The organism is Sphingomonas sp. CFBP8993, from assembly GCF_034044895.1.
GTDB lineage: Bacteria > Pseudomonadota > Alphaproteobacteria > Sphingomonadales > Sphingomonadaceae > Sphingomonas.
In genome coordinates this window covers 228096-285766 of sequence record NZ_JAXCWU010000005.1, presented here as the reverse complement: position 1 = coordinate 285766, position 57671 = coordinate 228096, and the positions used below count along the sequence as shown (strand labels likewise).

The 57671-nt window shown below is 66.3% G+C and carries 54 protein-coding genes and 1 tRNA gene (2 of these 55 cut by a window edge); 16 read left to right on the top strand and 39 right to left on the bottom strand.

What is annotated here, in order from left to right; all coding sequences use genetic code 11:
- The 5 genes in view from egtD to gluQRS are tightly spaced (at most 39 nt apart) and all read right to left on the bottom strand, a layout consistent with a single transcriptional unit that may run on beyond the window.
- Positions 1-440, bottom strand: partial view of an L-histidine N(alpha)-methyltransferase gene (gene egtD, locus SOM26_RS12445; RefSeq protein ID WP_320453041.1) — the 5' end (the start) only. The gene continues 538 nt to the left of window position 1, outside the view; only the first 440 of its 978 coding nucleotides appear in the window; the start codon lies at positions 438-440; the stop codon falls past the left edge of the window.
- Positions 441-442: 2 nt separating this feature from the next.
- Positions 443-1714 carry an ergothioneine biosynthesis protein EgtB gene (gene egtB / locus SOM26_RS12440; RefSeq protein ID WP_320453040.1) on the bottom strand — a complete coding sequence of 424 codons (1272 nt, stop codon included), beginning with the start codon at positions 1712-1714 and terminating at the stop codon, positions 443-445.
- A 39-nt stretch (positions 1715-1753) separates the two neighbouring features.
- Positions 1754-2317, bottom strand: coding sequence for a cob(I)yrinic acid a,c-diamide adenosyltransferase (locus SOM26_RS12435; RefSeq protein WP_320453039.1), 564 nt, complete (start codon positions 2315-2317; stop codon positions 1754-1756).
- A gap of 4 nt (positions 2318-2321) precedes the next feature.
- Positions 2322-2549, bottom strand: a complete 228-nt coding sequence (locus tag SOM26_RS12430) for a twin transmembrane helix small protein (protein ID WP_058733595.1) — start codon at positions 2547-2549, stop codon at positions 2322-2324.
- Between the two features lie 10 nt (positions 2550-2559).
- The gene (gene gluQRS, locus SOM26_RS12425; RefSeq protein ID WP_320453038.1) at positions 2560-3411 is read right to left on the bottom strand and encodes a tRNA glutamyl-Q(34) synthetase GluQRS; all 852 of its coding nucleotides are present in this window, start codon (positions 3409-3411) and stop codon (positions 2560-2562) included.
- A gap of 110 nt (positions 3412-3521) precedes the next feature.
- Here gluQRS and SOM26_RS12420 point away from each other — a divergent pair, with 110 nt between their 5' ends.
- Together SOM26_RS12420 and SOM26_RS12415 are read left to right on the top strand one after the other, a co-directional pair.
- Entirely contained in the window at positions 3522-4088 is a 567-nt protein-coding gene (locus SOM26_RS12420) for an HNH endonuclease (RefSeq protein WP_183952556.1), read from the top strand.
- A gap of 57 nt (positions 4089-4145) precedes the next feature.
- On the top strand, positions 4146-4565 hold the full coding sequence (locus SOM26_RS12415) for an EF-hand domain-containing protein (protein WP_320453037.1): 420 nt from the start codon (positions 4146-4148) through the stop codon (positions 4563-4565).
- A 10-nt stretch (positions 4566-4575) separates the two neighbouring features.
- Here the strand turns inward: SOM26_RS12415 and SOM26_RS12410 are convergent, their stop codons facing one another.
- Both SOM26_RS12410 and SOM26_RS12405 read right to left on the bottom strand, forming a co-directional pair.
- Positions 4576-5193 carry a DUF1826 domain-containing protein gene (locus SOM26_RS12410; RefSeq protein ID WP_320453036.1) on the bottom strand — a complete coding sequence of 206 codons (618 nt, stop codon included), beginning with the start codon at positions 5191-5193 and terminating at the stop codon, positions 4576-4578.
- 158 nt (positions 5194-5351) lie between these two features.
- Positions 5352-5816 (bottom strand): metal-independent carbonic anhydrase family protein, encoded by a 465-nt coding sequence (locus SOM26_RS12405; RefSeq protein WP_320453035.1) that lies wholly within the window; start codon positions 5814-5816, stop codon positions 5352-5354.
- A 253-nt stretch (positions 5817-6069) separates the two neighbouring features.
- On the opposite strand from SOM26_RS12405, the gene ppc reads away from it, so the two are divergent.
- Entirely contained in the window at positions 6070-8745 is a 2676-nt protein-coding gene (gene ppc, locus SOM26_RS12400; RefSeq protein WP_320453034.1) for a phosphoenolpyruvate carboxylase, read from the top strand.
- A gap of 1 nt (position 8746) precedes the next feature.
- Positions 8747-9154 carry an OsmC family protein gene (locus tag SOM26_RS12395; protein WP_320453033.1) on the top strand — a complete coding sequence of 136 codons (408 nt, stop codon included), beginning with the start codon at positions 8747-8749 and terminating at the stop codon, positions 9152-9154.
- A gap of 30 nt (positions 9155-9184) precedes the next feature.
- Here SOM26_RS12395 and SOM26_RS12390 read toward each other — a convergent pair whose 3' ends face one another.
- From SOM26_RS12390 to SOM26_RS12360, 7 genes are all read right to left on the bottom strand, one after another.
- A complete protein-coding gene (locus SOM26_RS12390) occupies positions 9185-9532 on the bottom strand; it encodes a chorismate mutase (protein ID WP_320453032.1) in 348 nt (115 codons plus the stop codon).
- 82 nt (positions 9533-9614) lie between these two features.
- Positions 9615-10262, bottom strand: coding sequence for an FMN-binding negative transcriptional regulator (locus SOM26_RS12385; RefSeq protein ID WP_320453031.1), 648 nt, complete (start codon positions 10260-10262; stop codon positions 9615-9617).
- Entirely contained in the window at positions 10259-10756 is a 498-nt protein-coding gene (locus SOM26_RS12380) for a methylated-DNA--[protein]-cysteine S-methyltransferase (RefSeq protein WP_320453030.1), read from the bottom strand. The genes SOM26_RS12385 and SOM26_RS12380 overlap by 4 nt, the downstream gene beginning before the upstream one ends.
- A 49-nt stretch (positions 10757-10805) precedes the next feature.
- Positions 10806-11198: an acyl-CoA thioesterase gene (locus SOM26_RS12375; RefSeq protein WP_320453029.1), complete on the bottom strand. Its 393-nt coding sequence runs from the start codon at positions 11196-11198 to the stop codon at positions 10806-10808.
- Entirely contained in the window at positions 11195-11800 is a 606-nt protein-coding gene (locus tag SOM26_RS12370; protein ID WP_320453028.1) for a DedA family protein, read from the bottom strand. The genes SOM26_RS12375 and SOM26_RS12370 overlap by 4 nt, the downstream gene beginning before the upstream one ends.
- The gene (locus SOM26_RS12365) at positions 11776-13845 is read right to left on the bottom strand and encodes a S9 family peptidase (protein WP_320453027.1); all 2070 of its coding nucleotides are present in this window, start codon (positions 13843-13845) and stop codon (positions 11776-11778) included. Before SOM26_RS12365 ends, SOM26_RS12370 begins: the two co-directional genes overlap by 25 nt.
- A gap of 50 nt (positions 13846-13895) precedes the next feature.
- The gene (locus SOM26_RS12360; protein WP_320453026.1) at positions 13896-14999 is read right to left on the bottom strand and encodes a glycoside hydrolase family 43 protein; all 1104 of its coding nucleotides are present in this window, start codon (positions 14997-14999) and stop codon (positions 13896-13898) included.
- A 129-nt stretch (positions 15000-15128) separates the two neighbouring features.
- Between SOM26_RS12360 and SOM26_RS12355 the strand changes: the two genes are divergently transcribed.
- Positions 15129-16919, top strand: coding sequence for an aminopeptidase P family protein (locus tag SOM26_RS12355; protein ID WP_320453025.1), 1791 nt, complete (start codon positions 15129-15131; stop codon positions 16917-16919).
- Between the two features lie 298 nt (positions 16920-17217).
- On the opposite strand, the gene SOM26_RS12350 is transcribed toward SOM26_RS12355, so the two are convergent.
- The gene (locus tag SOM26_RS12350; RefSeq protein ID WP_320453024.1) at positions 17218-21831 is read right to left on the bottom strand and encodes an NAD-glutamate dehydrogenase; all 4614 of its coding nucleotides are present in this window, start codon (positions 21829-21831) and stop codon (positions 17218-17220) included.
- Between the two features lie 80 nt (positions 21832-21911).
- Entirely contained in the window at positions 21912-22757 is an 846-nt protein-coding gene (locus SOM26_RS12345; protein WP_320453023.1) for a PAS domain-containing protein, read from the bottom strand.
- 123 nt (positions 22758-22880) lie between these two features.
- Between SOM26_RS12345 and SOM26_RS12340 the strand changes: the two genes are divergently transcribed.
- Positions 22881-22956, top strand: a tRNA-Thr gene (locus tag SOM26_RS12340).
- Between the two features lie 206 nt (positions 22957-23162).
- Here SOM26_RS12340 and SOM26_RS12335 read toward each other — a convergent pair.
- From SOM26_RS12335 to SOM26_RS12295, 9 genes are all read right to left on the bottom strand, one after another.
- Positions 23163-25208 (bottom strand): TonB-dependent siderophore receptor, encoded by a 2046-nt coding sequence (locus tag SOM26_RS12335; RefSeq protein ID WP_320453022.1) that lies wholly within the window; start codon positions 25206-25208, stop codon positions 23163-23165.
- Between the two features lie 320 nt (positions 25209-25528).
- Positions 25529-26308 (bottom strand): outer membrane protein, encoded by a 780-nt coding sequence (locus SOM26_RS12330; protein WP_320453021.1) that lies wholly within the window; start codon positions 26306-26308, stop codon positions 25529-25531.
- 238 nt (positions 26309-26546) lie between these two features.
- Positions 26547-27158, bottom strand: coding sequence for a putative hemolysin (locus tag SOM26_RS12325; RefSeq protein WP_320453020.1), 612 nt, complete (start codon positions 27156-27158; stop codon positions 26547-26549).
- 176 nt (positions 27159-27334) lie between these two features.
- Complete coding sequence (locus SOM26_RS12320) at positions 27335-29734, bottom strand: TonB-dependent receptor (protein WP_320453019.1); 2400 nt, start codon at positions 29732-29734, stop codon at positions 27335-27337.
- Complete coding sequence (locus SOM26_RS12315) at positions 29731-30657, bottom strand: FecR family protein (RefSeq protein WP_320453018.1); 927 nt, start codon at positions 30655-30657, stop codon at positions 29731-29733. Before SOM26_RS12315 ends, SOM26_RS12320 begins: the two co-directional genes overlap by 4 nt.
- Positions 30658-30691: 34 nt before the next feature.
- Entirely contained in the window at positions 30692-31378 is a 687-nt protein-coding gene (locus SOM26_RS12310; RefSeq protein WP_320453017.1) for an RNA polymerase sigma factor, read from the bottom strand.
- On the bottom strand, positions 31368-31745 hold the full coding sequence (locus tag SOM26_RS12305; protein ID WP_320453016.1) for a DUF333 domain-containing protein: 378 nt from the start codon (positions 31743-31745) through the stop codon (positions 31368-31370). Before SOM26_RS12305 ends, SOM26_RS12310 begins: the two co-directional genes overlap by 11 nt.
- 207 nt (positions 31746-31952) lie before the next feature.
- On the bottom strand, positions 31953-32897 hold the full coding sequence (locus SOM26_RS12300; RefSeq protein ID WP_320453015.1) for an EAL domain-containing protein: 945 nt from the start codon (positions 32895-32897) through the stop codon (positions 31953-31955).
- Between the two features lie 580 nt (positions 32898-33477).
- Complete coding sequence (locus tag SOM26_RS12295) at positions 33478-34086, bottom strand: response regulator transcription factor (protein WP_320453014.1); 609 nt, start codon at positions 34084-34086, stop codon at positions 33478-33480.
- Between the two features lie 196 nt (positions 34087-34282).
- Between SOM26_RS12295 and SOM26_RS12290 the strand changes: the two genes are divergently transcribed.
- The gene (locus SOM26_RS12290) at positions 34283-36832 is read left to right on the top strand and encodes an HWE histidine kinase domain-containing protein (protein ID WP_320453013.1); all 2550 of its coding nucleotides are present in this window, start codon (positions 34283-34285) and stop codon (positions 36830-36832) included.
- Positions 36833-37470: 638 nt separating this feature from the next.
- Here SOM26_RS12290 and SOM26_RS12285 read toward each other — a convergent pair.
- Positions 37471-38337 carry a cold-shock protein gene (locus SOM26_RS12285; RefSeq protein ID WP_320453012.1) on the bottom strand — a complete coding sequence of 289 codons (867 nt, stop codon included), beginning with the start codon at positions 38335-38337 and terminating at the stop codon, positions 37471-37473.
- A 299-nt stretch (positions 38338-38636) separates the two neighbouring features.
- Here SOM26_RS12285 and SOM26_RS12280 point away from each other — a divergent pair, with 299 nt between their 5' ends.
- From SOM26_RS12280 to SOM26_RS12250, 7 genes are all read left to right on the top strand, one after another.
- Positions 38637-39257: a ribonuclease D gene (locus SOM26_RS12280; protein ID WP_320453011.1), complete on the top strand. Its 621-nt coding sequence runs from the start codon at positions 38637-38639 to the stop codon at positions 39255-39257.
- A gap of 38 nt (positions 39258-39295) precedes the next feature.
- Positions 39296-39922, top strand: a complete 627-nt coding sequence (lptC, locus tag SOM26_RS12275) for an LPS export ABC transporter periplasmic protein LptC (RefSeq protein WP_320453010.1) — start codon at positions 39296-39298, stop codon at positions 39920-39922.
- Positions 39923-39940: 18 nt separating this feature from the next.
- A complete protein-coding gene (locus tag SOM26_RS12270) occupies positions 39941-40483 on the top strand; it encodes an LptA/OstA family protein (protein WP_320453009.1) in 543 nt (180 codons plus the stop codon).
- An 87-nt stretch (positions 40484-40570) separates the two neighbouring features.
- The gene (gene lptB / locus SOM26_RS12265; protein ID WP_320453008.1) at positions 40571-41371 is read left to right on the top strand and encodes an LPS export ABC transporter ATP-binding protein; all 801 of its coding nucleotides are present in this window, start codon (positions 40571-40573) and stop codon (positions 41369-41371) included.
- 60 nt (positions 41372-41431) lie between these two features.
- The gene (rpoN, locus tag SOM26_RS12260) at positions 41432-42913 is read left to right on the top strand and encodes an RNA polymerase factor sigma-54 (protein WP_320453007.1); all 1482 of its coding nucleotides are present in this window, start codon (positions 41432-41434) and stop codon (positions 42911-42913) included.
- Between the two features lie 87 nt (positions 42914-43000).
- Positions 43001-43405, top strand: a complete 405-nt coding sequence (locus SOM26_RS12255; RefSeq protein ID WP_320453006.1) for a hypothetical protein — start codon at positions 43001-43003, stop codon at positions 43403-43405.
- 933 nt (positions 43406-44338) lie between these two features.
- Entirely contained in the window at positions 44339-44824 is a 486-nt protein-coding gene (locus SOM26_RS12250) for a Ros/MucR family transcriptional regulator (RefSeq protein WP_320453005.1), read from the top strand.
- A 788-nt stretch (positions 44825-45612) separates the two neighbouring features.
- On the opposite strand, the gene SOM26_RS12245 is transcribed toward SOM26_RS12250, so the two are convergent.
- The 13 genes from SOM26_RS12245 to flgB all read right to left on the bottom strand — a co-directional run bounded on the left by SOM26_RS12245 (position 45613) and on the right by flgB (position 56269).
- Complete coding sequence (locus tag SOM26_RS12245; protein ID WP_320453004.1) at positions 45613-46503, bottom strand: flagellar motor protein MotB; 891 nt, start codon at positions 46501-46503, stop codon at positions 45613-45615.
- Positions 46504-46506: 3 nt separating this feature from the next.
- Entirely contained in the window at positions 46507-47370 is an 864-nt protein-coding gene (gene motA, locus SOM26_RS12240) for a flagellar motor stator protein MotA (RefSeq protein WP_320453003.1), read from the bottom strand.
- A 113-nt stretch (positions 47371-47483) separates the two neighbouring features.
- The gene (gene flgL / locus SOM26_RS12235) at positions 47484-48377 is read right to left on the bottom strand and encodes a flagellar hook-associated protein FlgL (protein WP_320453002.1); all 894 of its coding nucleotides are present in this window, start codon (positions 48375-48377) and stop codon (positions 47484-47486) included.
- A 5-nt stretch (positions 48378-48382) separates the two neighbouring features.
- On the bottom strand, positions 48383-49726 hold the full coding sequence (gene flgK, locus SOM26_RS12230) for a flagellar hook-associated protein FlgK (RefSeq protein WP_320453001.1): 1344 nt from the start codon (positions 49724-49726) through the stop codon (positions 48383-48385).
- A gap of 15 nt (positions 49727-49741) precedes the next feature.
- Positions 49742-50062, bottom strand: coding sequence for a rod-binding protein (locus tag SOM26_RS12225; RefSeq protein ID WP_320453000.1), 321 nt, complete (start codon positions 50060-50062; stop codon positions 49742-49744).
- Complete coding sequence (locus SOM26_RS12220; protein ID WP_320452999.1) at positions 50059-51156, bottom strand: flagellar basal body P-ring protein FlgI; 1098 nt, start codon at positions 51154-51156, stop codon at positions 50059-50061. Before SOM26_RS12220 ends, SOM26_RS12225 begins: the two co-directional genes overlap by 4 nt.
- 11 nt (positions 51157-51167) lie before the next feature.
- Positions 51168-51881, bottom strand: a complete 714-nt coding sequence (locus SOM26_RS12215) for a flagellar basal body L-ring protein FlgH (RefSeq protein ID WP_320452998.1) — start codon at positions 51879-51881, stop codon at positions 51168-51170.
- Between the two features lie 20 nt (positions 51882-51901).
- Entirely contained in the window at positions 51902-52690 is a 789-nt protein-coding gene (flgG, locus tag SOM26_RS12210; RefSeq protein WP_320452997.1) for a flagellar basal-body rod protein FlgG, read from the bottom strand.
- A 13-nt stretch (positions 52691-52703) separates the two neighbouring features.
- Positions 52704-53459 carry a flagellar basal-body rod protein FlgF gene (locus tag SOM26_RS12205; protein ID WP_320452996.1) on the bottom strand — a complete coding sequence of 252 codons (756 nt, stop codon included), beginning with the start codon at positions 53457-53459 and terminating at the stop codon, positions 52704-52706.
- Between the two features lie 32 nt (positions 53460-53491).
- Positions 53492-54775 (bottom strand): flagellar hook protein FlgE, encoded by a 1284-nt coding sequence (locus tag SOM26_RS12200; RefSeq protein WP_320452995.1) that lies wholly within the window; start codon positions 54773-54775, stop codon positions 53492-53494.
- 28 nt (positions 54776-54803) lie between these two features.
- Positions 54804-55484 carry a flagellar hook assembly protein FlgD gene (locus tag SOM26_RS12195; protein ID WP_320452994.1) on the bottom strand — a complete coding sequence of 227 codons (681 nt, stop codon included), beginning with the start codon at positions 55482-55484 and terminating at the stop codon, positions 54804-54806.
- 20 nt (positions 55485-55504) lie between these two features.
- Entirely contained in the window at positions 55505-55915 is a 411-nt protein-coding gene (gene flgC, locus SOM26_RS12190; protein ID WP_320452993.1) for a flagellar basal body rod protein FlgC, read from the bottom strand.
- Positions 55916-55918: 3 nt separating this feature from the next.
- Positions 55919-56269: a flagellar basal body rod protein FlgB gene (gene flgB, locus SOM26_RS12185; RefSeq protein ID WP_320453183.1), complete on the bottom strand. Its 351-nt coding sequence runs from the start codon at positions 56267-56269 to the stop codon at positions 55919-55921.
- A 268-nt stretch (positions 56270-56537) separates the two neighbouring features.
- On the opposite strand from flgB, the gene SOM26_RS12180 reads away from it, so the two are divergent.
- Positions 56538-57227, top strand: coding sequence for a MotA/TolQ/ExbB proton channel family protein (locus SOM26_RS12180; protein ID WP_320452992.1), 690 nt, complete (start codon positions 56538-56540; stop codon positions 57225-57227).
- Positions 57224-57671, top strand: the 5' portion of a protein-coding gene (locus tag SOM26_RS12175; RefSeq protein ID WP_320452991.1) for a hypothetical protein. 95 nt of this gene lie beyond the right edge of the window; only the first 448 of its 543 coding nucleotides appear in the window; it begins with the start codon at positions 57224-57226; its stop codon lies off the right edge, out of view. Before SOM26_RS12180 ends, SOM26_RS12175 begins: the two co-directional genes overlap by 4 nt.

Here is a 57671-nt window from a genome sequence, read left to right as displayed (position 1 = left end):
GCGGGCAGCGCGAGCGGGCGCATGAAGTCGCCCTCCAGCGGGTGGATCGGCAGGTCCGGGAACGCCTGTTGAAGGTTGCGCGAGGATTCCCGCAGGAAGTCGCCCGAAATGTCTATCGGCACATAGGCCGACGGCGCGACACAGCGCAGCAGCACCGGCGTCTTGGTCGACGATCCCGAACCGAACTCGACGACAGCACGGCCGGTGCCGACATGCGCGATCAGGTCGGGGCACATGGTCTTCAGGATCGCCGTCTCGGTCCGGGTCGGATAATATTCGGGCAGGTCGGTGATCGCCTCGAACAGCTCCGACCCCTTGCGGTCGTAGAACCAGCGCGCGGGGATGGCACGCGGACGACGCTCCAGCCCGGCAAGGACGTCGGCGCGGAAGGCGGGGTCGGCCAGCGACATCTGGCCGTCCTCGATCTCGGGCTTCAGCATGATTACAGGTCCTTTGCCAGGCGAACGCCGGTGAATTGCCAGCGCTGATGGGGATAGAAGAAGTTGCGGTAAGAGGCGCGGGCATGGCCGCGCGGCGTGGCGCAGCTGCCGCCGCGCAGCACGAACTGCCCGTTCATGAACTTGCCATTATATTCGCCGACCGCGCCCTCGACGGGGTGGAAGCCGGGATAGGGACGGTATGCGCTGCCGGTCCATTCCCAGACATCGCCGAAAAAGGCCGGGCCGCCGGGTGACGGACGCGGCTCGATCGCACCCGCACCGTCGAGCTGGTTGCCGCCCGCCGCGTCATGCGCGGCCGCTGCGGCTTCCCACTCGGACTCGGTCGGCAGGCGCGCACCAGCCCAGGCGGCATAGGCATCCGCCTCGTAGAAGCTGACATGGGTGACCGGCGCGGCGGGGTCGATCGCGCGGCGTCCGTCCAGCCCGAACCGGGTCCAGCCGCCGTCGCGCTCTTCCCAATAGAGCGGGGCGGCAATCCCCTCTGCCTTGACCCAGGCCCAGCCATCCGACAGCCACAGACGCGGATCGCGATAGCCGCCATCCTCGATGAACCGGATCCATTCGGCATTGGTGACGGTACGATCGGCGATGGCGTGCGGGTGGAGCAGCGCCTGATGACGCGGCCCCTCGCAATCGAAGGCGAAGCCTTTGCCGGCATGGCCGACCTCGACGATCCCGGACCGCCCCTCGATCCAGCCGATCGGACCGGGCATCGCCACCGGCGTCTTCGCCTCAGGGTTGAAGAGCGCGGGCTCGAGCGGATTTTCGGAAAACAGGTGCAGGATGTCGGTGACGAACAGTTCCTGATGCTGCTCCTCGTGATGGCATCCCAGCGCCACCAGCTCGCGCGCTTCGTGCGGCAGGTCGGGCAACGCCGCCAGCATCGCCGCATCGACATGGGCGCGATAGGCACGCACCTCGTCCAGCGTCGGGCGGGTGATCATGCCGCGACGGTGGCGCGCATGGCGCTTGCCCTCCGCCTCGTAATAGCTGTTGAACAGGAACGGAAAACGCGGATCGTGCAGCGCATAACCCGCGACATGGTCGCGCAGCACGAAGGTTTCGAAGAACCAGGTGGTGTGCGCCATATGCCACTTGGCGGGCGAGGCATCCGGCATCGACTGGATGGTGGCATCCGCGTCGGACAGCGGCGCGGTTAGGGCGAGGGTCAGCCCGCGCACCGCCTGATAGCGGGATGACAGAGAATCGGCAGGTATCGGGATCGCCGCAGAGGACGGAAAAAGGGTCGGCATTGGGCGCTCCCCGGAATAATGGGGAGCCCGGTCGGCCCTTTACCGTACCACGCGCGCCCCTCCTGGAACCCAAAGAACGTCCGATGCGCCGCTTTGGTTCATCGCACGCGCCGCGACAAATAACCAATCTGACAAACGGTTCAGATAGGCGAGCGCGGGCGGGTTGATCGGCTCCTGCTCCGCCAGGCCGACGGCGGCGCGTTCGGCGCGGCGTGCAATGGCACGCGCCAGGTGCAGATGCGCCGAGGCCGCGCTGCCGCCCGGCAGGATGAAGCTGGTCAGCGGCGACAGCGCGGCATTCATCGCGTCGATCTCCGCCTCCAGCCGCGCGACCTGTTCGGGGATGATGCGAAGCGCACCCTCGATCTCGCCGGGTGTCGCCAAGTCTGCACCGAGGTCGAACAGGTCGTTCTGGATCATGGTCAGTTGCGCGGCCAGCGGCCCTTCCACCGACAGCAGCGCCACGCCGATCGCGCTGTTCGCCTCGTCCACCTCGCCGATCGCGACCATGCGGGGCTCGGCCTTGGACCGGCGCGATCCATCGACCAGCCCGGTCGTGCCCTCGTCCCCGGTGCGGGTATAAATCTTCGTCAGCTTGACCACGGGATCAGGTCCGCCCGGCCATGAACAGCAACAGCACGACGACGGTGATCGCCAGCGCCTGGAAGAAGATGCGCTGCTGCATCATCCGGTTGGACTTCAGCTGCGACGCGGTCGGCCCCTCCCCCTTCGCCTCGGCGGTCGCCTCCTGCAGGAACGAGATGATGCCGCGCACCAGCGCGACCAGGGTGGCGAGCATCGCCGCGATCAGCAGGATCACGAGAAAAGTGGTCATGCGCCCGAGCTTACGCCTCCCCCAGCCGAAATCCAGCAGGAAGCATATTGCGCCGCAGCGCGTCGGCCAGCGCGCGACCGTCCTGCCCGCCCTCCCGCATCGCCGCCAGCGCGGGCGCTCCGTGGCGCTTGGCCAGACGCTTGCCGTTCGCGCCGACGATCAGCGGATGATGATGGTAAAGCGGCGTCGGCAGGCCCAGCAGCGCCTGAAGCAGGCGGTGGACATGCGTCGCCTCGAACAGGTCGACGCCGCGCACCACGTCGGTCACCCCCTGCGCCGCATCGTCGACCGTCACTGCCAGGTGATAGCTGGCGGGCGCGTCCTTGCGTGCCAGGATCACGTCGCCATGCGAGAGCGGATCGGCGACCACCTGCCCCACGCGTTCGTCAGCCCAGCCCAGCGGCCCGGCGCGGTCGACCGCGCGGGCCATGTCGAGCCGCCAGCCATGCGGCTCACCCATCCGCGCGGCGCGGGCCTCGGGCGAGAGGCGGCGGCACGTCCCCGGATAGAGCGGCGTCGGCCCGTGCGGCGCGGACAGGCTGGCCGCAATCTCGGCACGGGTGCAGAAACAGGGATAGATAAGGTCGGCCAGCCGCTCTTGCGTCGCCGCATAGAGGTCCAGCCGTTCGGACTGGAAGGACAGGTCGTCCCATGCCAGCCCCAGCCATTCCAGGTCGCGCAGGATCGCCTCGACATGCTCGGGCCGGCTGCGCGTGCCGTCGATATCCTCGATCCGCAGCAGGAAGCGCCCGCCCTCGGCCCGCGCCAGATCATGCGCGCGCACGGCGGACAGCGCATGGCCAAGATGCAGCCGCCCCGTGGGGCTGGGCGCGAAACGGGTTGTGCACGGCGCTCCACTCATCGCCCGCCCTCTTGACCGCGATTCACATCCCATGTTCTCATAGCGTCCAGTGTCATAGCCATGTCACGCGCCTGCGCGAATAGCGTCGGCGTACCACGAAGGGAGGAGCTGTGTTTCATCCCGACCTGATCCGACACCCGGACAGTTGTCCGGCTCTCGTGCTGAACGCCGATTACACGCCGCTGTCCTATTATCCGCTGTCGGTCTGGCCCTGGCAGACCGCGGTGAAGGCGGTGTTCCTCGACCGGGTGGATATCGTCGCGCATTATGAACGCGAGGTGCGCAGCCCGACCGCGAAGGTCAAGCTGCCCTCGGTCATCGCGCTCAAGCAGTTCGTGAAGCCGTCGCAATTCCCGGCCTTCACCCGATTCAACCTGTTCCTGCGCGACCGGTTCTCCTGCCAATATTGCGGATCGCACCGCGACCTGACCTTCGATCACGTGATCCCACGCGCACAGGGCGGGCGGACGACCTGGGAAAATGTCGTCACCGCCTGTTCGCCGTGCAACCTGAAAAAGGGCGGCCGCACGCCCCGCCAGGCCGCGATGCCGCTGCATGTCGAGCCGATCCGCCCGACGAACTGGCATTTACAGGAACATGGCCGCAGCTTCCCGCCCAATTATCTGCATGAAACATGGCACGACTGGTTGTACTGGGACGTTGAGCTGGAAGCGTAACGAAGCCGGGAGTGTCGAATGCGTGGATGGGCCAGGGGCCTTGGAGTCGCCGGGGCGATGGCCGTGATGGCCTCGACCGCCGCCTGCGGCAAGAAAGAGGAAAAGCGGGCCGAGGCCGATCAGGCGGCGGCCAAGGCGGGTTTCGTGCCGCCATCGGTCACCAGCCGCATCGACTTTGGCAGCATGATGGCGCGCCGCTTCCGCGAACTGGACCGTGACGGCAACGACGTGATCACCGTCGAGGAAATGCCCAGGGCCAATTCGCGCCTGTGGGAGCTGGACCGCAACAAGGACGGCGAGATCACCGAGAGCGAGTTCTTCGAGGGGATGCTGGCCCGCTTCGACCGCATGGACCTGAATCGCGACGGCACGGTGACATCGGAAGAACGCGAAGCCTCGCGCACTGAACGCCCCGCCACGCCGAACAACCCGGTCGGGACGGGGGCAGGCACGGCCGCCCCGGGGAATGCGAGCTGAGGCAGGCGGCTCACCAGTGATCGGCCTTGGGCAAGGCGTGCTTCGATCGGTCGGCATCATCGCGACGCGCCGGTTCGATCGCCAGCACCAGGCGGGGGTCGCCGATCGCTGGTGAACGGTGGAGGATCACCGGCGGGTCGAGCAGCGCCCGCCCCTTGAACACGCCCACCGCCCCGGTCGGCACTTCACAGATCGCATCCGGTCCGTCGACGCAGCACCACTGAATTCCGGGCCCGACATAGGTGCATGTCAGTCCGAATGTCGTCCGTTCGGCTTGAAATACCCCAGGTACGTCGCCTTCGACCACCGTGAGCCGGACCCGCAGGCGGTCTTCGCCGGTCACGGCGGCGTGACGCCGGACGAGACGGTCCATATCGGCGCAGAGCAAGGCATGGGCAGCCCCCCGATATCCGGCGGCCCGCAGGGGAGCCTTCAACGATCCGTGCAGATCGACCTCCACTGACAGGTCGTCGAGGCCGCGCAGGTCGAGACGGGCCAGTGCCGTCCGAAACGGCTCGGGCATCCGGCGCCACCAAATGGCCAGGGCGGCATCGGGCCGGGCGATATGGTCGAGCAGGGCGCTGTCGCAGCCCATGGCGATCCGTCGCTCCATTCCGATGGCCGTCATCCGATGCATCGACCGGATGGCGCAGGGCGGCGATATACGGCCGAGCCTGCAAAAGGAAGATCGCGCGACATCTGAAACCTGTCGTCCGTGTTGGGCCGGGATGGTGGCCTGCGGCAGCGGAGCGGGAAAACCACCCACTGGCTGCCGCAGGCCGGGGATCAGGGCTGATAGGGCAGCGACGATTGGTGCAGGACGATTCGCAGCGCCCCATCATCGCATTGCTTGAACACGAAGCTCTTGTTCACGAAGATATGGCTGTCGTCGTCACCGATGAAGTGGACGTTGCACTGCACGATCGCCAGGTCGCCGTGCAGGACATAGTCCAGCTTGCTGTACCAGACCTTCACCCAGGGCTTCAGCTTGAACCCCTTGTCGTCGGGAAACTTCTCGTTCCCGCCGACGAAATAGGACAGGGCACCCTCCTTCGTGGGCCGGAAGGTATTCGCGCCGAAGGTCAGGGTCGGTTTGAACAGCACCTTGCCATGGTCGTAATCATAATTGTCACTGAGAATCCGCGACGCGAAGGCACGCACATCGCCACCCTCGGCATGAACCTTGCCGACCGCGACCACATTGTCGCACCAGGTCTGTAGTGCCTTATGTACCATTTCGTCGGTGAACATCGTGCCGTCCTTTTATGAATAGCCATGATGCCGTTGCGGCGCTGAAGCGCCCCCCTCGGGGTCGGCATACGGAAATCCGATATGCCAGTTATGATATTACATTACATATATGTCGTGTAAGAAATTTTTGCTGCTGCATGGCGCTGGCTAAGGCCCACGCAATTTACGATTGTCCAAAGCCGGTAATGTTATACCAAAATTGCCTTCCGCAATCGGTTGACGCGCGACCTATTGCGTTGCAGCAATAGCGCCCATGACGACGCTACCCCCCATCGCCAACAATGCCGATATCCGCTTTCTGGGCGCACAGCTCGGCGATGTGATCCGCCGTTATGGGGGCGATGCGCTGTTCGAGGCGACCGAGGCCATTCGCCGCGCCTCCGTCGATCGCTATCGCGGACTGGGCGACGACGCGGCGGTCGACCTGCAACTGGAAAAGCTGGCGCTCGACGAGACCCTGGATTTCGTGCGCGGCTTCATGCTGTTCTCGATGCTCGCCAATCTGGCCGAGGATCGCCAGGGCATCGCGCGCGAACCCGCCGCCGACATCGCCGATGTGCTGGAGACGCTGGCCGGACAGGGCATCGACCGCGACGCCGCGATGGAGCTGTTGTCCCAGGCGCTGGTCGTGCCCGTGCTGACCGCCCACCCGACCGAGGTGCGGCGCAAGAGCATGATCGACCACCGCAACCGCATCGCCGAGCTGCTGGCGATGCGCGACGCGGGCCGAACCGTGACGCCCGATGGCGACGATGTGGAGGCGGCGATCGGCCGCCAGATCGCGCTGCTGTGGCAGACGCGCGTGCTGCGGCGCGAGCGGCTGTACGTCACCGACGAGGTGGAGACGGCGCTCTCCTACCTGCGCGACGTGTTCCTGCCGGTGCTGCCCGCCCTCTACCAGCGTTGGGACAAGGCGTTCGGCGCGCGTGTGCCCGCCTTTCTGCGCCCTGGTTCGTGGATCGGCGGCGACCGCGACGGCAATCCCTTCGTCACCGCCGACTCGTTGACCACCGCGCTCGCCCAGGCCGCCGATGCGGTCCTGACCCATTATTGCCAGGCGATCCATGCGCTGGGTGCGGAACTGTCCATCTCGACCGAACATGCCGAGGTCGACGAAGCGGTCCGCGCGCTGGCGGACGCGAGCGGCGACGAGGCGCTGAGCCGCGCCGACGAACCCTATCGCCGCGCGCTGTCGGGCATCTATGCGCGCCTCGCCGCGACGCATGAAAAGCTGACCGGCAAGGCCGCGCTTCGCCCCGGCAAGCTGACCGGCGAGCCCTATCCGGATCCCAAGGCCCTGCGCTCCGATCTGGTCGCGATCGCGCGCGGGCTGGCGGCGCGCGGCGACGGCGCGCTGGCAAGCGGCGGCGCGCTGGGGCGGCTGATCCGCGCGGTCGAGACGTTCGGCTTCCACCTCGCCACGCTCGACCTGCGGCAGAATTCGGCGGTGCATGAGCGCGTCGTCGCCGAACTGCTGAAGGTGGCGGGTGTCGAGGCGGACTATCTGGCACTGGACGAGGACGCGCGCGTCGCGCTGCTTCGCCGCGAACTCGCCAATGCCCGGCCGCTGTTCAGCCATTATGCCGATTATTCGGACGAGACCCGCTCCGAACTGGCGATCGTCCAGGCCGCCGCCGATGCCCATGCCAAATATGGGCCCAAGTGCATCACCAACTACATCGTCTCCATGGGCAAGTCGGTGTCCGACCTGCTCGAAATCAACCTGATGCTGAAGGAATTCGGCCTTTATCGCCCCGGCGAGCCCGCCACCGCCGCGATTATGGCGGTGCCGCTGTTCGAGACGATCGAGGATCTGGAAGCCGGCCCCGAGATCATGCGCGCCTATTTCGGCTTGCCCGAAATCGCTGCGATCATCCGCGCACGGGGCCATCAGGAGGTGATGATCGGCTATTCGGACTCGAACAAGGATGGCGGCTACCTGACCTCCACCTGGTCGCTGTCCAAGGCGTCGAGCGCGTTCCGCCCGGTCTTCGACGATGCGGGCGTGCGGATGCAGCTGTTCCACGGGCGCGGCGGCGCGGTGGGGCGCGGCGGCGGCAGTGCCTTCGCCGCCATCCGCGCGCAGCCGCATGCCACGGTGCAGGGCCGAATCCGCATCACCGAACAGGGCGAGGTGATCGCGGGCAAATATGGCACGCGCGACTCGGCGCTCGGCAATCTGGAGGCGATGGCGTCGGCCACATTGCTCGCCAGCCTGGAGCCGGACCGGCTGTCGGAGGCCGACAATGCGCGCTTCACCGCCGCGATGGAGCAGTTGTCGGCGACCGCCTTCACCACCTATCGCGGCCTCGTCTATGGCACCGAGGGCTTTCGCACCTTCTTCCGCCAGATGACCCCGATCGCCGAGATTGCGGGCCTGAAGATCGGCAGCCGCCCGGCCAGCCGCAAGAAGTCCGACGCCATCGAAGACCTGCGCGCCATCCCCTGGGTGTTCAGCTGGGCACAGGCGCGTGTCATGCTGCCGGGATGGTTCGGTGTCGGCGCGGCGATTGCCGCGTTCGAGGACAAGGCGCTGCTCGCCGAGATGGCGAAGGAGTGGCCCTTCTTCGCCGCGACGCTGGCGAATATGGAGATGGTGCTGGCCAAGTCGGATATCGGGATCGCGCGCCGCTATGCCGGGCTGGTCGAGGATGAAGGCCTGCGCGAGGCGATCTTCGGGCGCATCCATGACGGCTGGCACCGCGCGCGCGACGGGCTGCTGACCGTGACCGGGCAGACGCGGCTGCTGTCCGACAATCCGGCGCTGGAGGAGTCGATCCGCCTGCGCCTGCCCTATATCGAGCCGCTCAACCTGCTCCAGATCGAACTGATGAAGCGCCACCGCATGGGCGAGGACGATCCGCGCATCGGCGAGGGCATATTGCTGTCGATCAACGGCATCGCGACGGCGCTGCGGAACAGCGGGTAACATGGCCGATTTCGTCGTTCAGTACGAAGGCGGGCTGCGCTGCCACGTGACGCATCCCGGCAATGGCGCGGTGCTGGTCATGGATGCCTCGCAAGAGCTGGGCGGCCGGGGCGAGCATTTCTCGCCTAGCGACCTGCTGTCGGCGTCGCTGGGCGGTTGCGTGCTGAGCATCATGGCGATGGCCGGGCGGGTCGCCGGACTGGAACTGGCGGGGGCGACCGCGACCGTTACCAAGGAAATGGGCAACGCCCCGCGCCGGATCACGATGCTGGGCGTGACGGTCCGGGTGCCGGGGCGATATGATGCGGGCCAGCGCAAACGGCTGGAAGCGGCGGCGGCCGCCTGTCCGGTGCACGCGGTGCTGGGGATCGACTCGCCGATCGAGATCGTCTGGGACGACATGAGCTGAGATCCTCTCCGGTACGGGGAGGATTGAGTCTTACCGCCTTACCTGCCGCGATTCTTCTGTCGTAAACCCCTCGACCATCGCGCGGAAGGTCGCCTCCGCCACGTCCGGCTCCACCCCTTCGCGTGCCGCCTTTTCCCGGATGCGGGTCAGGATCTGGTGGATTCGCGCTTCGTCCCGGACGCTCGCGGCCGAAGTCTTGAACCGCCCGGCCTGCGCGACATAGCGCGACCGCTCGGCCATCAGGCGAAGAATCTGGTCGTCGATCCGGTCGATGTTCGTCCGCACCTCGCCCAGGGTACAACAACATGAGGTGGCTTGCCCCTGCGCAGAAACAGGCACGGGCAGCAGCGCGGCGAGAAGCAGGGCGCAAGACGGCAACAGGCGCATCCGGTATCTCCGGCAGGGGCTATTCGGGCCCGATACGGCCACATTTCCGCCTCGGCCAGTGACATCGCCGTCACTATCCGGCGCGGTCGCGCTCCGCCTGGTCCATCACCGCCGCCATCGCCCGGTCGCCCGGCATTTCCGACGCCGCGAGGCCATCGATCACGCCGCGCCGGTTCGGCTCAGGGTGATGCTGGGCGATCTTCCACACCCCCTCCAACCGGGCGACATGCAGGGTCAGGCCGACGATGCCGCGCTGCAGGCCCTGGATGAAGTCGGCCGGTGCGTCATCCATCGACCAGGGGCTGGCCTGCCCGGCTTCCTTCACCTGTGTCAGTCGCGCCAGATGGGCCGCCAGCCAGTCGGGATCATGCGTGACCGACAGCGCGCCCTGCGCCTGCACCACGACGTAATTCCAGGTCGGCACGACCTTTCCATGATCGCGCTTGGTCGGATACCAGCCGGGATGGACATAGGCATGCGGTCCCTGAAAGATCGCCAGCGCCGCCGTGCCGCCCTCGGCCAGCCGCCACAGCGGATTGGCCCGCGCGACATGTCCCTCCAGCACCAGCGCCTCGCCCTCGCGCGTCGCGATCATCGGCAGCGACACCGCCTCGGGCATCCCATCCCGCACCACGACCAGCGAGGCGAGGCCGATCTCCGCCACCGCCGCCAGCAACACATGCTCGCGTGTCTCGCGGAAAGCACGCGGCGGATAACTCATACCAGCGCCAATGCCCGCTCGCCACGCTCATGCGCGAGCAGCCATTGCTTCACCGCCAGCCCGCCCGCAAAGCCGGTCAGCGTCCCGTTCGCACCGATGACCCGGTGGCAGGGCGTGACGATCGACAGGGGATTGCGGCCGTTCGCCGCGCCCACCGCGCGCGATGCCCCCGGCCGCCCGATCGCGGTGGCGAGCGCGGCGTAGCTGCGCGTCTCGCCATAAGGGATGGCGTTCAGGCCGGTCCACACGCGCCTCTGAAAGTCCGTGCCGACGGGGTCGAGCGGCAGGTCGAAGTCCCGCCGCCGCCCCTCGAAATACTCGGTCAGTTGGCGCACCGCCGCCGCCAGGATCGCGTTCGCGGGATCATCCCGCCGTTCGGGCAAAGGCACCCGCCCTACCCGCTCCTCTGCCCACAGGATGGCGCGCAATCCCGCATCGCTTGCCACGAGGGTCAGTTCGCCCACCGGCGAGGCCATGGTGCATTCGCTCAACATCCGGCGAACATAGCGCAGGCCTGCACGGGATGCGTCCCGCTTCTTGCGGTCAAAGCTGAAAGGGTGCGGCGATGTCGGGCGTGACGCGCAGCAACCGGCCGGTGGCGCGATCGATCAACGCCCAGGTCGTCACCGCCTCGACCTTCACCTGTCCCTGTGCGTCCAGGAAGCGGACATGCCGGTCGAAGCGCGCGCCCTTGGGCGGGCTGGGGACCCAGGTTTCCGCCGTCACCGTCTCGCCCGCCACGACGTTGCCGCGATAATCGATCTCGTGCCGGGTCACGACCCAGACATGGGCGGCGACATGCTCGGGCGGGGCGACCGCCTCCCAATGGGCGGTGGCGATCGCCTGAATCCACTGGACCCAGACGGCGTTGTTCACATGGCCCAGCTCGTCGATATGGTCGGGCGCGGCGGTGAAGGTCAGTGTGAAACGGCTCATGCCTGTTCGTTCGACTCCTTGTGACGCAGCCATAGCGCGCGCACGCCCCAGCCGATGGCGGCGGCCACCATCACCAGCGCGGCCGCCATCAGGATGTGCGACAGGCTGGGCCGGTAGCGTGCGGCGAGTTCGTGAAACGCCTCGCCGAACAGATAACCGATACCGGTGAAGATCGCAGCCCAGCACACGGCGGATGCCGCATTGACCGCGACGAACAGCCGGGTCGACACCTTGCTGGTGCCCAGCGCCACCGGGCTGATCGTGCGCAGGCCATAGAGGAAGCGAAAGGCGAAGATGAAGCCGATCGGATAACGCTCCATCAACCTGGTCACGCGGGCATAGACGCGCCGCTTCTGCAACTTGCCCACCCAGCGCCCGCCCCGCGCGCGCCGCCCGATGGTGAAGAAGACCTGGTCGGCCAGGAACGACCCGATCGCGGCGGCGAGAAAGGCGGCGGGCCAGGCGATCAGCCCCTGGTGCGACAGGATGCCGCCGGTCACCACCGCCGTCTCGCCCTCTACCCCCGCACCCAGCGCGATGGCCGCGACGCCGTAGCGTGCGACGATCGCCTCGATGCTCAGGATTCGACTCCCATCTGCCACAGGATGAACGCGTGCTCTTCCGCGCCCTCGCGAAGGCTCTCGAACCGCCCCGACTTGCCGCCATGGCCCGCACCCATATTGGTCTTGAGCAGCAGCAGATTGTCGTCGGTCTTGGTCGCGCGAAGCCTGGCGGCCCATTTCGCGGGCTCCCAATAGGTCACGCGCGGGTCGTTCAGCCCGCCCGAGATGAACATCGGCGGATAGGCCTGCGCCCGGACATTGTCATAGGGGCTGTAGCTGCGGATCAGCTCGAACGCCGCCTTGTCCTCGATAGGGTTGCCCCATTCGGGCCATTCGCCCGGCGTCAGCGGCAGTTCGGCATCCATCATCGTGTTGAGCACGTCGACGAACGGCACGTCCGCGATCACCGCGCCCCAGAGTTCGGGGTCGGAATTGACCACCGCGCCCATCAGCTCGCCACCCGCCGAACGCCCCGCGATCGCGATCCGGCCCTTGGCTGTCCAGCCGCCGTCGATCAGCCCCTTCGCCACGTCGACGAAGTCGTGGAAGGTGTTGGTCCGCTTTTCCAGCTTGCCGTCCAGATACCATTGCTGGCCCAGATCGTCGCCGCCGCGAATGTGCGCGATGGCATAGGCGAAGCCGCGATCGAGCAGGCTCATCCGGCCCGTCGAGAAGCCCGGCGGAATGGCATAGCCATAGGCGCCATACGCATAGAGGAACAGCTTGCCCGACCCGTCGCGCGGGAAGTCCTTCGGGTAGACGATCGACACCGGCACCATCGTTCCGTCGCGGCCCGCGATCTTCAGCCGCTCGGTCCGGTACTTGTCGGCGTCATAGCCCGACGGGATTTCCTGCACCTTCAGCACGGTCAGGCCGCCGGTCGCCACGTCATAGTCATAGACGGTGCCCGGCGTGACCATGGATTCATATCCGAGGCGCAGGGTCGACACGTCATATTCGGGATTGTCACCCAGGCCCGCCGTATAGCTCGCCTCGGGAAAGTCGATCCGCTGCGCCTTGGTCGGCGTGTCGTAGCGGTGGATGGCGATGCGGTCCAAACCATCCTCGCGCCCCTCGACCACGAAGAAGTCCTTATAACACTCCACCCCGGTCATGTAGAAATGCGGGTTGGGGCCGATCAGCTCCTGCCACTCGCCGGGATTGTCGATCGAGGCGGTGCAGAGGCGGAATTGCGGGTCCACGTCGTTGGTGTGGATGAACAGCGTGCCGTCATGCTCGTCCACATCATATTCGCGACCCTCCTTGCGGGGGGCGACCAGGATCGGTTCGGCGAAGATATTGTCGGAGGGCAGCAGCCGCACCTCGCTGGTGACATGGTCGCCGGTCGCGATCACGATCCAGTTGCGCGCGGAGGTCTCGGCCACCGCGACGCGGTAACCCTCGTCCGCCTCGTGGAACAGCTCGACATCCTCGGCGACCGGCGTGCCCAGCCGGTGGAAGCGGGCATTGTCGGTCCGCCACTGCGCGTTCGCCACGCCGTAGAGAAAGCCGCTATCGTCCGCGACCCAGACGATCTCCGACAACATGCCGGAGATGACGTCGGGCAGGTGCTCGCCGGTGGTCAGGTCCTTGACCCGTACCTCGAACCGCTCCGAGCCATTGTCGTCGATCGCATAGGCCAGGTAACGGTCATTGTTGCTGATCGAGAAGGCTCCCAGCCGGAAATATTCCTTGCCCTCGGCCAGGGCCGGTTCGTCGAGCAGCAGCTCGTCCGGGCCGCCCGCGACGGGCTTCCTCCACCATTTGCGATACTGGCCGCCGGTCTCGAACGCGGTCCAGTAGATCCAGTCGCCGTCCTTCTGGGGGACGGAGGATTCGTCCTCCTTGATCCGGCCCTTCATCTCTTCGTACAGCCGGTCGACCAGCGGCTGGCGCGGGGCCATCGCAGCCTCGAAATAGCCATTCTCCGCCTCGAGATAGGCGAGCACGTCCTTGTCCTCGACTTCCGGGTAAGCCGGGTCCTTCAGCCAGGCATAGGGGTCTTCGATCGTGATCCCGTGCGCGGTGAAGCTGTGGGGGCGGGTCTCGGCGACGGGCGGGGTCAGCGCGGGGCTATCGGTCATCGCCCGGATGTAGCTAGGCTTGGCCCCCGCCGGAAGGGGTGGACGTCATGCTATTTGCCGCGCCACCCGTCCGCCAGCGTCCAGCGATCCCGCCAGCGCAGCACCGGCGTCTCGCCCTCCCACGCGACCGGCAGCCAGACATAACGCCCGTCGATGGCATTTTCGGGCCGCCACCGGTCCGCCATGAAGATGAAGCGCGGTTCGCCCCCCGGCCGTTCGGGCGGCAAGGGCAGGACGAAGGTGGACTGCGAATGGAAGGTCGTCTTGGCGTCCTGCTCGCTTCCGCGCACGGGATTGCCCAGCGAGCGCCACGGCCCCGTCACCCGGTCCGCAACATAGACCCGCCCCGGATTGGGCCGCCAGCCGGTCAGGCCCGAGGCGAACATGTAGTAGCGCCCCTTGGCCTTGAAGATCGCAGGTGCCTCGTTCCCGCCATCCGGCAGCGCGCGGACATAATAGCCGTCATGGGTCGTCCAGTCGGGCGCCAGCCGCGCGATCTGGAGCGTGGCATTCTCCTCGGAGGCATAGACGTGCCACGCGGTGTCGCCATCGACGAAGACGGTCATGTCGCGCGCCATCTGCCCGCCGGGAAAATCGCGGGCAAGCGTGGTGCCGGTTGCCTTGTCCTCTGCGGTCGCATTGGCGGGCCAGATGCCCGGATTGACGCGCCCCGCGCGCAGGAAGCGGAACGGCCCCTGTGGCCGGTCGGCGACCGCGACGCCCGCCTGCGCCGCGCCGTAACCGCGCCCCTTCAACTCCAGATGGAACCACATCACGAATTGGCGGGTGCGGCGGTTATAGACGACCTTGGGCCGCTCCAGGATGCAGCCGCGCGCGATCGGGCTGGCCGGATCGTCCGATACCGGCAGCGCGATGCCCTCGTCCCGCCAGTCGATCAGATTGGTCGAGCTATAGGCGTGGACGCCGACCAGCGCGGTATTGCCCCCCTCGCCCGCCGTCTTGTGCTCGCCATGCCACCACCAGCGTCCGCCATGGCGCAGCAAGCCGCCGCCATGCGCGTTGATCGCCACGCCGCTGGTATCGTTCCACACCTCGCCGGGGCGAAACGCGCCGGGCTCGGCGGCTCGTGCCATGCCGCTGGCCAGCGCCACCGCGCCCGCTCCCACCAAGATGCTCCGCCGATCGATGGTCACGCAACCTCCTCCCACATCACTCGCTAGGATCGTATATCGTCTGACAAATGGATCAAGCCCCGACAGGCTCGACGCTGTGCGGACGGAGGGCTAGACCGACCATGTTTCCCATTGCTGTCAGGCCGTTCCATGTCCCAATCCGCCCGCCTTTCCGCCCTTCGCAACCAGTTGGCCGCCCAGGGCCTCGACGGTTTCGTCGTGCCGCTGACCGACGAGCATATGAGCGAATATGTCGGCGACTATGCGCAGCGCCTTGGCTGGCTGACCGGTTTCGGCGGGTCGGCGGGCTCGGCGGTGGTGCTGGCGGACAAGGCCGCGATCTTCACCGACGGGCGCTACACCTTGCAGGTGCGCGAACAGGTGTCGGGCGACGACTATGCCTATATCCCCGTGCCACAGGACAGCATCGCGGGCTGGCTGGGCCGCGAGACGGTCGCGGGGCAGCGGATCGGCTATGACCCATGGCTGCACACCCGCCAGCAGGTCGCCGACATGGCGGCGGCGCTGGCCGACCGCGAGGCCGAACTGGTGGCGGTGACGGCCAATCCGATTGACGCGGTCTGGACCGACCGCCCCGCCCCCTCCCCCGCCGTGCTGAGCGTGCAGGACGATGCGGTGGCGGGCGAAGGCTCGGCCGCCAAGCGGGCGCGGATCGGCGAATGGCTGGCCGAGCAGCGTGCCGATGCGGTGGTGCTGTCGGCGCTGGACTCGATCGCCTGGACGCTCAACGTGCGCGGTACGGACGTCACGCACACGCCCGTCGCCCTGTCCTATGCGATCGTCCATGTGGACGGCGAGACCGACCTGTTCGTCTCCCCCGAGAAGATCACCCCGGAGGTGCGCGCGCATCTGGGCAATGCGGTGCGGCTGCACGACCGCGCGGCGTTCGAGGACTATCTGCATGGCTTTGCAGGCAAGCGCGTCGTCGCCGACCCCGAGCGTGCGGTCGCCGCCATCGCGCAAGGACTGGAGGCTGGCGGAGCCAAGGTGCTGGCGCTTCGCGACCCGGTGGTGCTGACCAAGGCGATCAAGAACCCCGCCGAAATCGCCGGGCACCGCGCCGCCTCGGTCCGCGACGGCGCGGCGATGGTGCGCTTCCTGCGCTGGGTGGAGAGCGAATGTCCCAAGGGCGGGCAGACCGAACTCTCCGCCGCCGCACGGCTGCTGGCGTGCCGCGAGGCGACGGGGCTGCTCAAGGACACCAGCTTCTCGACCATCTCGGCGACCGGCGCGCATGGCGCGAGCCCGCATTATCACGTGACCGAGGAATCGAACGCCGCGATCGAGCCGGGCCAGCTGTTCCTGATCGACTCGGGCGGGCAGTATCAGGACGGCACCACCGACATCACCCGCGTCATGCCGATCGGCGCGCCGACGGACGAGATGCGCGACCGCTTCACCCGCGTGCTGAAGGGGCATATCGGCCTTGCCACCGCCGTCTTCCCTGACGGGACCTTGGGCGGGCATCTGGACTCGCTCGCGCGGCGGCCGCTCTGGGAGGTCGGGCTGGATTATGCGCATGGTACCGGCCACGGCGTCGGCGCCTATCTGTCGGTGCACGAGGGGCCGCAGCGTATCGCCGCCCCCAACTATCCCGGCGGCGCCGCGATGGAGCCGCTCCGCGCGGGCATGATGCTGTCCAACGAACCGGGTTATTACAAGGCGGGCGAATACGGCATCCGCATCGAGAATCTGGTGCTGGTCGAACCCCGTGACATTCCGGGCGCGGACCGCGACATGCTGGGCTTCGAAACGCTGACCCTATGCCCGATCGAGCGCACGCTGATCGTGGCGGAGTTGCTGACCGAGGGTGAGCGGGACTGGCTCGACGCCTATCATGCGCGGGTGGCGGAGGTTCTGGCGCCGGAACTGGAGGGCGCGGATCGCGCATGGTTGCTGGAGAAGTGCGCGGCGATCTGATTTTGTTCGCGCGAAGCCGCGAGGACGCGAAGAAGAAGGTTGGTTCGCGCGGAGGCGCGGAGGCGCGGAGGTGTCTCGCCCGCCGCGCCAGCCGCCCTCTTATCTCTGGCGCTGACGAATAAGAGGGCGCTGCGCGCGGCCTGACCTCTCCGCGTCCTCCGCGCCTCTGCGCGAACACATCTTCTCCGCGCGAACAAGAAAAACGCCACGCGGGAGAGGCCTCCCGCGTGGCGTCTTGCGCGCCTCTGGCGGCACAGCAACTGGACCCCGGCCTTCGCCGGGGTGGCGATGATCGTGATTACCGCCCCAGCAGCACCCGCGCCTGGCCCGCAATCTGGGCCAACATCGCGGCATTCGGTTGCGCCGCCAGTCGGGCCCGGTCGATCACCGCCTTGAACTGGCCCACGCGCGAGGCATTGCGTTCCAGCCACGCCTCGACCGCCGCTTCGGGATCGGTCGCGCCCGCACGGCCCAGGAAGTCGAGCCGCTGTTGCTGGAAATCGCGCGCCAGCCCCGCGATCAGCAGGCGTTCCCACGGATCGCTCGGGTTGATCCGCGCCGCCTGGCCCTGCGCCCAGTCCAGGCCCAGCGCCTGACCCAGACGGGTAAAGGCGTGGGTCAGCCGCGTCTCGTCCAGCGACAGGCGCTGGCCCAGATCGGCCAGCCCGACCGCGCCGTCCAGCTCGGACACACGCACCACCCGCGCCGCCAGTTCAACAGGCGCGCCCGCCTCCTCCAGCGCGGCGACGACCCGCCCGCTCTGCGCCTTGGCCTCGTCGCGCAGCAAAGCGGGCGTTTCCGCCGCCAGCCGCTCGATCCCGGGCTGCAACCGCTCCAGCGCCGCGCCGGGGGCCGTGCCCGCGGGCATGGCGCGCAGCAGGTCGGCGATCTGCGACCGGGTGGCGCGCGCCACCTCGTCGAACAGCGCGATGCGGGCGGCCTCGGGCATCGCCGCCGTCTCGATCGCGGTCCACAAGGACGGCAGGTCGAACAGCCGCTCGACCACGACGAACATCGCCGCGATATCGGCCATCGCCGCGCCTTCCTCCTCCGCCAGCTCGAACGGATGGAGGATCCCCATCCGGTTGACGATCCGGTTGGCGAGCTTGGTCGCGACGATCTCGCCGCGCAGGCGATGCTGATCGATCGCCTCGCCAAAGTCCTTTTGCATGGCGGGCGGGAAGGCTGCGTGCAGATCGGGCAGCAGTTCGTCGTCCAGCGCCAGCGGGCTGGTTTCGATCGCGTCCTGCAGCGTCAGCTTCGCCGTCGCCAGCAGCACCGCCAATTCGGGCCGGGTCAGGGCCAGCCCGTCCTGCCCGCGCCGCAACAGCACGTCGTTGCTGCCCAGCCCCTCGACCACGCGGTCGAGCCGTCCGGCGCTCTCGAAGATCTCGATCACCCGGACATAGCTGGGCATCGCGCCCGCGCCGTCCGCCTCGGCGATCGACAGGCCCAGCGTCTGGAGGCGGTTGTCCTCCAGCACCAGATGCGCGACGTCGTCGGTCATCGACGCGAGCAGCGTGTTGCGGTCGTCCTCCGCCAGACGGCCCTCGATCATCTCGCGGTTGAGCGCGATCTTGATGTTGACCTCGTTGTCCGAGCAGTCGACGCCCGCCGAATTGTCGATGAAGTCGGTGTTGATCCGCCCGCCACGCTCGGCAAAGGCGATGCGCGCGGCCTGGGTCACGCCCAGATTGGCACCCTCGCCGATGGCGATGACGCGCAGGTCCTCGGCATCGACGCGCAGGCGATCGTTCGCCGGATCGCCGACCTGGACGTTATTCTCCGCCGCCGCCTTGATATAGGTCCCGATGCCGCCGAACCAGAGCAGGTCGGCCGGGGCCTTCAGGATCGCCGAGATCAGCGCCGCCGGTTCCAGCGAGGTGGCGGTGATGCCCAGTGCCTCGCGGATTTCGTCCGACAGCGGGATCGTCTTGGCCGAACGCGGGAAGACGCCGCCGCCGGGCGAGATCAGGCTGGTGTCGTAATCCGCCCAGCTCGACCGGGGGAGCGCGAACATGCGCGCCCGCTCGTCCCAGCTCGTGGCGGGATCGGGGTTCGGATCGAGGAAGATGTGGCGATGGTCGAACGCGGCGACCAGCTTGATCGCCTTGGACAGCAGCATCCCGTTGCCGAACACGTCGCCCGACATGTCGCCGCAGCCGACGACGCGGATCGGCTGGCTCTGCACGTCCACACCGCGTTCGGCGAAGTGACGCTGCACCGAGACCCACGCACCCTTGGCGGTGATCCCCATCGCCTTGTGGTCATAACCCTGGCTGCCCCCGGAAGCGAAGGCGTCGCCCAGCCAGAAGCCGCGCTCCAGCGCCAGCGCATTGGCCACGTCGGAGAAGGTCGCGGTGCCCTTGTCGGCGGCGACCACGAAATAGGGGTCCTCGCCGTCCAGCACGCGCACGCCGTCCGGATGCACCACCGCGCCCTCGACGATATTGTCGGTGATCGACAGCAGCGCGCGGATGAACACGCGGTAGCTTTCCTTGCCCTCGGCCGCCCATCCGTCACGGTCGGTGACGGGCGACGGCAGCTGCTTGGGATAGAAGCCGCCCTTCGCGCCGGTCGGCACGATGACCGCGTTCTTCACCCGCTGCGCCTTCATCAGGCCCAGGATTTCGGTGCGGAAGTCATCGCGGCGATCCGACCAGCGCAGTCCACCACGCGCCACCGGTCCGGCGCGCAGATGGATGCCCTCGACACGCGGCGAATAGACCCAGATCTCGCGCCACGGCAACGGAGCCGGAAGCCCCGGAATCCTGTGGCTGTCCAGCTTGAAGGCCAGCGCTTCCCTGCCCGCCTCGGCAAAGGCGTTGGTGCGCAGGGTCGCCGCGATCATGTCGCGGAAGCTGCGCAGGATACGGTCGTCGTCGATCGCCGATACCGCATCCAGCCCGGTCGCGATGGCGGCATCGGCGGCGGCAAGATCGCCGGTCGCCTTCGGATCATGCGCGGCGGTGAACCGCTCGATCAGCGCGGTGGCGAGCTTGGGCGCGCGGCGCAACGCATCGACCACGGTGGTCAGGCCATAGGGCAGACCCGCCTGGCGCAGATAGCGGAACCAGGCGCGGAACAGCACCACCGCCTGCGGGCTGAGCCCGACATCGACGATCAGGCGGTTGAACGCGTCATTCTCCGCCGCACCTTCCAACACCGCCGCGATCGCGCCCTCCAGCACCGCCGCGCCCTTGGGCTCGGTCGTCGCCTCGGTTTCCACGATGAAGTCGTGGACGAACGGATCGGCATCGTCGCGCAGCCGCGTCGGCAGCTCGCCAATCACGCGGAAGCCGAAATTCTCCAGCACCGGCACCGCGTCCGACAAGGGCAGCGCGCCGTTCAGCTTGTAGATCTTGAGCTGGCGATCCTGCCCCGGCTGGACCGGGAACAGCCGCACCGAACGGCCATTCTCATTCTCCAGTGCGGCCAGGCGCAGAATGTCGGCGGCGGCTTCGGTCGCGTCGCTGACATTGCGGTAATTGGTCGGGAAGCCATTGGCCCAGCGCAGCGCCAGGCGCGCCGCACGGGGTGCCGGCACCTGCTCGGCCAGCGCCGCCTCGACATCGGGCATCCAGCCGCGCACCATCTTGCGCAGCCGTTCGGACAGTGCCGCCGTATCGGGCAGGCGACCGTCCTGGCGCAGGTCGATCGTATAGCGGATCAGCGCGACGACGCCGTCCTCCAGCGCGATCGACCAGTTGAGCAGCGATCCGTTCGCCGCCTCGCCCAGCATGTCGCCGATCGCGACACGCCGCGCGGTCGTCAGCTCGTCACGCGGCAGCCAGACAAAGGCGAACAGATGCCGCTGCAACACCGATCGGATCAGCACCAGTTCGGGCCGCGGCCGATCGGCCAGCGACATGGCGGTCAGCGCCAGCTGCTCCAGCGCCTCGGCCGGGAACGCCGTCACCAGGTCATGCGGCAGCGCGGTCAGCGCATGGGTCAGCGCCTTGCCGGTATGGCCGCGCGGATCGAAGCCGAACTTGGCCTGAAGCGCGGCCAGCCGCGTGCGCAGCACCGGCACCTCGTGCGGCGGGCTGGCCAGCGCGGCGCTGGTCCACAGGCCCGCATGGATCGACAGGCCAACGGCGCGGCCCTCCTCCATGATCGGCACCAGCACCAGGTCGAGCGGGACCGAGCGGTGAACGGTCGAGATCGCATTGGACTTCAGCAGCAGCGGTGCCGCGCCGCCCTCCAGGAAATAGTCCAGCGCGCGCTGCCGCGACGTGTCGGCGAGCAGCGGCACCTTGTGCGGCGTCCGCGCGACCCCGAGTGCGGGGGCGTCGCGGCCATCCTGATACCATTTCTCATGGCCCAGCAGCGTCAGCTTGCCGTTCAGGAACCACAGGAGAAGTGCCGCACCCTCGCCATTCTTCTCGCCCAGCGTCGTCGCATCGGCGGCCAGCGAATCCTGCAATCCCGACCAGTCGGTGACGGCCGCGCGGACATCGGCCAGCACGGCGCGCAGATCGTCGACCAGCCCGCGCCGGTCGCGCGCATCGGCGCGTTCCATTTCCAGATAGATGAAGGATTCGGACCGGCCACCCGCGCCGATCGCCTGCAACACACCATCCGCGTCGCGCGTGACGGACAGGACGGGGTGAATCACTCGGTCGATGGCGATGCCGTCCGCGCCGACCATCGCCGCGATCGAATCGACCAGGAAGGGCATGTCGTCATTGACGATGGCCAGCCGCATCCGGCGGTGCGTGTCGTCGCCCGATATCGGCTCCAGCGCGATCGATGGCTCACCGGGGGAGCGCCGCTCGGCCACCCCCGCGACGAAGGCCGCCGCGGCAGCCACCTCCGCGGGGCCGAACCCCTGCAACTCCGCCGGAAGGGCGCCCTGGGTCAGCCGCGCGGCAATCGCGTCGGCCATCGGATGCGACATATTCAGTGCCATGGCCGCTAGTCCTAGGCTCGGCTTTCGCGCCGCTCAACCCTTTGGCAATGGAGAAAAGATGTTGCGCCGCAGCGCAACTTTCATTGCGAAGCGCGCAATACCCGGTCGGCCAGGCGTTCGTCGCCGACGACCGATCCGGTCACCGCGACGGTGCCGTCATCCGCCACATGCCCCGCCAGGACCACCGGGGTGCCGGGCTCCGCCCCCGTCATCAGCGGCACATGCGCCAGGATGGTGGCGAGGCCGCTCGGGCGACGCGGCGCATCGTCCTCCTCCCACAAACCCGCGCCGCCGCTCGCCGGCGCGGGCGTGTCCGGCCTCGCGACCGAATCCAGCAGGGCCGAGTCGAGCGATGCCTGCAACAGGGGGTCGGCGACCTCCTTCCAACTGACGACGCCGTGGACGAAATCGATCATCAGCCCGTCAGAGGAATAGGGCAGCAGGATACCGCGATACAGGATGGTATGCCCGCGTTCGTTGACGAACTCGGCCTCGAACCCGGCCGGGGCCTGTTCGGCCAGGATCTGGTCGCAATGCGCGGTCAGCCGTGCAAGCAGCGAATGCGCCGGAATATCGGCGATCCGCCCGGGCAGTTCTCCGTCGATGCCGCATTCCTCCCGCAGCGCCGTACCGATATGGGCGATGACGGCGTCCGCGCGGTCGCCCCGGAAGTCGAGCAGCACCGAATTGCCGGCGAAATCGCCAGCCGCGCCGGTGTCGAACGCGTGGATCGTCGGGAAGCGCGCCTCGCCCAACAGCGACGCCCAATGATGATAGGCACGCGCATGCAGCCGCCGCTCCTGCCCCGCCATGCGCGCCAGCGCATCCTCGGTGCCGAACGCCAGCGTATTGGCACCCTCCCCCCCTGCCCCAGGGGCCGAGGCGGCGATATCCGACGGATGGTTCGTAACGGTCTTCCTGGCCATGCTCCGCTCATGCTCCCGCCGTGGTTAACCCGACGTAAAGACCAAAGGCGCTTGCCAGCCCCCCACCAACCTGTTAAGCGCCGCCACCTCGACCGGACACCAGCCGGGTCGACCGAAGATTGGGCCGCTTTAGCTCAGCTGGTAGAGCATCGCATTCGTAATGCGGGGGTCACAGGTTCGAGTCCTGTAAGCGGCACCATATCCCAAAAAACCCATATAAAGCAGTAGGATAGGCTGAAAGACGACCTGGACCGTAGCCCACAGGTGTCGCGCGACTCGCTTTAACCTACGCGATACGCCGAAACCATATCTGCACGGCTATAGCGTGCAGGGGCTTATCTGGGCCGTACAGACCTGCCATACGCTGCGTGCACAGCCGTCCCGCCGCACGGGCGAATGCCCGCATCAGAAGCGGGCACGCACCGCTCCCAGGATGCTGCGCGGCGTACCGGGATAGTTTTCCAGCCGGGTAACCGTGGACTCGATATAATAGGCATCGGTCAGGTTGCGGGCGGTCAGCGACAGTTCCAGGCCCGTGCCGGGCACCGCATAGCTGATCGTCGCATCATAGACGGTGTAGCCATCGACCGAGAAGCTGTTGCTGAGGTCGCCCGCGCGCCGGCCGACCAGGGTCACGCCGCCCGCCATGGTCAGCCCCTCGGCAACGCCGCCCAGCAGATAGCTGCTCCACAGCCTGCCGGACCAGCGCGGCACGTTGGTCAACCGGTTGCCCACCGCGAACAGCTCATCCCTGCTGATCGTCGCATCGAGATGACTGCCGCTGGCGATCACCTGCCATCGCTTCGTCAGGTGGCCGATGACGTCCATTTCCAGCCCGCGCACCCGCTGCTCGCCGGTCTGGATCGCGAAGCTGGTATCGGCCGGGTCCGGGGTGGCGACATTGCGCTTGGTGATGTCGAAGGCGGCGAAGGTCGCGATCAGGCGCCCGCCCACGGGGTCGAGCTTCACGCCCGCCTCATATTGACGGCCACGCTCGGGATCGAGATAGCTCAGGTCGCGCCGCTGGCTGGTCTGCGGTTGGAAGCTCTGCCCATAGCCGGCGAACAGCGATATGGCCGGCACCGGCTGTACGACCACCCCGCCGCGCCACGTCGTCGCGCTGCTGTCGCGGCGATCCTCCCGACCATTGACCTGGTTGAGCAACCGATCGCGCACAATGTCGTGGCGGACGCTGCCGAGCAGTTTCAGCCAGTCGGTCACCGTGACCTGATCCTGGACATAGGCCGCGTAGAGATCGGATCGGCGATAGGTGTCGGTATTGAGCGACAATCGGGGCAGCGGGGCATTATAGACCGGGTTCAGGATATCGATCGACGCGATGTTGCCGCGATAGGTCAGGAAATCGAGCGTGGCATGACTATAGCTGCCGCCGGCCAGCACGACATGGCCGACCCCGCCGGTCGCGAAGGTCGCCACGGCCTCTGCGCGCGTATCGACGGTTTCCAAATCCTCCGTACGAGTCGTTGCACGACGGCTCAAAGTGCGGCCATTGGCGGCCAGCGCGCGATAGTCGATCGCATAGTTGTCCTGCACGACCGCATCGGTGTAGCGGCCGTTGAGGTGCAGGCTGAGCCAGTCGGTCGCGCGGTGCGCCACGTCCAGCACGACGCGGGTCTTGCGTGCGCCCGTGACCGACCAGGGTTCCGACAGGAAGCGCCGGGCGGGGAGCGTGACCCGGTTGTCGGCGCCAACGACAAGGCCCCGGTCGAACGGATTGCGCTGGCTGCTATGGTCGACATCCAGGTTGATCGTGGTGGCATCGCCCGGTCGCCAGCGGGCCGCGAAACCGGCAAACTGACGCGTGGATGTGGCCGCATGCTTGCCGCGAAACCCCTCCAGCGTCTGCGCCGCACCGGTCACGCGCACCGCCAGCCGATCGCCGACCGGACCGCTCGCCGTGGCCGAGACGCGCGCGAAGTCGAAGCTGCCGGCCTGCATGCTAATTTCCGCCGTTGGCCGGTCGGTCGGGCGCCGTGTCGTTATATTGATGACCCCGCCCGGATCGCCCTGGCCATACATGACGGATGCGGGCCCCTTCAGCACCTCCACCGTCTCGACATTGGCGAGATCGAGGAAGGTTTCCGACCGATCGGCCACCCGGTTCAGCAACACGCCGTCGATCGCGTAACGCGGGGTGGTAAAGCCGCGGATCTGGTAGATTTCGCCACGGTTGCCGGCGGTGGTCGCCGGCTGCACGCCCGAGACGTTCTGCAAGACGTCGGTCAGGCGGATGCTGTTCTGATCCTCGATCACGCTGCGGGGGATCACCTGGATCGATTGGGGCACGTCGCGCAGCGGCGTCGCCGTGCGGGTCGCGGTCGCGCTCTCGCCCTCGACATAGCTGGGTCGCTCTCCGGTCACGACGATATCGCCGCGCTCCTGCACCCCGGCCTTTTCGCGACGGTTATGGTCGTCGGTGGACTCCGCCATAGCACCGCCCGAGAGTCCGAACCCAGCGCACAGCATAGCCGTGCCGGAAATCCAGCGCACTATCACACCCCTTTAGCTATTGCGTTTCGCTCGCATTAGCTAAAAGGATGGGCCTGAGCAAGCTTGTTCGGACGACGATCCTGACTAGAGTCTACGCTTGAGCAAGCGTCTCCTGCCGTACTTCGGATCAATATTCAGGCTTTTCAAAGCTGTTGCGTGCCGATCCGGAGGCATCCCCGCCCCTGATCGGTAACGCGGCGACCAGGGTGATCGACGCGGCCGATACAGGGACGGCATTTTCCTATCGGATCAGGCCGAGGTCAGAACTTCTGACGAAGGCCGACCATGATCGAGGTCGAGGAGCTCTTCAGCTTGTAGGTCGGGGTCGTCCGGCTGAGATCCTGATCGATCGTCACCCCCTTCATCTGCATCCCCGACGTCCGCGAATGCCGCCCGAGCAGTTCGATCGACGTCTCAGGCGTCACGTCATAGCTCGCACCCGCATCGACGTGCCAGCGGAAGCCCCAGTCCTTGCCCGCCATCGATGCAGCGGGCTGCAGCGTACCCGGATTAGCGTTTCGTGCGTAGCGATCCGCCGAGTAACTGACGCGCGAGGCACCGATGCCACCGCCGACGAAGGGCTTGAACGGACCGTCCTGGATCAGATCGACATAGGCGGACACGCCCAGATCGAAGGACTTGAGCCGACCCGCGCCGATATAATTCTTGTCGCTCAACGCCTTGGCGTTGATGTTGGCGGTGTCGTAACCTGCGGTGCCCTCCAGGCGGAAACCACCGAAGTCATACCCCATGCCCAACTCACCGGTGAAGCCGGACTTGTTGTCGATGTTCTTGGGCAGCGTGGGGGCGGTCTTCGACACCGTCTGACCCTTCTTGAGCACCTGGCTGGGCTTCACGTCGGAATCGACCTGCGCACCGGCACGGGCAACGGCATAGGCGCCGGGTGCGGACTGCTGCGCGGACGCGGGCGTCGTCCCGGCGATGGCGGCGATCATGCCAGCGATCATGCCAGCGATCATCGCAGCCGAGTACCGGCACGCACCGCGATGCGCGGGCGCGAACGAGCTAACCAGGGTCATGGAGTCTAGTCCTTCGAAAATGGATCTTGATTCGAGCGAGCCGCACCAGTCTGCGTCCCCCTACATCAGCAAGACGGCACCATTTTCGATATGCCTTGGGGTCTATGAAACTTTTTTCGAAATTTTAGGAAGCCATTCTGATTTCGGCGCTTTGCTATCGCGATCCCGTCGTTTGCGTTCGAAAGACTTGCCTGGGAATGAGCCGCGCGCCCGTGCGCGCGGCCCACATCTTCGGCGATCAGCGGGGGCGGCCGGCCGACTGCTCACGATAGAGACGCCATTCCTCCACCACGCGCCCATTCGGCAGATGGCAGAACCCCGTCGTCCCGCCGGGCCCCTCGCGCATTTCGAGACGCCCCTTCTGCTTCACGCAGTAACCGGACGCCGGATTGGCGAGGCCGATCGTACCGGGTTTTGCCGGACCAGGCCGCTTGCCGTCATCACGGCGGTAGAGCACCCAGGCATCGACCGTCTTGCCGTTGCGCAAACGGCAAAGCGCGACGTCACCCTGCGGGGTCCGGCGGTTCAGATTGGTGCCGCCGACCCTGCTGCAATGGACCGCAGCCGGGTTGGCCATGGATATGTCGTCGCGGCGCTTCGGCACCGGCGGACGCTTCTGATTCTCGCGGAACAGCTTCCACTCCTCCACGACCTTTCCGTTTGGCAGCCGGCAATAGCCGACATCGCCCGATGGCGTCCGGCGCGAGAAGGAGGTGCCGCCGATCGAGACGCAATATTCCGACGCGGGATTGGCGATCTCGCTCCCCTTCGACTGGGCATGGGCGGGCAGTGCGAATATCCCAGCGCCTGCCGATAGCAGGCTCGCCATCACAAATGCTTGAAATTTCATATTCTATTCCTCCGAGCGGAGCGGAACTGCTTCGGGCTTCGGGGCCCGCGAACGCAATATTCCTCACTCCATATTGCCGATGACTGAATGTCCCGATCGCCGGTGTTCGACGGTCGTCATTCGATGCCAGGCATGGGGAGGACGGAGCGGAACGGCGGATACCGTGACGATGCCGGTCAAAAAGCGGCGTCGAACCCGATCCGCAAGGTTCGCGGACGCAGCGGAGTGACCTGTGCCCTGCCCGTGAGAAAGGGTGTGCCCAGCGCGAAGCGGTTGCCGCGCGCATCGGTCAGGTTCGTGACGCCGATGGTGACGCCGAAGCGATCCCACCCCACGCGAGCGGTGATGCCGCTGTCGACGAGGTTGCCCTGCTCCTCCCCCAGTTCAGGACCGAGGCCGAGCCGCGACACGCCCACATAGCGTGCCCAGCCATCGACCTTCAGTCGCGCATGATCGGACAGCGCGGCGTCATAGGTCATTCCCACGCGCGCCGTGACATTGGCGATGTTGGGGATCGGCCCAAGTCGGGCCGCCGCGCCGACGGGGCCGCCCGACGCTCCGGCGACCGGCAAGTCCTTCGGTGCGCGTTCGTTGATGCTGCTGTCGTTGAGGGAGATCGCGGCGTCGATCCGCAACCCCCTGGCCAATCGGGCCGAGGCGGTCGTCTCGACCGTCCAGATGTCGCCATCGCCGACATTGGCGGTCGATGGAAAGCCGCCGCCATCCAGGAAATCGGCCTGGATATTGCGCCAGCCGGTATGGGCGACGGTGAAGGAAAAGGCGAACGGATCCCGCGCCGCACGGCCGAAGCGATAGCCCGCCTCGATCGTCCCGACATGGTCGTTGTTGAACCGCTGAACGTCACCGTTGTAGATCGTCAGCCCGCCGGGGCGGAAGCCTTGCTGATAGCGCAGGTACATCGTGGCATTCGGCCCGGCATCGATCAGGGCCGATGCGGACGGCAGAACGGAAACTTCCCGGCGCGAGGCCAGCGTCGCGAGCCCCTCCGGCGTATTTTGCAACAGGCTGTCCTCCGCCGCCCCCGTCAGCACCGAACGGCCGACACGCAGGCCGCCGGTCAACAGAACGGTCCGGGTAGCCCGGATGCTCGCTTCGCCATAAGCCGTGATCTCCTGCACCGCGTTCGACACGCCGGGGAGTTGCTGGCGTTGGCCAGGCGACACGAAGGCCCGCGACAACCGCGTGCGATTGTCGGTGAAGCTCAGGCCCAGCAGCCATCCCGATCCATCGGCGTGGGTGACCCAGCCGCGCGTTTCGTTGGCGACCATCCGCGTGCGGTTCGCCTGCGTGAAGAGCGTCGGATCGTCACCGACCAACGTCGCGTCATAGCGTTCGGTGAGGTCATGCGCGGTGATACCGGTCGAGGAACGGAGCCGGACATCGCCGACCTTGCCGCTCAGTACGAACTGCCCCTGCCCGAAATCGGCGCCGAACCCCTCGACGACCCGGGCATTGCGTGTGAGGGCACGGGCGCCCCGATCCGCATATTGGCTGTCGGCGCCGCGAATGCGCTGGCCGATCCCGATCAGCTCGGCACTCCAGTCGTCGGCGATCTTCAAGTGCACGGTGCCACGGCCGCCATCAATACGCGTGGTGTTGACGTCGTGGCGTCCGAGCAGCGGCTTGTCGATGTAGCCCCCCTCCTCGACCGACGTGGCGACCAGCCTGACGCCGAGCCGATCCGTCACGATGGGCACGTTCAGGACACCCTGCGCATCATATCCCGGTGCACCATGCTGGGTGGCGGATGCGCCGATGGCGACCGATCCGCTGGTGCGGTCAAGCTCGACCAGATTGGGGACCAGCCGGATCAGGCCGCCAAGCGAACCCGCACCGTATAACGTGCCCTGCGGCCCCGCCAGCACCTCCACCGCCGCCAGATCGGCCAAGCGCAGGTCGGGGTCGGGCGCGTTATAGCTGAGGCGAAGGTCGCCGAAATACTGGCCGACCGTCGCCTGGCTGGGGCCGGTGAAGCTGGAATCCGCGATGCCGCGGATGAACAGCTTGTTGCGCCCGGCGCCGAGATAGGTGGACGCGACGGTGGACAAGCGCGACGTCAGTCGTTCGGTCCCCCCGACACCGCCAAACTCCAGATCCCGACCGGAAACCCGCATGACCTGACCCGCGACGCGACCGAACGGCAGGTCACGCTTGCTGCCCACCACGATGATATCGGGCGCAGGGGGCTCGGGCGGTGGGACGGCGGGCACGGGTGGCCGGGGCCTGGCCGGGTGGGCGCGCGGCAGCGGCGTCCGCTTCGGCACGAGGCGGAACAGCGCCGCATCGATCGGCTCGACCTCACCCCCGCATCGTGCGGCGATCAGACGGAGCGCGGCGAGCGCACTCATCCGGCCGCGCAAGGCCGGTACAGGCTTCGACCACAAGCGCGGATCGGTGACGACGACGCTGACGCGGGCAAGCCGACCGAGCGCCAGCACCTGCGCGCTGACGCTCCCCGCAGGCAGATCGATCGCCAGCGTCTGCGCGGCGGCAGGGGACGGCGCGATGGCGGCGATCATCAGCCCGATGGCGGCCGACCGGGCACCCAGCTTCACCGATCGTCGCCCAGCACCCAAATCTCTCCGTCCCGCCGGACACCGACCGCCAGCAGCCGACCCAGCAATGCCGGGTCGTCATTCAACGAGCGGATATCGACCGTCCCGCTGAACGGCCGATCCGCGATCGCCGCGTCGACGCGGATGTCGTGGCCGAGCTGGCGGCTCAGGTCGCGCGCGACATCGGACAGCGGGGCGTGATCGAAGGTCACGCGACCTTCGCGCCAGCCACCGACATCCTCCGCGCGCTCCCGGCGCAGCTCGCCGTCGCTCGCCACGACCGCCTGGCCCGGATCGAGGCGAAGGCGCGCGCCTTGCGGATCGACCATCACCGCACCTTCCGCCACGGCGACACGCGTCCGCCGGGGATCGTGCGTCACGTCGAAGACGGTCCCCAGATCGACCATCTTCGTGTCGCCGGCGGTCACCTGAAACGGATGCGCCGCGTCATGCCTGATCCGGAACAGCATTTCGCCGCGGTCCACGACCGCCACGCGCGCGTCCGTGCGATCCAGCGTCACGCGCGAACCGCCGCTGAGGATGATCTGGCTGCCATCGGCAAGCGCCACCGACCGCTGCTCGCCGGGCGACGTTTCCACCGCATAGGGTTGCGATCGGTCGTTCCAGGCCGACACGCCGACGACCACGGCCAGCATAGCGGCGACGGCCCCGCCGCCCCAGCGCCAATACCCGCGTCGCGTCGGCCCGGTGTCGTTCGCGACCACCGGCGCGGCCTGGACCGGCGTGGCCGCGACACGGTCGGTCGCCTGCGCGATGGCCGCCGTCGCCTCGTCATAGCGATCATGGTTCAGCGGATCGGCCTCGAGCCATTCGGTCAGGCCATCCCAGTCCTCGAACGACGGGTCGGCCGTGCGGATGGCCCATTCCAGTGCGGTGTCGTCGACCTTCCTGCCGGTCATCATGCCTTGTCCTCGGTCGCGACGGCGTTCGTCATGCTCATCGCAGGTCTTCCTTCAATTCGATCAATGCGCGGGTGGCGATCCGCAGGTCCGCTTCCACCGTACTCAGGCTGACGCCCAGTTCTTCGGCGATCTGTCGCTGCGACACGCCGTCGATCCGGGCGCGCCGAAAGACCGTTTCCCGGCGAGCCCCCAGTGACGTCAGCACCGCCGCCACCTTCTCGATCTCCTGCTGCGCCCCGATCACCCGTTCGCCCGCCGGTTCGTCCGAGGCTTCGCCATCGCCTTTGAGGTCGAACCAGTCCTGCTCCCTGCGCTCCGACTGCCGGCGTGCCCGATACCGATCGATCATCAGTGAGTTGGCGGCCCGAAACAGATAGGACAGCGGATTGGCGATCGGGCCGGTCGAAAGCGTCGAGATCTTCAGCCAAAGGTCGTTCGCCAGATCCTCGGCGGCATCGCCAGCCCCGCGCGCGACAAGGAAGCGCACCATCTTGTCCCGATTGGCCAGATAAACCGCTTCTAATCCGTTTGACGACATAGGCACCGAATTGACGTGAGGGGATCGTGCGGTGCCTCTTACTGGCTGATCGTGAAGAAATGAATGTAAGCCCGTCACGTGCCGATACGGCGCGCTCCTCAACGATGTCATGCGATCCACCGGGACCGTCGCGCGGGAAATCGATGTCGGCCAGGGCTTCGCGCCATAGGCTTCAGCGGCCACGATACAGCGCCCATTCCTCGATGACGGCCCCGTTCGGCAGATGGCAATAGCCCGTCTGTCCGCCCGGCTCGGCCACCACGTCGACCCTGCCGCCCAGTTGCTCGCAATAGGCACTGGCGGGGTTGGGCATGACGGCCCGTCGCCGCCGCCCAAGAACGAGCAGTCGCTTGTCGACGGCACGCCCGTCGGGAAGGCGGCAGTATGCAGCGCCATTGACGATGATGCCGACCCCGCCAAGGCGGAGGCACACGCCCGACGCTCCATTTCCATCGAGCGTCTGCGAAGAGGCCGACCCGCTTATCAGGATCAGCAACGGCACCACCGTGCAGATCAGTAACGCTATCCCAGCATAGGCCAGTCGATGCATGACGAAGCCATCCCCCACCCGTGTGACACTGTCCGGCTCGCAACGTCCTTGCGGGCCTTCATCCGGAAGACGGAGTGAAAGGGAATTTACCGTGACCTCGCGTCGGCAGATTGCGTTTTTCGCGGTTCGTCAGGCCGGATCGCATCTGCAGCCCGTGAATGCCGCGCCGCTGGAGCCGTCAGAATGGCCAGGCAATCATGTGGCGCATCATTTCCACACCGTCGGGATAAACGACCCCGCCCCGCCTTTCGAAGCCAAGAGGACATGATCGGCGGCTCCGAAGTCCAGCCGGGTTTCAGCACAAGGGCGGCGCATAGGCCTGCCGTGAAAGAAGCCCTGCTGCCATATGCTTCCCGCCTCCTGCGCGATGGTCGCCTGCTGCTGGGTCTCGATCCCTTCCACGATGGTCAGCGCGCCGAGGGATTTCGCCACGCCGACCATATGCCAGAACAAGTCCGCCGCGGCGGGGCCGGTGCAGGCCTGCCGCACGAAGCTGCCATCGATCTTGATGATTGCAGGCTTCAGCGCGCGTGCGCTCGCCACGGACGCGTGACCCACGCCGAAGTCGTCGAGTGCGACGCGCACGCCGCAGCCTTGCAGGCGCGAGCAGAACAGGGCGGCCCGATCGAGGTCGGGGATCGGCGCGGTTTCGGTGATCTCGATGACAAGGCGCGTCGCAAGCGCATGATCGCGGCGCAGCAGATCCATCATATCATTCCAGCCGTCGGGGTCGGTGCTGGCCGCAGATATGTTGACGCCGAGGATCGCGAGCGGGTCCGACTGCAACGTTTCGATCACGCGGCGGACAACGCGCCTGTCAAAGACAAGGCTTCCACCGGAACGCTCGATGATCGCCAGAGCCTCCTGTGGGGCCGCATCCCAGCCATGGGTTTGCGGGAATCGTACCAGCGCCTCATGATAGAGGACAGTCCCCCCTGGGCGCACATCCCGAACGGGCTGCCAAACCAAGGCCATCGAACCTGGGGCAGCGGCGCATGGCGAAGCGAGCGGCTGAGCACCCCCGTGCCAGGAAACCTCAGGAGGTCGTTGCTGTTTGCCACGATAGCCGCCCGCACCCTCAGTGAGCGCAGAGTAGGCGATCAGCCGCTCGACATATACGTTGTTGATAGTAGCGATGTCGTGCACTGGCATTCTCCTTCCGATTTGATCAATCGCAAAGCTTCGGCCGCGCAAGAAGATGTGGGTTTTACGGTATAAATTGACACATATTATGGTTAATCGCGCCGTTTACGTAGATACCGTTATAGTGATTCTACTTTAATCGTCAGCCACTGTAGTTCTGCCAAATTTCCCACGATTTGATGCAGTCGATCCATCTCGGACATCGGTGTCACGGATGTCAGGGGCAGGGCTCGCGGATCACAGCCGGACGATAATGGTTGCGGCGAGGGCGACGGCGGAGAAGAATGCGACACGGTAGCAGGGGGCGACGCGACGCCGGTCTTTCAGGCGGTCGAACGTCACCTCGATGCGGCTACGGCACCGATAGCGGCGCTTGTCGTATCTGGCGGGTTCATTCGGCGAGTTCCGGCCTGGAATGCAGCACTGTATGCCCTCGACCTGTCGGGCACCCTTGAATCAGTCGGCATCACGCTCGCAGTTTCCGAGCACCCCTGCGGCATACGTATAATCGCTGACCTGGCCGGTGGTCAGGAAGAGGCATACGCGTCGCATCTTCGAACAATGTTGCGGTTCGACGCTTATTTCTTCATCAAGAATTTGCGCAACTCCGAATGGATGAAAGAGCCAATAGCGCGACCGCTTCCTGAACACTCTTGACGCTCAAACGGGCAAGCATCTTGGCACGGTGCATTTCCACTGTCCGGACGCTCAAGCCGAGATCAAATGCGACAGACTTGTTCTGTTTCCCTGCGCTCAATGCCATGAGGACGTCATGCTCACGCGGCGTCAGTGCGCGAATCTGTCGCCTCGCCACTTCTTCCGAACTACGGACCGTCTCGCGCGTGGCCCAATCGTCCAAGGCCCTTGGCAGGAGGTGCTTGAGCCGATCGGGAGTGATGGGCTTTTGAACGAAGTCATAGGCACCCAGTCGCATGGCCTGCACCGCCATGGGGATATCGCCATATGCCGTCATCGCGATGATCGGCCAGTCGCATGCTCTCTGCGACAGCTCGGCCATGACCTCGAACCCCGATCGGTGAGGCATCTGAATGTCCAGCAGGATCAAGCCAGGCACGCAGCCGTCCAGCGCGTCCAGGAAGTCGCAACCATCGTGAAACGGATTTGCACGAAAACCGATCGTTTCGATCAGGTCGGCAATGGCCATCCGGAATCCTGCTTCGTCTTCAACGACATGCACGACCTGTAGCTCAATTGATCCACTCACACCTGTAACTTTCTACCCGTGTATTGGAATATTGTTATTTACGATTACCGGTTAATTACTAATCTCTTCTTTATCTGGCGAATCCGCCCGGTGAGCAGATGTGCCAATCGCCAAATTTGGCCTGAATGCATGGGTGTAAGTAGGTCGGCGATGCAGGGATGGGGAAACCATGTTGCCTAACGACGTTCCGCCCGACCTCACCGCCTGCGACCGGGAACCGATCCACCGCCTGGGAACGATCCAGCCCTTCGGCTTCCTCATTGCGACGACGCTCGACTGGCTGATCGTCAACGCGTCCGACAATGTTGAGAAGCAGTTCGGTAAGCCTGCGGCAAAGCTGTTGGGCTCGACGCTGAACGAGGTTTTCGACCGAGAGGCCGTCCACCGCCTCCGCAACCGCCTCGGGCAGGTCCAGGGCACGAATTGCACGGAGCGCGTCTTCGGTCTCGACCTCTTTGGGGACGGACAGCTGTTCGACTGCGCCGTCCACTATTCCGGCGACCTTGCGATCATCGAAGCCGAGCCGAACCAGCAGAGCACGACCGCCGAGGTGGCGAGTCTGATCCGCTCGATGACAAGCAGGCTCGACGCCGAAAGCGACCTCGACGCCTTCATCCAGCAAGGCGCGCGGCAGATGCATCTCCTCATCGGCTTCGACCGTGTGATGGTGTACCGGTTCGACAAGGACGGATCCGGCGAAGTCGTGGCAGAGGCCGTCCGGCACGGTGTCGCGCCGCTGCATGGGCTGCACTTCCCGGCGAGCGACATCCCGCAACAGGCGCGCGCGCTCTACCTTCGCAATCCGTTTCGCTTCATCGTCGACGTGAACCAGGCATCTGTGCCCATCCTGTCGCTCGATCCGAACGGCAGCGACGCCCTCGATCTGTCATCCTCGATCCTGCGCGCCGTCTCACCCATCCATATCCGCTACCTCCAGAATATGGGCGTGATCGCGTCCCTGTCGGTGTCGATCATCGTGGAGGGGCGACTTTGGGGTATGTTCGCCTGTCATCACTTCCGGCCGCGCAATCTGCCCTTCGATATCCGAACGGTCGTCGAACTGTTCGGCGAGATGTTCTCGCTGCGCTTGGAAAACCGTGAGCGCAAGATCATCGCGGCCAAACAGGCGCTGGCACGCAGCACCGGCGTCCGGCTGCTGACATCCTTTGCTGACGATGCCAGCCTCCTGACAGATGCCGACCGGCTGATGACCATCCTGAACGACATCATCCCTTGCGATGGGGTCGCGGTGAAGGTCGGCGACCGTATAGCGGCCAGCGGCGTCGCACCCGCCGTCGAGGATGTGCCGGCCATTACGCGACGACTGCATGCGCTCACGCGGGATGCGATGTTCGTCACGGATCATCTCATCGCCCATTTGCCCGAAGCCTGCACCTCCGACAGCAACGCCGCGGGCCTGATCGCCATACCCATCACGACCGAGCCGGGTGATTATGTGATGCTGTTCCGGCGCGAGCGTATCCGGTCGGTTACCTGGGCAGGCAATCCCGGCGAAGCGATGAAGTCGGACGCGTCCGCTTCCAGCCTGTCGCCACGCAGCAGTTTCGCCGCATGGAGGGAGGAAGTGCGGCATCGATCCAATCCCTTTACCGCCAACGAGCAAAAGAGCGCCGAGACGTTGCGTGTCGCGATCATCGAAATCGTGCTCAAGCTGGCGGGGGAGGCCGGGACCGAGCGGCAGCGGGCACTCCAGCAACAGGAAATGCTGATCGCCGAACTCAACCACCGGGTCCGCAACATTCTGACGCTCATCAGCGCCCTGATGTGGCAGTCCCGCCATGGTGCGGACAATGACGCGGGCACCGCCGTGCTGGAGTCCCGTATCCTCGCACTGGCCAGGGCGCATGACCAGATTACGCGCTACAACTGGGCCCCTGCCAATCTACGCACCATGGTCGAGGGCCATGCCGATCAATATTCGGGGGCCTGTCGCTTTCAGATCGAGGGCGAACCGGCGTTGCTGGCGCCTACGGCCTATGCCACCCTTGCGCTCGTTCTGCATGAACTGTTCACCAACTCCTGCAAATATGGAGCGATCTCGGCGAGCGGGCGCGTGGAGATTGATTGGTGCCTCGACCGCGATGGCGGCCTTACGATCAACTGGAGCGAACATGGCGGCCCGGCATCAGCGATCGAACGGCGGCAGGGTCTTGGCACGACGATCATCGAACGGCTCATACCCCATGACCTCGGTGGCACGGCGTCACTCTGGTTCGAGATATCGGGCGTTCGGGCGCGATTCGGCATACCGCCCAAGTTCGTCGGCACCCTGGGAAGCGAACAACCCGGCACGATCCTCGCCACCCTTCCCCACACGGATGAACCGCCGGTCGCCCTCAAGATTGATGGAAGCGTGTTGCTCGTCGAGGACAATTTCCTGATCGCCAATCATGCCGATGGCCTATTGACGAGGGCCGGGATCAATAACGTCGTGATCGCCGCGAGCGTAGCGGACGCCTTCGAAAAAATGCGGGCCTGCTCCCCCAGCGTAGCGATCCTCGATTTCAGCCTCAGAGACGCCAACAGCCTTCCGGTTGCAGATCGTCTGCTGGAAAACGGCATCCCTTTCCTGTTTGCGACCGGTTATGGTGAGCAGCTTCGCCTTCCTGAAAGGCTGGCTCACGTTCCAGTCCTTCAAAAACCCTATGGCGATGCGGCACTGATTTCCGCACTCCACGCGGTTACCCGAAAGGATTGAGGCACATGCATCTGCGTCGACGACTGCAGACGCGAAGGCACATCATTGGTCCCGTCTATCGCAGCGCCAGGCCTGATCGACATTCCTTTTATTCCTCCCCTGGAAGGGGAGGTGGCAGGGCGCAGCCCTGACGGAGGGGTGTCCCGGTTGGAGCGTTTGGGGATCACTCGCCAGCGGCGCCCCCCCTCCACCAGCTTCGCTGGTCCCCCTCCCCTTGCAAGGGAGGAACTAAAAGGGGACTGAATGTCGATCCGCCCTGGTAATCGAGGCTTTTGAGCGCGTGATGCTTCCGTTGGAATGGAAGCAGGCCGTATGGGACAGGAGCGCCAAGAGCGCGCAGGCTGTCCGAGGCGGAGAAGGCAAGCCATCGCGCCACTCTTATGGGGTGGAGCGCCGATAAAACGGCCGAACCGTTCGAAAGCAGGAATCAGCTGTCTTCGGCTTCGAAGACGGGCAGATCATCGAAGCCTCGTTCTTCGCATCCGATATCCGCAACGATCAGGCGTTCTGCGAGGGTTGGACCAGCATCCCCACTTCACCACCGCGCTCGCTCCATCACAACGAAAAGGCCCGGCGTCGCATCGCTGCAACGCCGGGCCCTGTCGCCCGAAAAGGGAGGCTTATTCAGCCGAGGGGGATCAGCCCTCGTTCTGCAGGTTGACGGCCGCGTACTTGCCGCGACGATCGACCTCGATCTCGAACTGCAGGCGATCGCCCTCGTTCAGCGAGCCCATGCCGGCGCGCTCGACGGCCGAGATGTGCACGAACGCGTCGGGCTGTCCGTCGTCGCGCTGAATGAAGCCGAAGCCCTTCATCGCGTTGAAGAACTTGACCGTGCCGGTCGCCTTCTCGCCGGTCAGCTGACGCTGCGGAGCGCCGCCGAAACCACCGGCCGCACCAGCGCGCGGGCCACGATCACGGTCGCCGAAGCCGCCTTCGCGCGGTTCGCGGGGAGGCGCACGATCGGTGACCGGGAGCGGCTCGCCCTCGATCTTCAATTCGGTGGCCGAGATGCGGCCGCCACGATCGACCAGGGTGAAGCCGAGCGGCTGACCCTCGGCCAGACCCGACAGGCCCGCCTGCTCGACGGCCGAGATGTGAACGAACACGTCTTCGCCGCCGTCATCGCGCACGACGAAGCCGAAGCCCTTCTGCGCGTTGAAAAACTTGACGACGCCCGTGCCTTCGCCAACGACCTGGGGGGGCATGCCGCCACCGCCGCCACGACCGCCGCCGAAGCCGCCACCGCCGCCGCTGCGGAAACCACCGCCGCCGCCGCCGCCGAAGCCGCCGCGATCACCGCCGCCGAAACCGCCACGGTCGCCACCGCCGCCGAAGCGATCGCCACCACCGAAACCGCCGCCGAAGCCGCCGCCACCGAAGCGGTCACCGCCACCGAAACCGCCGCCGAAGCCGCCGCTCGACTCATCGCCGCCGCCGAAATTGTCCCGCTTGTCGCGACCACGCGTGCCGCGATTGCCTCGGCTACCTCTATCGAAACCCATAAGCCCTGTTCGTCTTCCCGGTTCGCCCGCAACTGCTATCTTCAAGAACCGTGCGCCGGACGAAGAGCGCGGGTCTTTTGGCGCCAAACCTTTTGCGCCTGATCAAGGGTCATAACGCAGATGGACCATCATCGCGAACGAAATCGTGCGATCCGGTTTCGCTTCGCCGCGAACGATACAGATTGCGTCGGAATTGTGGCCAAAACTCCACAACATGTCCGTGAAAAAATGCGAATCACCCGCCCCCGCTCGCATCGACAGCGGTTGAGGCTTGGGCCCCCGGTCGCTAGGGCAGGAGCATGACCGTTCATCTGCATGAAGAAGACATTCCCGCCGACCTGTTCGCCGCGGGCGCCTCGATCGCCGTCGATACCGAGACGATGGGCCTGATCACCCCGCGCGACCGGCTGTGCGTCGTCCAGCTGTCGGACGGCGGCCCCGACGAGCATCTGGTCCGATTCTCGCCCGACAGCGACTATGCCGCCCCGAACCTTCGCGCGCTGCTGGCCGACCCCGAGCGGTTGAAGCTCTATCACTTCGGGCGATTCGATATCGCGGCGATCCGCCATTATCTGGGCGTGGTGGCCGCGCCGGTCTATTGCACCAAGATCGCCTCGCGGCTGATCCGTACCTATACCGACCGCCACGGCCTGAAGGAGCTGGTCCGCGAACTGCTCGGCGTCGAGCTGTCCAAGGCGCAGCAATCGTCGGACTGGGGCGCGCCCGAGCTGTCCGACGCGCAGCGCGAATATGCCGCCTCCGACGTCCGCTATCTGCACCGCATGAAGGTGGAACTCGACAAGCGGCTGGTGCGCGAGGGGCGCATGGAACTGGCCCAGGCCTGTTTCGATTTCCTGCCTGCGCGCGCCGAGCTGGATCTCGCGGGCTGGCCCGAGGTCGATATCTTCGCCCACGCCTGATCCGGTCCGCCCGCCGGGCTCATAGGGAATTCGCCACCATGTCCGAGATCGCCGACCGCGTCCGTACCCAGCGTCAGCGCTGGGCCGCGCCCGGCAGCCGCCACGATCGATTCGTGACCGTCGCGCGCTGGCTGCTGCCCAGCGCGATCGGCGTGCTGTCGGCGTTCCTGGTGATGGCGCCCATCTATACGTCGAACGAGGTGTCGTTCGTCCTCGACAAGAAGAAGGTCGAGGTGGCGCGCGAACGCATGAAGATCCAGGCGGCGCAGTATCGCGGCGTCGACGACAAGGGCCAGCCCTTCTCGCTCGACGCAGGGTCCGCGATCCAGCGGAGCTCGGCCGAGCCGGTGGTGCAGCTCAACAAGCTGGCCGCTGCGATCCGCCTGTCGGACGGCCCCGCCACGGTGAACGCCGATTCGGGCCGCTACGACATGCGCACCGAACAGGTGAAGCTGGACGGTCCGCTCGATTTCAAATCGGCGGGCGGATACGATCTCCAGACCCATGACGCGACGATCGACCTGCAGCAGCGCACGCTGGTGTCGGGCGGCGCGGTGACCGGCCGCGTGCCGCAGGGGAATTTCAGCGCCAACAAATTGCGCGCGAACCTGGAAGATCGCACCGTTCGCCTGGAAGGCAACGCGCGCTTGCGCATCGTGCCGTAAAGCACGAAATAGCCGAACATGCACAAGTACCTCGCCGCTGCGGCTCCGGCCCTTCTCGTCCTGGCAGCGCCCGCCGCCGCGCAGGTCAAGCATGACAGCCGCGCGCCCGTCGATTTCGGCGCCGACGTCATCGAATTGCAGGACAAGCAGAATCGCGGCGTCCTGACCGGCAACGTATCGCTGCGCCAGGCCGAGATGACGCTGACCGCCGCGCGGGTGGTCATCATCTATACCGGCCAGGTCATCGGCGGAAAGCCGCAGGTCTCGCGGTTCGAGGCGTCGGGCAATGTCGTCGTGAAGCGGCCGAACCAGACCGCGCGCGCCAATTACGGCATATACGACCTCAATCGCCGGGTGATCACCATGCTGGGCAATGTCACGCTGACCCAGGACGGGAACACGGTGAACGGCGGTCGCCTGACCATCAACCTCGACACCGGCCGCGCGGTCATCGACGGCTCGTCGGTGGCGGGCGGCGGCACGCCGGGCAAGGGCGGCGGGGTCACTCGCGCGCCGTCGGGCCGGGTCACGGGCACCTTCTCGGTCCCCGATCGCAACTGAGACGTGACGCGCGAGGGTCGCTCGCGCTAACGTGCCCGCAAGACCAGGCCATCGCCAAGGGCCATCAGCTAAGGAAAGTACGCGCCGATGGACATGGAAACCCCGATCCGCGAGGCAGACCAGCGCCCCGGCCAGCGCAGCGCCCCCGTGTCGGAGCCACCGGTCGCCAACGGCCTGCAGGTCGTGTCGATCGCCAAGAGCTATGACAAGCGCATCGTCCTGACCGACGTGTCGGTGTCGGTCGGGCGCGGCGAGGTAATCGGCCTGCTCGGTCCCAATGGCGCGGGCAAGACGACGTGCTTCTATTCGGTCATGGGGTTGGTGAAGCCTGATTCGGGCCGCATCATGCTGGACGGCGAGGATATCACCGGCCTGCCCATGTATCGCCGCGCCATCCTGGGCCTGGGCTATCTGCCGCAGGAAACCTCGATCTTTCGCGGGCTGTCGATCGAGAAGAACATCCTGACCGTGCTCGAACTGGCCGAGCCCGATCCCGCCGAGCGCGCGCGCAAGCTGGACAAGCTGCTCGAGGAATTCGGCCTGACTCGCCTGCGCGCCGCACCGGCCATGGCGCTGTCGGGCGGTGAGCGCCGCCGTGCCGAGATCGCCCGCGCGCTAGCCGCCGATCCGTCGATCATGCTGCTCGACGAGCCGTTCGCGGGTATCGACCCCATCTCGATCGCCGACATCCGCGACCTGGTGAAGGACCTGAAGCGGCGCGACATCGGCGTGCTGATCACCGACCACAATGTCCGCGAGACGCTCGACATCGTCGACCGCGCCTACATCATCTATGACGGGCGCGTGCTGTTCAGCGGATCGCCGGAGGAACTGGTCGCCGACGCCAATGTCCGCCGCCTCTATCTGGGCGAGGGCTTTTCGCTCTGAGCGCATGAGGAACGCCCGCCGATCCGCTCCCGATGGCATGACCGGCGTGGATAGGGCGCCGTGAGCCTCGCGCCGCGCCTCGACATCCGCCAGTCGCAATCGCTGGTGATGACGCCGCAGCTTCAGCAAGCGATCAAGCTGCTGGCGCTGTCGAATCTGGAGATCGAGGCGTTCATCGCCGAGGAGGTGGAAAAGAACCCCTTGCTCGACGCGTCGGCGATCCGCGAGGTGGCGACCCCCGAGCGTCCCGAACGCGAGGCGCCCGCCGGGGCGGACGAACTGGTCGCCGGGACCGCGCCTGCCGAGGATCGCGGCCTCGACCTCGATTATGCGACCGAAAGCCATCAGCAGGATAGCGTGGCCGATGGCGGCACCGGGCCCGATGGCGGCCTGTCACTAAACGGGGCGAGCAGCGGCGGCCTGGGCGGCGAGGATGGGCCGGACTGGGATTCGCTGGCCGACGATGCGCCCAATCTCGCCGAGCATCTGGAGGCACAGGTCGCGCTGATCCTGTCGGGCCTCGACCTGACGATCGCAGCGCACATCATCGACCAGCTGGACGAGGCGGGCTATCTGACCGTCCCGCTGCGCGAGATCGCCGAGCGGCTGGGCGTCGGCCTGCCGCAGGTCGAGGTGGTGCTGAAGGTCGTGCAGAGCCTGGACCCGACCGGCGTCGGCGCGCGCGATCTGGCCGAATGCCTGACGCTCCAGGCACGCGAGGTCGACCGCTACGACCCCTGCATGGCCAAGCTGATCGCCAATCTCGACCTGCTGGCGCGCGGCGACCTGATCCGGTTGAAGCGGTTGTGCGGCGTCGATGACGAGGACATGGCGGACATGATCCGCGAACTGCGCGGCTATGATCCCAAGCCCGGCTGTCGCTATGGTGGCGAGCCGGCACGCGCTGTGGTGCCCGACCTGTTCGTCACCCGGACCAAGGCGGGTTGGGGTATCGAACTCAACACCGCCACCCTGCCCCGCGTGCTGGTCAATCGCCGCTATTATCAGGAACTGCGCCATGGCCCGCAGGACAAGGGGTCCAAGGCCTGGCTGGCCGATTGTCTGGCCAGCGCCAACTGGCTGATGAAGGCGCTCGACCAGCGGCAGCGCACGATCATCCGCGTCGCGACCGAAATCGTGAAGCAGCAGGAGGCGTTCTTCCTCCACGGCGTCGCACATCTGCGGCCGCTGACGCTGGCGCGTGTCGCCGAGGCGATCGGGATGCACGAATCGACCGTCAGCCGCGTGACCAGCAACAAGTATCTCAGCTGTGCACGCGGGCTGTACGAGCTGAAATTCTTCTTCACCAGCGGCATCGCGGCGGCCGATGGCGGCGATGCGGTGTCGGCCGAAGCGGTGAAGAGCGCGATTCGGGCGCTGATCGCCAACGAAGGTGCCAAGATCCTGTCCGACGACACGCTGGTCGAACTGCTCCAGGCCAAGGGGTTCGATATCGCCCGGCGCACGGTCGCCAAATATCGCGAAGCGCTGGGCATAGGCAGTTCGGTCCAGCGACGCCGCGCCCGCGCGCTGGGCGGCTAGGCCCGCCAGCGCGCCGGACCACTTGCGCCTTGAACACCGCGCGACGTGTATTACATCATAAATACACAACATCATGGGGCCGGGTCGATGGGTAAGAAGAAGCACAAGAAGAAACAGAAAAAGGCCAAGCTGGAAGAACAGCCCGGCACGCCGCCCGGCCCGTCACCGCTGCACCGGATCGGACAGGCCCTGCTCGACCAGGTACGCAGTCCGGCCGGGCGTCAGCTGCTCGCCACCGGCCTGATCGTCGCGGCCTCCGCGCTGGCGCGCGAAACAGGCAAGCGCGACGCGGCGGATACGCCTCCGCCCCCGCCACCGCCACCGCCGGAAACCCCGGCGGCGGATGCTGCCGAAGCTATCGATCCCGCGCCGTCCACCAAGCCCGCATCGTCGGGCAAGCCCGGCCTTTCGGAAGTTACCGCCTTTGCCGGCATGGCACTGAACGTTCTGGACCAGTTCATCCACCGGCCTTCCCCGACCGAGCGCAAGTAACACCAGGGCCTGCTCTTCTCGATGATGCAGAGGAGCAGGCGTCTGACGGCACAATATCCAGAACGCCTGGAGTTTGATCCACCTGATCTGGGATATTGTCCCGACGCTCCGGCGGAGCTTTGGGCCCGGCTGGGAAGACTTTATGGATGGAGCGCGCTGACCATCACAGCCGTGCCCCACCCCCGGCCCTGAAAGGAAAGGGGGGCATCTTATGTCATCCTGCTATAGCAGAGCGACCCGAATGCCGATCGGTCCGCGGGGGCTGCGCCTCGTCACGGCTTGGGCGTGCGCGCCGGATGCTCACAGCAGCTTCGCCACGCCAAGACGAATGGCCGATAGCGACATCGATTTCTGAAGAGGTGCAGACGGGGGGAGCGCAAAATGGTCGCTCAACCCCCGCCGCCGACGCGCGGGGTGCCGGTTTTCCCGGCGGCTTCCACTCCTGCTTATGTTTGTCTTTAAAGCGCGGCGATCGGAACAGCCTAGGCCGATACGCGGCGGAAGCAAGCCAAAAAAAAGGCTGGTCCAAGGACCAGCCGTAAAAGTTTTTAGGAGAGGATGCCTGAAAGGCCCGCTCCTTCTGGCGGAGATCGCCGATTTACACAAATGCAACCTCATTAATTTTCATTGCATTTTTTGCAATCGTCGGACTGCAATCGTTTGGTGCGTTACCATGTTGGTACGGCATCATAACGAAATGACAAAACTGTAATCCGACGCAAAAATCTTTCCCGATCGACTTGAATAAAGTGCTGATCGATCGTCGTGACACGGCCTGATTATAACGTTTCGGACTATTTACCTTAAAATTCTCCGATTGGCCTGACAAATAAAAACCCTCGTTTTCGTAGAATTTTTACCCCGAAAATGGATTGGATGGTTGACGCGACGTGATTGACGGTTAGGTCAAAGTCCAAACAACAGGAGCGTATCATGGCCGACGACCCTATCGATGTGAATGCCGTAGAACTGGCGACCGAACTGACCATTGCGTGGTTGGGCAACCCCAATACCCGCACGTCGTCCGAAGAGGTCCCGGCCTTTTTGAACAAGATGCACGAAACCGTGTCTTCGTTGCTGGGCGCCGCCCCGCAGTCGGCTGATGTCGAAGCGCCCACCGAATATGTTCCGGCCGTGTCGGTTCGCAAGTCGCTGGCGTCGAAGGATCACATCGTTTCGATGATCGACGGCAAGCCCTACAAGACGCTGCGCCGCCATCTGGCGACCCACGGCCTGACGCCGGAGGAATATCGCGATCGTTATGGCCTGAAGTCGGATTATCCGATGGTCGCCGAGAGCTATTCGGAAAGCCGTCGCGCGATGGCCAAGAAGATCGGTCTCGGCCGCAAGCCGGGCCCGCGCAACGCCGCCGCGACCCGCAAGCCGCGCAAGGGCGAAGCGACCGCCGACGCCGAATAAGCGGCGGCGATCCTCGGATCGTTCGGAAACCCGCCCAGTCGCCGCCTTCCTCCCAAAGGCGGATGACCGGGCGGGTTTTCTTTTCGCCTGGATCGTCAGGACCTCGCGGCGCATGTCACGCGCCTGAACGACCTCGACCGGCAACCCTTCTTTGCCTTCATTTCCACGACCAGTGGCAGGGTCGAAGGCTGGGCCTCATTCTGTGACATGGCGCCGCGCGATGTCGCGCTGGAGATTGGCAGCAGCTGGTTTTCGCCCCGGCTGCAACGCACCCGCGCCGCCACCGAAGCCATATTCCTGATGATGCGGCACGCCTTCCTAGAGTTTGATCCACCACGCCAGACCTGTTGCGTTACCACCCCGGCGGAGGCCGGGGTCCCGTTGCGAAGGCTTCATTGATGGAGCGAGCCGGACCATCACAGCAGCACCCCCGACTGGACCCCAGCCTCCGCCGGGGTGGCGCTTCGGATTAGATAGATCAAACTCCAATCGGTTATCGTCGCATAGCCTGGCGTTGTAACGCGCTGAACGACGCATCCCGGCACGCCGCGCGCCGGTTCGACTATACCCATGAAGGAACCTGGCGGGGCAACGGCATCGTCGAGGGACATCGCCGCGATACGGCCTGGTTCTCGCTCCTGGATACCGAATGGCCGGCGCAACAGGCGAGGTTCGAGGCATGGCTGGACGATCGCAATCTCAACGATGACGGTATAGCGCGCAAAGCCTTATGGCTGGGCGACTGATCCAAAGACCGTCGTCTGTTTCGCTTGCCGCAAGCCTGCGCCCTATTGCCCGAAGCTGCCCTTGCGATACAGCAGGGTGATCGCCACGCGGCGGTTGCGCGGGTCGGACAGGTTGTCGGCGATGATCGGCTCACGATCGGCCACGCCCTCGATCCGCTCGAAACGCGACTCGGGGATGCCCCCGGCGGCCAGGCGGCGGCGCGTCGACTCGGCGCGGCTGGACGACAGCATCCAGTTGTTCATCGCGCGCGGATCGCCGAAACCGACCCCATCGGTGTGGCCGCGGATCATGATCGTGTTGGGCAGGCCCGCGATCGACTGGGCAATGGTGCCGATCAGCGCCGATGCCTCGGGCTCCAGCTGGGTCGTGCCGCTGGCGAACATTGAATAATCGGCATTATCGACCAGGTCGATGCGAAGCCCGTCCTGGGTCGGGATGAAGCGGATATGCTTGGCCAGCTGTTTCAGACCGGGCGTCGCCTTCATCTTCTGCTCGAGCGCCTTTTGCAGTTCGGCGAACTTCTGGCGGTCGATCGCGACCGCATTGGGATTGCGCAGCGAGCCCTTGGGACCGGTGCCGGTCATGTCGCCGCCGTCGTTCGCCATTTTGGGCACGATCAGCTGGATGACGCCGCTGGTCCCGCTCGCTTTTTCGCCCGCACCCGGCCCGCCGCTCAGCGCGCCGCCGCCGATCCCCATCGAACGGGTGTCGAGCAGGGTCGGCGCGAAATAGTCGGCGATGCCCTTGCGCTGCTTTTCGGTGGTGGCGCCCAGCAGCCAGAGCAGCAGGAAGAACGCCATCATCGCGGTCACGAAGTCGGCATAGGCGACCTTCCACGCGCCGCCATGATGGCCGCCATGACCATCGACGATGATCTTCTTGACGATGACGATCTTGGGCGGCTCGTTCTTGCCGTGCGGTGCGCGGGCCATGGCTTACTTGCCCCGCAGACCGTCGAACACCTCGGCGAAGCCGGGCTGGTCCTTGTGCTTGATGCCCGAGCGCGCGGCCTCGATGACCAGGGGCTGCGGATGGCCGTGGAGCGAGGCGATGATGATCTGCTTGACCACGTGATAGATGGCGGCGTCGGCGTCGATCACCTGCTTCAGGCGACCCGCGAACGGATTGACGATGCCATAGGCCAGCAGCACGCCCATGAAGGTGCCGACCAGCGCCGAGCCGATCATGCCGCCCAGCACGCTCGGCGGCTTGTCGATCGAACCCATGGTCTTCACGATGCCGAGCACCGCCGCGACGATACCCAGCGCGGGCAGCGAGTCGGCCAGGCTCTGCAGCGTGCCCTGCGGCCCTTCGACCTCGTGGTGGTGGGTCTTGATCGCATTGTCCATGACCTCCTCGACCGCATGCACGTCGAGCGTGCCGGACGAGACGACGACCAGGCGCAGCGTGTCGGCGATCAGGTTGACGAGCGTATGGTCGGCGAGCAGGCGGGGATATTCGGCGAAGACCGAGGAGGACTTGGGATCCTCGACATGCGGCTCCAGCGCGATCGGGCCTTCGGTGCGCAGCATCTTCATCAGCTTGGAGACGAGGAAGATGACGTCGAGATAGTCCTGCTTCTTGTATTTCGGCCCCTTGAAGATCTTGCCCATGGCGCCGCCCAGCGCCTTCAGCTCGGCACCGGAATTGCCGATGACGAGTGCGCCGACGGCCGCGCCGCCGATGATGAGCATCTCATGCGGGATCGCTTCAAATACGGGCCCCAGCGCGCCGCCAGTGATGGCGAAGCCGCCGAAGACCATGCCGAGCAGGATGACAAGGCCGATGGCAGGAAACATGGTGAACCGATTCTCCAGCAGGGAGCGGCGTCAGCACGCCGTACATCTCTGGATTACCGTGATTTGGTCACCATCGGGTTACCGCGCCGGAAAGGATGCCGGCGGATGCACGATTATTTCAGGTAATCGAACAGCGACAGGCCCGCCAACTTGGTGAAGCTGGCCTGGGTCGCCTGGAGCACGGTCATCGTCTGCTGCAACTGCGCGATGTTGGTGGCGATATCGGCATCCTCGACATCGGAGCGCGTCGCGGTCCGGTCGAGGCTGGAGGTCTGCATCAGCGTTTCCTGAAGCGCGACACGGGTCTGGCGCGCACCGATCGAGGCCTGGACCGCACCGACATTGTCGTTGGCCGCGTTCAGCTTGTCGAGGCTGTTGCGCAGCACGGCGCTCGATCCCGAACCCGGCGTCTTCAGCGCGGCGACCAGGTCGCCCAGCACGGCGAAGGCGTCGTTTCCGTTCGACTGGAACACCTGCTTGGCGCCGACACTGACCTCGACCGTCTGGTCGCGGTCGATCGGCACCGCCGAAACCTCCGGGTCGGCATAGGTGATCGTGCCGTTCGTCGACTGCACCGCGGCGGTGCCGTCGGCCGTGCCGAACAGCGGCTGGCCGCGAATGTCGCGGGTGTTGCCCAGCGTCACGAGCTGGTCGCGGATCGCGTTCAGCTGGTCGCCCAAGACCGAGCGGTCGTAATCGTTGAGCGAGCCGTTGGCCGCCTTGGTCGCGATCTCGATGGCGTTTCGCAACTGGCCACCGATCGACCCCAGCGTGGTATCGACCTGGCCGAGCACCGTCTTGGCGAGCGACAGATTGCCCTTGTACGCCGTGGCATCGGCATCGGCGCGGTTCAGCTGCGCGACCTGCGCCGAGGCGGCGGCATCGTCGGACGGCTTGAGCAGTTTCTTGCCCGTCGCGTTCTGCGTCATCAGGTCGTTGGCCTTGCCCTGCAGGGCCGCCATGCGCCGGGTGGCGCTGTCATACAGGGTGGTCGTCGAAATCTGCATCGCCGTCACCGAACCTCGAGGATGGACTGGAAGGTGTCGCGCGCGATCTGGATGACACGGCTCGACGCGGAATAGGCTTGTTGAAAACGCATCAGCGACACCGCCTCATTGTCCAGCGTGACGCCGGTCGCGCTGCTGAGCGCGGTGCTGGCGCCTTCGCGGATCGCGCCCTGCGCCTCCGCGATCGTCTGCTTCTGTTTCAGGGTGGCGGCATTGTCGGTGATGATCTCGGTCAGGCGATTCTCGAATCGACCGCTGTTGCGGGCCGTTTCGATCGCCGTGAGATTGTCGGTGTTGCGCGGCCCCTGCCCCGCCGCCGCCGCCGCGATCTTCGACCCGTCGGTCAGGGCGACGCTCATGATCGCGGTGCCCGCCGTCAGGTTGAACAGCGGCTGACCGGTCGCGCCGGTCGAGTCCTGGCCCCTGCCCTGGATCGTATTGACTTGGCCGGCAAAGTCCTGGGCGACGGAATTGAAGCTGTCGCGCATCGCCGCCATCCGCTCCGCCCCGTCGATCAGGCCGCCGATCGTACCGCCGGAGGGCACGAACTGCGATGTCTGCCCCTGCGATACCACCGAAAAGCTGATGCCGCCGCCGGTCAGCCGTGCATAGCTGACCGATCCCAGCGTATCGGGCGAGGTCAATATGGGTCCGGCGCGATCGCCCAGCCGCACGGTCGTGCGGCCAAGCTGGTCGGTGGTGGCGGTGACATCGGCCAGCTCGCTCATCTGCGACAAGAGCTGGTCGCGCTGGTCGGCAAGCTGTGCGGCGGTCGAGGTGCCCGGCTGGGTCCGCGCAAGGCCGTCATTGACCTTCGACAAGGACGCCGCGAGCGAGGACAGGCCTTGCGCGGCATCGCGGGCCTGGCCGTCGAAATCGGCCTGCGCCGCATCGAACGCCCGGTCGGTCGCGGTGAAGGCGAACGCCGTCGACTTGGCGGCCTCCAGCATGGTGGTGCGCAGCGCGGTCGAGGTCGGGTCGGATGCCAGCGCGCGCGCGGCGGTGAAGAAGCCGGTCAACCGGTCGGAGACCTGATTGCCGGTCATCACGTCCTGGATGCGGTTGAGCCAGACCTTGCCCGCCTCGGTCCGCTTCAGGTCGGAATTGGCCGTGCGCAACCCGGCGGTCAGATAGGCGTCGGTCGACCGGGCGATACCCGACACCGTCACGCCGGAGCCCGGCGCCAGCCGGCTGCTGGTCACGCCGCCTGCGGCACCGACCTCGCCAAGCGTCACCGAACGGCGCGAATATCCGTCCGTGCCGGTATTGGCGATATTTTCGCCAACCACCGTCAACGCGGTCTGATACGCCCGCACGCCCGAAGCGCCGATAGAGAGCAAGTCGCTCATACGACTCGGGATACACTATGCGTGGTTAAGATCCGGTTTCGATTTCGCCAGAAAAGCGGTGACCGCCTTGCCGATGCCCATGGGCGCGTGTTCGGCCATGGTCTGTGCGACCTGCTGGTCCTGCATGTCGCGAAAGGTGTCGAGCGCCTTCGATTCGAACAGCGTGTCGCCCAGCTTGGTCTGACGCATCGCCTTCAGCATCATGCCGTTGAAGATCGCCTCGAACTGGGTGCCCGCCTTGTCCAGATTATGGCCGTTGGACAGCCGCTTGGTATCGGTCGAGACCGTCCCCGTGATCGGGGTCGTCGCGGGCGTGGGTGCGATGCCCTGCGTCACAGGACGACCAACTCGGCCTTGAGCGCGCCGGCTTCCTTCAGCGCCTCGAGGATGGCGACCAGGTCGGAGGGGGCCGCGCCCATCGCGTTCACCGCCTTCACCACGTCGGCCAGTTTCGGGCCGGGGGCCAGGACGAACATCGGACGCCGCTCCTCCTCGACCGAGACGCCCGATTTCTGGGTGATCGCGGTCTGACCGCCGCTCAGGGGGCCGGGCTGGCTGACGCGTTGCTGCTCGTCGATCTTGACGGTCAGCTTGCCATGGGTGACCGCCGCGGGACCGACGCGGACCGCCGAGTTCATGACGACGGTGCCGGTGCGGGCGTTGACGATCACCTTGGCGGAGGGTTCGGCCGAGTTGACGCTGAGATTCTCGATCTCGGACATCAGGGTCGCGCGGACATCGGCGCCCAGCGGCGCGCGGACCGCGACCGACACGGCATCCATCGCCTGCGCGGTGCCCAGCCCAAGGCGCATGTTGATCGCCTGCGCGACATTCTGCGCGGTGGTGAAATCGGCGCGCGCCAGGTTGAAGATCAGCGTGGGCGACGTGTCGAAACCGGTGGCGACCGCGCGTTCGACGGTCGCACCTTCGGGGATACGGCCGGTCGAGGGGACGTTGATGACGATCTTCGATCCGTCCGCACCCTCCGCGCCCAGACCGCCGACCGCCAGATTGCCCTGCGCCATCGCATAGATCTGGCCATCCGCGCCCTGGAGCGGCGTCAGGATCAGCGCCCCGCCGCGCAAGGACTTGGCCTTGCCCATCGACGCGACCGTGATGTCCAGCTTCTGGCCCGGCTTGGCGAAGGGCGGCAGCTCGGCCGTGACCATCACCACCGCCGCGTTTTTCATGCCCGGATTCGCATTCGGCGGCAGTTGCAGGCCGAAGCGCGAGACGACCGCCTTCAGCGACTGGACGGTATATTCCAGATTGTCGTCACCCGTGCCCGGCAGGCCGACGACGACGCCGTAACCGGTCAACTGGTTGGTGCGGATACCCTGGAAGCCACCGATATCCTTGATCCGGTCCGCCGAAGCGGGCCCGGCGATCGCGAAGGTGGCGAGGAGAGCGAGAAGAAAGCGGAGCATCATGCGGTCCTGGCTCAGAACGGGCTGACGGCCTGGAAGAAGCGGCTGAGCCAGCCCTGGCGGCTGGCGCGGGCGACATCCCCCTTGCCGGTATAGGCGATCTGCGCATCGGCGACACGGGTCGATGGGACACGGTTGTCGATGCCGATATCCGCTGTACGGACCAGGCCTTTAATTTGAATGAATTCGTCGCCGCGGTTGAGCGTGACCCGCTTCTGCCCCTGGACCAGCATGGTGCCGTTGGGGAACACCTGCGCGACCGTCACGCTGATCTCGCCGGACAGCGAGTTGGACTGGTCGGCGGCGCCCGATCCGTCGAAGTTGCGCGTCCCGCTCATGCCGATATCGCCGGGCTTGATCAGCGAGCCGAGCGGGCCGGTGGCGGGCGGGGTGAGCCCGAAATCGCCCTTCGAGCCGAGCTTCGATCCCGCCGACTTGGACGCCGCCGTCCGCTCGACGAGCACGATGGTCAGCGGATCGCCGACCCGGCGCGCACGCCAGCCCTCGTAGAGCGCGGCATAGCCGTCCGACGCCTGGAAGATCGAACCCGTGGGCTGCGCGGGCGATGCCATCGGTGCCGTCGACGGGCGGACGGTCGTGAAGTCCTCGACCGGCTTCTTCCTGCCGAACAGGTCGGCCTGGGCGGGGATCGGCGCGACAACGGCGGCAAGCAGCGTGCCCGCGACCGCCACCAGCGTGAGCCGGGTCCGGCGGGTCGCCCGCGGCATGGAAGAACGCATGGTCATGATCACAGATTCTGGTTGGCGTACTGGAGCATCTCGTCGGTCGACTTGATCATCTTCGAGTTGACCTCATAGGCGCGCTGGGTCTCGATCATGTCGACCAGCTCCTCGACCACGTTGACGTTCGACCCTTCGAGCATGCCCTGGCGGATCTGGCCGCGCCCCTCGAGCCCGGCGACGCCCATATTGGCGACGCCCGAGGCCGCGGTCTCGGTCAGGTAATTGTCGCCCTTGGCCTGGAGCCCGGCCGGATTGGGAAAGCTGGCGACCTGGATCTGGCCGATCTGGGCGGGCGTGGTCTGGCCCGCCAGCGAGGCGGACACGGTGCCGTCGGAACCGATCGTGATCTGGGTCGTGCCCTCGGGCACGGTGATGCCCGGCATCACCTGATACCCCTCGGACGTGACGAGCAGCCCCTCGGCCGAGCGCGAGAAATTGCCCGCGCGGGTGTAGCCCAGCGTGCCGCCCGGCATCTGCACCTGGAAGAAGCCGTCGCCGTCGAGCGCCAGGTCGAGGCTGTTGTTCGTCGTCTGCATCGCGCCTTGCGTATTGATCCGCGCGGTGCCCTGGATGCGCACGCCGGTGCCCAGGTTCAGGCCGGTCGCATATTTGCTCTCGGTCGAACTGGCCGCGCCGGGCGTGGTGACGGTCTGATAGGCCAGCGTCTCGAACGCGGCGCGGTCGCGCTTGAACCCGGTCGTGTTGACGTTGGCCAGGTTGTTCGAGATGACCCGCATGCGCATGTCCTGGGCATCGAGCCCGGTGCGCGCGACGTGCATGGCGGCAGAAGACATAACTCTCTAATCCTCAGCTCGGCAGCCGCATCAGCGATGCGCTGTTCTCGTCCATCGACTTGGCCTCTTTCATGAGGTTGGCCTGCACCTCGTAACTGCGCTGGTTCTCGATCATGTCGACCAGCGTCTGCGTCATGTTGACGTTGGAGCTTTCGAGCGCGCCGGACTGGACGGTGGCGTCCATGTCCTGCGGCAACGCACCCCCGCCCTTGACCCGGAGCAGATTGTCCAGCCCCTTGACCGTCGTCGAGCCCTTGGTGTCGGCCAGTTTCAACCGGTCGATGACCTGGGGCTGCGTATCCGGCCCGGCGCCCAGCGGCACGATCGAGACGGTGCCGTCGGGCGCGACGGTCAGCGAATTGTACGGCGGCACGGTGACCGGCCCGTTCTGGCCGATTACGGGATAGCCGTCGCCGGTCTGCATCACGCCCGAGGCCGCGACCTCCAGGTCGCCGCGCCGCGTATAGGCCTCGGTCCCGTCGGGCGCCTGCACCGCCAGCCAGGCCGAGCTGGTGGCGATCGCGACGTCGAGCGGATTGCCCGTATGCTGCACGGTGCCGGGCTGGCGGTCGGCGTCGGTCACTTCCTCGGCGGTGGGCATCCGCGCCTCGAACGCCGCGCCGCCGCCCTTCAGGTCGATGCGGTCGAAGACCACCCGGTCGGAGCGAAAGCCGATCGTCGAGGAATTGGCCATGTTGTTGGCGATCGCGGTCTGCGCCGCCATGTGCGCGCGCAGACCCGTCGCCGCCGTGTAGACCAGCTTGTCCATGGCCGTTCCCCGTTACCCCCCGAAGGTCCGTTTTAGCTGCGGATGTTGAAGATGGTCTGCGAGATCTGGCTGGCGGTATCGAGCGCCTTGGCATTCGCCTGGAAATTGCGCTGCGCCGCGATCAGGTCGACCAGTTCCTCGGTGATGTCGACGTTCGATCCTTCGAGCGTGCTCGACTTGATCGCGCCGTACGTCCCCTCGCCCGGCGAGCCGATGCTCGGGCTGCCCGACAGGCCGGTCGCCTGCCAATAGCTGTCGCCCGCCTGGCGCAGGCCCGGCATGTTGACGAAATCGGCCAGCGCCACCTTGCCCAGCTTGGCGGTTTCGCCATTCGAGAAGGACGCGATGACCAGACCGTTCTCGCCCACCGACACGCCGGTCAGCGAGCCGATCGCCTTGCCGTCCTGGGTGCGCGAGGCGACCGAGAAGACGCTGCCCGCCTGCGACGTGCCGGTATAGTCGAGCGCGAGTGGCTGCGAGACGTTCGAGCTGTGCGAATTGAAGTTGTCGAATGCGATCGGCTGCTTGGTGGTCATGTTGCCGTTCTTGTCGAACGTCAGCGTGACGGGATCGGACGAACCGCCCACCGTCAGCTGCTTCTCGTCGGCAAAGGTATAGACCAGCCATGTCGTGCTGCCGTCGGCGGGCTGGATCGGGTTGCCCTGCGCATCCTTGTCCAGCGGCTTTTTGACGTAATAGTTGGTCAGCGTCATGGCGTTGCCCGACGGATCGTAGATCTTGGTCTGGGTGGTGTTGTTGTAGCTGGCCAGGTTCGTCCGGTTGAACCCGACGGCCGGTGCCGCCGCCGTGCCCGACAGGTTGAGGTCCATCGACACCTTCTTGGTGGCGATCGGCGCACCGCTGGTCGCGGGCAGTTGCAGCGCGGTCAGGCCATCGACGCCCGTCGCGGTCACGTTGCCGTCGTTGTCGACCGGCAGCACCTGCAACCGGCCGCCGCTGGCGTCGGTCACGAAATTCTGCTGGTCGACCTGGAACGCGCCGTTGCGGGTATATTGCAGCGGGCCCTTGCCCGGATTCTGCACCGCGAAGAAGCCGTCGCCCGAAATGGCGAGGTCGAGCGCGTTCGACGAATTGTTGTAATTGCCTTCCTTGAACTCCTGACGGTTCGACTTGACCACCGTGCCCGACCCGACCTGCTTGGTCGGGTCGGTCGCGAAGTTCGACGCCATGACGTCGGCGAACTGGGCATGGCTCTTCTTGAAGCCGTTGGTGCCGACATTGGCGATGTTGTGCGAGATCACGGACAGGTCGGTCTGCGAAGCCTGGAGACCGCTCAGCGAGGTATAGAAGGACATGGGCTCAGTACCTTGGTGGGGAGTGAGATCAGCCGACCGAGCGGACGGCGGAAAGGTTGACCTGGCCAAGCCCGGCCACGGTCAGGACGGGTTCGCCATTGGTCGGCATCGACACCGACTGGACGGGTGCCCAGACCAGCGGGCGACCCGAGACGGCGGCGGTGCCGTCATTGGCGTTCATCGTGATGGTGAACGGGCCGCTGCCCGCCGCCGCGCCGGTATCGGTCTTGCCGTCCCAGTCGAAGCTGGTGGTGCCCGCCTTCTGCGCGCCCAGCGACAGCGTCTTCAGCGGCGTGCCTTGCGCGTCGGAAATGGTGACCAGGACGTTGGAGGCCGCCTGGTCCAGCTCGACCGCGCCCGCGACACCGCCGGTGGTCCGGGCATAGGCGACCGCGCCGGGGGTCAGCACCGTCTTGCCGACATAGCCCATGGCGTCGGCCTTGGTCGTGCCGTTCATCTTGGCGGCCATCGCCGCCAGGGTGGTGTTCATCTCCGAGATGCCCGCCACGCTGGAGAACTGCGCCATCTGGGCCACCATCTGGGTGTTGTCCATCGGCGAGAACGGGTCCTGGTTCTGCATCTGCGCGGTCAGCAGCTTCAGGAAGGACGATTGGTCCAGCGTGTTCGACTTCTTGGCCGCGGTCGTCGCGGACGAACCGCTGGCCGAGCCCGAACGCCGGATGCCGATCGCATCCAGGGTCGAATCCATGGTGGTCGAAACGGTCATGCTCAGCGGCCCAGCTTGAGGGTATCGAGGATCAGCGACTTGGCCGTCTGCATCACCTCGACATTGTTCTGATAGGTGCGCGAGGTCTCCATCATGTCGACCAGCTCACGGGTCTCGTCGACGGCGGCCTCGTAGATATTGCCGTCCTTGTCGGCCAAGGGGTTGTTCGGATCGTGCCGCTTGGTCGGGTCTTCCCCGGCGGTCACGATCTTCTCGACATCGACGGTGGACAGGCCGGTCGCGGCGTCGAAGCTGGTGCGGAACACCGGCTTCATCGTCTTGTAGGCGGTGTCGGCCGACCCGGCGACGCCCCCGGCATTGGCCAGGTTCGACGCGGTCGTGTTCATCCGGATCAGCTGGGCCGACATGGCGCGCCCTGCGACCTGGAAGATGGACATGGGGTTGTTGGCCATGGCTTATTCGCCCTTCAGCGCGCGGGTGATGGTGCTGATCCGGCCGTTCAGGAACGACAGCGTCGTCTGATACTGAACCGCGTTTTCGGCAAAGGCGGTCTGTTCCTGGTTCAGCTCGACCGTGTTGCCGTCGAGCGAGGTCTGGAGCGGCATGCGGTATTTCAGCGCGTCTCCGATGCCCCCGGACTGCCCCGGACTGCCCTCGACGGCGGCCAGCGCCGACTTGAAATCGATGTCGCGCGCCTTGAAGCCGGGGGTGGAGGCGTTGGCGATGTTGGACGCCAGCACACCCATGCGTTGGGCGCGGACCTCCAGAGCGGCTCCGTGCACTCCGAACAGCGTTTCATTGGCCATCGTCATTCCTCCTTCCCGGCGCGACATCCTGCGCCAGCGGGGATACGCAACAGCCGTGCCAATTCGGCGAAGGGCCGGAAAGCCGGGGGTAGGCCCGTCCCGGCAGGACCGATCCGGCAAGCGGTTGCCGCCCGGTTGCCGCCGCGCTTGCCGCCCTTTGCCGATTGCCCGTCGGGAACCCGCACGATGCCGCCGCTCCGCCCGTGCTCCACCCGATGACACGGGCGCGCGGCGTGCGTTTGGCCCGCCCCTTGCACAGTGCGGGCGTATGAACGGTCTGCCGCCCCTCTCCCAATTCTTCGACCTGGCCGCGCTGGCGATCGTGCTGGGTGGTACGCTGCTCGCCACGTTGCTGCGCACGCCGTGGCGCGATGCGGGGCGCAGCGTGCGGGCCCTCGGCGTCCTGATCCGGTCGCCCTATTCGGCCGAGCCGCTGCTCGAACAGATCACCCATCTCGACCGGATCGCACGCCGCCACGGCGTCCTGACGCTGGACCGCTCGGTCATCACCGACCCCGACCTGGCCGAGGCGATCGCGGCGATCGTCGATGGCGAGCGGCCCGATACGGTCATCGCGCGCACCCGGCATGCGCGGCTGGCGCGGATCGAGCGGCATCTGGTGGTCGCCGATGTCTGGGCGGGCGCCGCCGAGGCCGCGCCCGCCATGGGCATGGTCGGCACCCTGATCGGACTGGCCGCGATGTTCGCCACGATGAACGACCCGCAACGGATCGGCGGCGCGATGGCGATCGCGCTGCTGGCGACCCTCTATGGCGCGCTGTTCGCCAACCTGGTCGCCCAGCCCATCGCCGCGCGCCTGCGCCGCGCCGCCCGGATCGAGGCGTTCGAGCGCACGCGCATCGAGCTGCCGCTGGCCGCCTTGGCCGCGCGCGAGGCACCCGGCGCGGCGATCCAGGCGCCGACCCCGCCGCGCCGTCCGCTGGCGACCGTGGCATGACCGAATTCGAATTTCCTTCAACGCCCCCCGGCCGCCCGCTCTGGCTGGTGACGCTGGCCGACCTGGCGCTGTTGCTGGTCGGCTTCCTGGTGCTGGTCCAGGCGATGGGAAGCGAACGTCGCCCCGCGCTGGTCGATGCGCTGCGGGCCGAGTTCGGCTGGGCCACGCCGGTGCCGCATGTCCCGGTGGCCGCCCCGCCGCCGATCATGCCGGTGGCCGCCGCCGCGCTGCGCTTCGCGCCCGGCTCGGCCGAACCGCTCGACCCAGATCCGCTGCTCGTTCCCTGGGCGCGCGAGGCGCTGGCCGATCCGCGGGTCCGCCTGTCGGTCACCGCCGCCACCGACGGCAGTGCGGCCGATGTCGATCCCCTGACCCATAGCGCGGTCGTGCTGGCCGCCGATCGCGCGCGCGCCGCCGCCGCGCTGATCGGGCCGGTCGCCGCCG

Coding starts and splice junctions, on each gene's coding strand:
- egtB (WP_320453040.1), bottom strand. CDS start 1,714: ATGCCGACCCTTTTTCCGTCCTCTGCGGCGATCCCGATACCTGCCGAT.
- SOM26_RS12430 (WP_058733595.1), bottom strand. CDS start 2,549: ATGACCACTTTTCTCGTGATCCTGCTGATCGCGGCGATGCTCGCCACC.
- gluQRS (WP_320453038.1), bottom strand. CDS start 3,411: ATGAGTGGAGCGCCGTGCACAACCCGTTTCGCGCCCAGCCCCACGGGG.
- SOM26_RS12415 (WP_320453037.1), top strand. CDS start 4,146: ATGGCCGTGATGGCCTCGACCGCCGCCTGCGGCAAGAAAGAGGAAAAG.
- SOM26_RS12410 (WP_320453036.1), bottom strand. CDS start 5,193: ATGACGGCCATCGGAATGGAGCGACGGATCGCCATGGGCTGCGACAGC.
- SOM26_RS12405 (WP_320453035.1), bottom strand. CDS start 5,816: ATGTTCACCGACGAAATGGTACATAAGGCACTACAGACCTGGTGCGAC.
- ppc (WP_320453034.1), top strand. CDS start 6,070: ATGACGACGCTACCCCCCATCGCCAACAATGCCGATATCCGCTTTCTG.
- SOM26_RS12395 (WP_320453033.1), top strand. CDS start 8,747: ATGGCCGATTTCGTCGTTCAGTACGAAGGCGGGCTGCGCTGCCACGTG.
- SOM26_RS12385 (WP_320453031.1), bottom strand. CDS start 10,262: ATGAGTTATCCGCCGCGTGCTTTCCGCGAGACACGCGAGCATGTGTTG.
- SOM26_RS12380 (WP_320453030.1), bottom strand. CDS start 10,756: ATGTTGAGCGAATGCACCATGGCCTCGCCGGTGGGCGAACTGACCCTC.
- SOM26_RS12375 (WP_320453029.1), bottom strand. CDS start 11,198: ATGAGCCGTTTCACACTGACCTTCACCGCCGCGCCCGACCATATCGAC.
- SOM26_RS12365 (WP_320453027.1), bottom strand. CDS start 13,845: ATGACCGATAGCCCCGCGCTGACCCCGCCCGTCGCCGAGACCCGCCCC.
- SOM26_RS12355 (WP_320453025.1), top strand. CDS start 15,129: ATGTCCCAATCCGCCCGCCTTTCCGCCCTTCGCAACCAGTTGGCCGCC.
- SOM26_RS12350 (WP_320453024.1), bottom strand. CDS start 21,831: ATGGCACTGAATATGTCGCATCCGATGGCCGACGCGATTGCCGCGCGG.
- SOM26_RS12345 (WP_320453023.1), bottom strand. CDS start 22,757: ATGGCCAGGAAGACCGTTACGAACCATCCGTCGGATATCGCCGCCTCG.
- SOM26_RS12335 (WP_320453022.1), bottom strand. CDS start 25,208: ATGGCGGAGTCCACCGACGACCATAACCGTCGCGAAAAGGCCGGGGTG.
- SOM26_RS12330 (WP_320453021.1), bottom strand. CDS start 26,308: ATGACCCTGGTTAGCTCGTTCGCGCCCGCGCATCGCGGTGCGTGCCGG.
- SOM26_RS12325 (WP_320453020.1), bottom strand. CDS start 27,158: ATGAAATTTCAAGCATTTGTGATGGCGAGCCTGCTATCGGCAGGCGCT.
- SOM26_RS12315 (WP_320453018.1), bottom strand. CDS start 30,657: ATGATGACCGGCAGGAAGGTCGACGACACCGCACTGGAATGGGCCATC.
- SOM26_RS12305 (WP_320453016.1), bottom strand. CDS start 31,745: ATGCATCGACTGGCCTATGCTGGGATAGCGTTACTGATCTGCACGGTG.
- SOM26_RS12300 (WP_320453015.1), bottom strand. CDS start 32,897: ATGCCAGTGCACGACATCGCTACTATCAACAACGTATATGTCGAGCGG.
- SOM26_RS12290 (WP_320453013.1), top strand. CDS start 34,283: ATGTTGCCTAACGACGTTCCGCCCGACCTCACCGCCTGCGACCGGGAA.
- SOM26_RS12285 (WP_320453012.1), bottom strand. CDS start 38,337: ATGGGTTTCGATAGAGGTAGCCGAGGCAATCGCGGCACGCGTGGTCGC.
- SOM26_RS12280 (WP_320453011.1), top strand. CDS start 38,637: ATGACCGTTCATCTGCATGAAGAAGACATTCCCGCCGACCTGTTCGCC.
- lptC (WP_320453010.1), top strand. CDS start 39,296: ATGTCCGAGATCGCCGACCGCGTCCGTACCCAGCGTCAGCGCTGGGCC.
- SOM26_RS12270 (WP_320453009.1), top strand. CDS start 39,941: ATGCACAAGTACCTCGCCGCTGCGGCTCCGGCCCTTCTCGTCCTGGCA.
- lptB (WP_320453008.1), top strand. CDS start 40,571: ATGGACATGGAAACCCCGATCCGCGAGGCAGACCAGCGCCCCGGCCAG.
- SOM26_RS12255 (WP_320453006.1), top strand. CDS start 43,001: ATGGGTAAGAAGAAGCACAAGAAGAAACAGAAAAAGGCCAAGCTGGAA.
- SOM26_RS12250 (WP_320453005.1), top strand. CDS start 44,339: ATGGCCGACGACCCTATCGATGTGAATGCCGTAGAACTGGCGACCGAA.
- SOM26_RS12245 (WP_320453004.1), bottom strand. CDS start 46,503: ATGGCCCGCGCACCGCACGGCAAGAACGAGCCGCCCAAGATCGTCATC.
- motA (WP_320453003.1), bottom strand. CDS start 47,370: ATGTTTCCTGCCATCGGCCTTGTCATCCTGCTCGGCATGGTCTTCGGC.
- flgL (WP_320453002.1), bottom strand. CDS start 48,377: ATGCAGATTTCGACGACCACCCTGTATGACAGCGCCACCCGGCGCATG.
- flgK (WP_320453001.1), bottom strand. CDS start 49,726: ATGAGCGACTTGCTCTCTATCGGCGCTTCGGGCGTGCGGGCGTATCAG.
- SOM26_RS12220 (WP_320452999.1), bottom strand. CDS start 51,156: ATGATGCTCCGCTTTCTTCTCGCTCTCCTCGCCACCTTCGCGATCGCC.
- SOM26_RS12215 (WP_320452998.1), bottom strand. CDS start 51,881: ATGCCGCGGGCGACCCGCCGGACCCGGCTCACGCTGGTGGCGGTCGCG.
- flgG (WP_320452997.1), bottom strand. CDS start 52,690: ATGTCTTCTGCCGCCATGCACGTCGCGCGCACCGGGCTCGATGCCCAG.
- SOM26_RS12205 (WP_320452996.1), bottom strand. CDS start 53,459: ATGGACAAGCTGGTCTACACGGCGGCGACGGGTCTGCGCGCGCACATG.
- SOM26_RS12200 (WP_320452995.1), bottom strand. CDS start 54,775: ATGTCCTTCTATACCTCGCTGAGCGGTCTCCAGGCTTCGCAGACCGAC.
- SOM26_RS12195 (WP_320452994.1), bottom strand. CDS start 55,484: ATGGATTCGACCCTGGATGCGATCGGCATCCGGCGTTCGGGCTCGGCC.
- flgC (WP_320452993.1), bottom strand. CDS start 55,915: ATGGCCAACAACCCCATGTCCATCTTCCAGGTCGCAGGGCGCGCCATG.
- flgB (WP_320453183.1), bottom strand. CDS start 56,269: ATGGCCAATGAAACGCTGTTCGGAGTGCACGGAGCCGCTCTGGAGGTC.
- SOM26_RS12180 (WP_320452992.1), top strand. CDS start 56,538: ATGAACGGTCTGCCGCCCCTCTCCCAATTCTTCGACCTGGCCGCGCTG.